Origin of the sequence: Streptomyces sp. NPDC026672 (assembly GCF_040638185.1) — a bacterium.
In the GTDB taxonomy this organism is placed as follows: Bacteria; Actinomycetota; Actinomycetes; order Streptomycetales; family Streptomycetaceae; genus Streptomyces.
This window is the reverse complement of the sequence record NZ_JBEZXS010000051.1, coordinates 1-55,281: the sequence shown is the minus strand read 5'-3', so window position 1 is coordinate 55,281 and position 55,281 is coordinate 1. Positions and strand designations below refer to the sequence as shown.

Here is a 55,281-nt window from a genome sequence, read left to right as displayed (position 1 = left end):
CCGCGGCGTCTGGTGCGTGCAGTCGCAAGGCGGAGGATCGCCCTCGTACTGGATGTACTTGGGCGTTCCGACAACGCGGCGAGTGTGCGTGCCAGACGTCGCGGGCCAGGCGGGACTTTCGAAACACGCCCTAGCGGCCCGGTCACCCCGGCGTTGTTCACCAGCCCGGTGACGGACCCGAGCCGTTCCTCCGCGACGTCGAACAGCCGCTCCACGTCGGCCTCGCGGGCCGTGTCGCCGCGTACGGTCGCACAGCGGGCGCCCGCCCGGCGCACCCCCTCGGCGACGGACTCGGCGGCGTCGGCGTCCCGGACGTATCCGACGACCACGTCGTGGCCGTCCGCCGCGAGCCGCAGGCAGGTGGCGGCGTCGATGCCGCGGCTGCCGCCGGTGACGACCGTGACCGGACGGGGCACCGGGGCCTCCCGGGGGTTCACGCGGTGGCCGGCGTCGTGACGTGCCGGCCGACGAGTTCGAAGGACCGCAGCCGGTCGGCGAGCGCGTACACGGGCGTCGTCAGCATGAGTTCGTCGGCGCCGGTCGCGGCCACCAGGTCCGCGAGCCGCCGCGCGACGGTACCGGGCGACCCGTGCGCCTGCCGGTCGCGGAACGCGGCGAGCGCCCCGGCCTGCTCCGGGGTGAACGCGTGGGCCGCCGCCTCGTCGGGCGTCGGGAAGGGAATGTCGCTGCGGCCTTCGAGCAGGCCCGCCTTGACGACGTCCATGGGTCCGGCGAGCCGGGCGGCGGCCTCGTCGGTCTCCGCGCACACCGTCTCCACGCAGAGCAGCACACGGGGGCCCGCGCACCAGCGGGACGGTGTGAAGCCCTCCCGGTAGGCGGCGAGGGCGGCCCGGGTGTGGTCGGGGCGGATGTGGTGGGCGAAGGCGAGCGGCAGCCCGAGCCCGGCGGCGAGCGTGGCACCGGCCGTGCTGGAGGACAGCAGCCAGGGCTCGGGCAGCGGGTCGAGCGCGACCTCCTCCGTCAGCAGGCGCAGGGTCTCCGACACGTCGGTGCGGTACTCGTCGTCCGTCGTCGGCCCGGCCCCGCGACGCAGGGCCCGCGCCGTCGCCTCGTCGAAGGTGCCGGGGCCGCGCCCGATGCCCAGGTCGACGCGCCCGCCGGTCAGGGCGGCCAGCGTGCCGAACTGCTCGGCCAGCGTGATCGGGGCGTGGTTCGGCGCGAGCACGCCCCCGGAGCCGAGCCGGATGGACGACGTCAGCGCGGCGGCGTGGGCGGCGAGGACGACGGGCGGGAACGCCCCGATGGCCGGGGAGTGGTGGTGCTCGGCGTACCAGAGCCGCCGGTAGCCGAGGCCGTCGAGCCGGCGGGCGACCTCCGCGGTGTCCCGGAGCGTGTCCTCGGGCCTGGAGCCCGTCTGGACCGCGGCCACTTCGAGGGCGCTGAGCGGAACGGTGATCATCCGGCCAGTATAAAAAGCGCCCTCTCTCCGGGCACGCCCAACTCGCCTGTTCCGCCGCCCCTGTTGGGCTCCGGCCGTCCGGCCGCCCGCCCCCCGCCGCGACCGGCGGCGAGTTGCCCTCCGTGTCGGCCCGCCGGGCCGGAGGCACCCTGTCGGGCAGGGCGTTCCACGCGCACACTGGAGGGAGCCGCGGGGTAGGGAGGCCACGTATGAGGACGTTCCAGCACTGGCTCGTCTCCCCGTGGCGGCGTTCCCTGACGGCCGCCGCGGCGGGCGCGCTGCCGGTACTGGCCTTCCCGGCGCCGTCCCTGTGGTGGTTCGCGTACGTCGCGCTCGTGCCCTGGATCCTGCTCGCCCGCTCCGCGCCGACCGGCAGGCGCGCGGCCCTGGACGGCTGGGCCGGTGGCTTCGGGTTCATGCTGGCGATGCACCACTGGCTGCTGCCGAACCTGCACGTGTTCATCTTCCTGCTCGCGGCCCTGCTGGGTGCGCTGTGGGCCCCGTGGGGCCGGCTGACCCGCCGCTTCCTGTCCGGGGTGCCCTCGCCCGGCCGGGGCACGGCCGCCCTGGTGGTGCTGCCGTCGGTGTGGCTGGTGGTGGAGCTGGTCCGCTCCTGGCAGGGGCTCGGCGGCCCGTGGGGCATGCTCGGCGCCAGTCAGTGGCAGGTGGAGTCGGCGCTGCGGCTGGCCTCGGTCGGCGGGGTGTGGCTGCTGAGCTTCCTGGTGGTGGCCGTGAACGTGGCGGTCTCCGTGCTGGTGTCGGTGCGCGAGTCGCGGATGCCCGCGGTGGCCTCGCTGGCGGCCACGGCCGCGGCGACCTCGGCGGCGTGGGTGTGGGCGCCGCGCCCGGACGTGGACGGGCAGGTGCGGATCGCCGTCGTCCAGCCGGGGGTGGTGGGCGGTCCTGACGGGCCCGACCGGCGTTTCGCCCTGGAGGAGCGCCTCACCCGGCAACTGGCGGACCAGGACGTCGACCTGGTCGTCTGGGGCGAGAGCAGCGTGGGCTTCGACCTCGGCGAGCGCCCGGACCTGGCCCGCCGGATCGCCGCGCTGTCCCGGGAGACCGGCGCGGACGTCCTGGTCAACGTGGACGCCCGCCGCTCCGACCGGCCGGGGATCTACAAGAGTTCGGTGCTGATCGGCCCGGACGGCCCGACCGGTGCCCGCTACGACAAGATGCGGCTCGTCCCCTTCGGCGAGTACGTCCCGGCGCGTTCCGTGCTGGGCTGGGCGACCTCGGTCGGCCGGGCGGCGGGCGAGGACCGCAGACGGGGCACCGAGCAGGTGGTGATGGACGTGGGGCACGGGCTGCGCGTCGGCCCGATGGTCTGCTTCGAGACCGCGTTCCCCGACATGAGCCGACACCTCGCGCAGGACGGCGCGGACGTGCTGCTGGGCCAGTCCTCGACGTCGACGTTCCAGCGCAGCTGGGCGCCGGAGCAGCACGCGACGCTGGCCGCGCTGCGGGCCGCCGAGACGGGCCGGCCGATGGTGCACGCGACCCTCACCGGTGTCTCCGCGGTCTTCGGCCCGGACGGGCGGCGGCTCGGCCCCTGGCTCGGCACGGACACGAGCGCCGCCCGGGTGTACGAGGTGCCGCTGGCGCACGGCGTGACCCCGTACGTCCGCTGGGGCGACTGGCCGGTGGACGCCGCGCTGCTGGTGCTGGCCGCGCTGTGCGCCCTGGAGGCGGGGCGCTCGCTCAGGCTGCGCCGTGGCGCTCCTGGACCGCGTGCACGACCCGCTCGCACAGTTCGTGGGTCGCCAGTGCGTCCCGGGCACTGAGCACCTTCCCGGCGCGGACCGAGTCGAGGAAGGCGAGGGTCACCTGCTCGATGCCGCGCTGCCGGGCGACCGGCACCCAGTCGCCGCGCCGGCGCACCGACGGCTGACCCTTGTGGTCGACGACCTCGGCGAGGTTGACCACCTGGCGCTTGGTGTCCTGCCCCGAGACCTCCAGGATCTCCTCGGTCGAGCCGCTGAGCCGGTTCATCACGCCGAGCGCGGTGAAGCCGTCCCCGGCGAGCTGGAGGACGACGTGGTGGAGCAGCCCGTCCTCGACGCGGGCGCGCACGGTGACGTCGTCGACGGGGCCGGGGACGAGGAAGCGGAGGGTGTCGACGACGTGGACGAAGTCGTCGAGGATCATCGAGCGCGGTTCCTCGGGCAGCCCGACGCGGTTCTTCTGCATGATGATCAGCTCGCGCGGATGGTCGGCGCACTGGACGTAGCCGGGGGCGTGGCGCCGGTTGAAGCCGACGGCGAGGGATGTGCCGCGGGCCTCGGCGAGGGCCACCATGCGTGCGGAGTCGGCGAGTTCGTACGCCATCGGCTTGTCGACGTAGGTGGGGACGCCCGCTTCGAGGAGCCGAGTGACGATCTCGGGGTGGACGGCGGTGGGCGCGTGCACGAACACGGCGTCCAGGTCCTGGGCGATCAGGTCGTCCAGGGTGGTGTGGCGCTGCCCGGGCGGCAGATGGAGGGAGTCGGCGACCTCGGTGAGGGTGGCGGGGGTGCGGGTGTGCAGATGGAGCTCGACGTCCGGCTGGACGCCCAGCACCGGCAGGTACGCCTTGCGCGCGATGTCCCCGAGTCCGACACAGCCGACCTTCACGTCTCTCTCCCCTGCCCCTCGACCACCGCTGACTGCCCGGAAGCATACGGGGGCCGCCGGCCGGGAAGCGGCGTCAGCCGGGTGGGTGGGGTTCGTCCCTCAGTGGGTGGGCGTTCACCCGTGCGGGGTGTCCCGTGCTCGTCCGAGTTCCCGTGGGCGGTGGTGAGGCAGCAGAGTGGCGCGGGTGCATCGAACCACGACCGCCGCGGCGCTGCTGGTCACCGTGGCCGCCTCGGTCCTCTCCGGCTGTGTGACCGTCCAGCGCCCCTCGGCTCCCGGCCCCGGCGACTCCGCCTCGGCGGCCCCGCGGCCGGACGGCAGTACCCGCCCGGCCGCCGCGCAGGCACCGGGCCGGGAGGCCCTGGAACGGGTCGGCCCCTCCGGCACCCCGAAGAAGGACCCGCGATCCGACTCCTCCCGCGCCGCCGTCCCACCGCTGCCACCGGCGCCGCCCGGGGCGTATCCGGGGGCGCGGCCCCGGCACGAGGTTCCGCGCGCTCCTGCGGTCGTGGTCCCCGCTCCCTCCGGCGCCGCTCCGGGGCAGCCGAACCTGTGTGACCTGGGCCGGAAGTACGGGGGCTGGCGGCCGGGCAGCCCGGAGTCGAGGATCTGCGACGGCGCCTACGGCCGCTGACGCACCGCTCCCCCGCCGCGGGCGCCGGTGTCGTACGCGGGCCCCGTCGTGGGCGTCCGGACGGGCGCCGGAGTCGTCGTGCTCCCGGTGCCGCTGCGGCGCCAGCCCGGCCGAACAGCCGACACCGCCCGTGTCCACCTCGACGAACCCGCCCCCGCCGGCCTGCGGCACCGTCCCGGCGGTCCTACCGGGGACGCTGTCGCGGCGGCCCCCAGGACTCGCCTCCGGAGGCGTCGTCCCCGAGGCTCAGGCCCAGCCGGTGGATCGCGGCCCGCACCCCGTCGCCGTACCCGTCGTCGGACAGCGCGGCGGACGTGCCCCGCGCGTGGCGGAGGTGGGTGCGGGCGGCCTCGCGGCGGCCCAGCTTCGTGTAGTCCGCGGCCAGGTTGAGGTGGAGCGAGGGGTAGAAGCCGCGCACCGCCGCCGGATCGGTCTCCGTCAGCTCGTCCGCCGCGGACAACGCCCGCAGGTCCCAGGCGAGTTCGTCGGCGGGGTCGTCCTGGGTGTCGGCCAGGTAGTGCGCCAGGGTGCAGCGGTGCAGCGGGTCGCCGTCCTCGCCGACCTCCGCCCACAGCCCGAGCAGCCGCGTCCGGGCCTCCTCGCGGTCCCCGCCGTGGTGCAGCATGACGACCTGCCCGATCCGTGTCAGCACGGCGTCCGGCGCCGCCTGCTCTCGTCGCTCCGCCACCGCGTCCCTCCGGGCACTCGTCGGCTGTCCCCCCGACGCTAACCGGCGCCGCCCGCGATCCCCGTCAGGCGGCCCCGGACGACACGGGGCCGCACACGGACCGGTCAGCCGAGGTTCGGGACGGTCCAGTCGATCGGCTCGTGGCCCTGCCGCGCGATCGCCTCGTTGATCTGCGTGAACGGGCGGGAGCCGAAGAACTTCTTCGCGGACAGCGGCGAGGGGTGCGCGCCCTTGACCACCACGTGCCGGCTCTCGTCGATCAGCGGCAGCTTCTTCTGCGCGTAGTTGCCCCACAGCACGAACACCGCCGGGTCGGGCCGCTCGGCCACCGCGCGGATCACGGCGTCCGTGAACTTCTCCCAGCCCTTGCCCTTGTGCGAGTTCGCCTCGCCGGAGCGGACCGTGAGCACCGCGTTGAGCAGCAGCACACCCTGCTGGGCCCAGGGCATCAGATACCCGTTGTCCGGGATCGGCGTGCCCAGCTCCTCCTTCATCTCCTTGTAGATGTTCCGCAGGGACGGCGGGGTCTTCACCCCGGGCCGCACCGAGAAGCACAGGCCGTGCCCCTGGCCCTCGCCGTGGTAGGGGTCCTGGCCCAGGACGAGCACCTTGACCTCGTCGTACGGCGTCGCGTCCAGCGCGGCGAAGACCTCTTCGCGCGGCGGGTAGACGGGACCCTTCGCCCGCTCCTCCTCGACGAACTCGGTCAGCTCCTTGAAGTAGGGCTGCTGCAGCTCGTCGCCCAGAACCCCGCGCCAGGACTCGGGCAGCATGGCGGTGTCGGTCACGTCAACGTCCTTACGGTGTGCGGTCACTTGCAGGTCTCAGAACCTACAGGCGCCCACTGACAATCGTCCCCGCCGTCCGCTGCCGCCGCCGTCACCAGCTGGTCTTGCGGTGCAGCTCCCACATCATCATGATCGTCGACGGGTCGAGGGCCCGCTCCCCGCCGGACACGTCGTCGCTGGCGGCGACGTACTGGCGGCCCTGCCACAGCGGGAGCAGCCGGGCGTCCGCCACCAGGATGCGCTGCGCCTCCTCGAACTGCTTGACGACCCGCGCGCGGTCGCTCTCCCGGCGCGAGTCGGGCAGCAGCCTGCCGGTGATCTCGGGCACGTCGTAGGGCGTGCCGAGCGCGTTGTCGCGGCCCACGAAGGGTGCGACGAAGTTGTCCGCGTCGGGGAAGTCGGGGAACCAGCCGCGCCCGAACACCGGGTACTCGCCCTTCTGGTAGCCGACCACGTAGGTCTTCCAGGGGCGGCTCCTGAGGGTGACGGTGAACAGGCCGGAGTCCTCCAGCTGGCGCTTCAGTTCCTTGAACTCCGCGGCCGTGCCGGAGCCGTAGCGGTCGGTCGTGTACCAGAGGGTGAGCGGGACACGGTCGGTGATGCCGGCGCCGGTGAGGATCGCGCGGGCCTTGGCGGGGCTGGGGTCGCCGTAGTCGTCGAAGAAGCCGGTGGTGTGCCCGGTCAGGCCCTTGGGGACCATCGAGTACAGCGGGTCGACGGTGTCCTTGTAGACCTTGTGCGTGATCGCGGAGCGGTCGACGACCTGGGCGACCGCCCGGCGCACGGCGGGAACGCGGGCCCAGCGGTCCCTGGGGTTGAACACCAGGTAGCTGATGTCGGTGCCGGCGCCGTCCACGAGCTGGAGGTCGGTGGCGTCGTGGCCCTGGAGGGCGACGACGTCCTCGGCGGCGAGTCCCCGGTAGGTGACGTCGATCCGTCGCTCGCGCAGGGCGGCGACCATGCCGGCGGAGTCCTGGAAGTACCGGACGGTCACGGCGCTGTTCTTGCGGTCGGCGAATCCGGTGTAGTGCTCGTTGCGGACGAGGACGGCCCGCTCGCCCTCCTCGTACGACGCCAGCCGGTAGGGCCCGGAGCCGTCGACGCCGTCGCCCTCGCGCAGCCTCCCGGCGGGGTAGCGGTCGGGGTCGACGAGGGACATGGCCGGGGTGGCGAGCACGAACGGGAAGGTCGCGTCGGTCCTCGTGAGGTGGAAGACGACCTCGTCGTCGCCGAGGACCTGGACGCGTTCGAGGCTGCCGAGGAGTCCGGCGGGACCGCTCGGGGCGTTGATGGTCCTGATGCGGTCGATGGAGTGCTTGACGGCGTCGGCGTCCAGCGGGTGGCCGTCGGTGAACCGGAGGCCGGGGCGGAGGGTGCAGGCGTAGGTGCGCTTGGCCCGGTCCGTGAAGCGGCAGCCGCGGGCGGCGTCGGGCTGGGGGGTGGTGGCACCGTTGGGGTAGGCGAGGAGGGTCTGGTAGACGTTGCGGAACAGCTCCCAGGAGCCGTCCCAGGCGGCGGCCGGGTCGAGGGTGCTGGGGGCGCTGGTGGTGCCGACGACGATCGGACCGTCGCTCTCCTGGTCCCCGTCCGTGAACAGTCCGCATCCGGCCACCAGGGCCAGGGCGGCGGCCGTCGCCGCTCCGCGCAGGAATCCGATCCGACTGAACACGCGCATGCTCCTCGTTCCGCCGTACCGGGCCGGGGTCGGCAGACCATATCGCAGCGTCGCGGCCCGTGAACCCCCTGTGGAACAGGGGTGTTGGCGGTACCGGCGATGACGACGTTGTCATCCCGTCGTTCGAAACGTCCGCGCCGGAATTTCGTGGTTTCCGACAAACGGGCGCCGCTCCCCGAAGGGGAACGGCGCCCGTCCGTCTGGCCGAAAAGGATCAGCCGGTGCCGGAGGTCAGCCCACGCCGGCGTTGAGGAAGATGCCGCCGTCGACGACCAGCGTCTGACCGGTGATCCAGTCGGACTGCTCGGATGTCAGGAAGGCGGCTGCGCCGCCGATGTCGGAGGGCACGCCGAGCCGGCCGAGCGGGTAGGCCGCGGCGGCCTCCGCCTCGCGGCCCTCGTAGAGCGCCTGGGCGAACTTGGTCTTGACGACGGCCGGGGCGATCGCGTTGACCCGCACCGAGGGCGCGAACTCGTGCGCCAGCTGCTGGGTCAGGTTGATCATCGCGGCCTTGCTGACGCCGTACGCGCCGATGAACGGCGAGGGGGCTATGCCCGCGACCGACGCGATGTTGACGATGGCGCCGCCGTTGTCCTTCTGCCAGGCGTGCCAGGTCTTCTGGGCGAAGCCGAGCGCCGAGACGACGTTGGTCTCGAAGACCTTGCGCGCCACGTTGAGGTCGAGGTCAGCCATCGGTCCGAACACGGGGTTCGTACCGGCGTTGTTGACCAGGAAGTCGACGCGTCCGAAGACCTCCATGGCGCGGGCGACGGCCTCGGTCTGGTGGTCGAGGTCGTGCGCCTTGCCGGCGACGCCGACGACGCGTTCGGCGCCGAGCCGTTCGACGGCCTCCTTCAGGGCCTCCTCGTTGCGGCCGGTGATGACGACCCGGTCGCCGCGTGCGACCAGCGCCTCGGCGACGCCGTAGCCGATGCCCCGGCTGGCGCCGGTGACGAGGCCGACCTTGCCCGAGAGTTCGGGGAGTTGAGTCATGTCCGTGATCCCTGGCTCTCGGCTAGTCGAGCGGTCCGCCGGCGACGTACAGCACCTGTCCCGAGACGAAGCCGGCGGCCTCGCCGGTGAAGAAGGCGATGGCGTTGGCGACGTCCTCGGGCTCGCCGACCCGCTGCACGGGGATCTGCGAGGCGGCCGCGGTCTTGAAGTCCTCGAAGCCCATCTTGACCCGCTCGGCGGTGGCCCGGGTCATGTCGGTGGCGATGAAGCCGGGGGCGACGGCGTTGGCGGTGATGCCGAACTTGCCCAGCTCGATGGCGAGGGTCTTGGTGAAGCCCTGGAGACCGGCCTTGGCGGCGGCGTAGTTGGCCTGGCCGCGGTTGCCCAGCGCGGAGGACGAGGACAGGTTGACGATACGGCCGAAGCCCGCCTCCACCATGTGCTGCTGGACGCCCTTCGTCATCAGGAAGGAGCCGCGCAGATGCACGTTGAGGACGGTGTCCCAGTCGGACTCGCTCATCTTGAACAGCAGGTTGTCGCGGAGCACGCCCGCGTTGTTGACGAGGATCGTCGGGGCGCCCAGCTCCGCCACGACACGGGCGACGGCGGCCTCGACCTGGCTCGCGTCGGAGACGTCGGCGCCGACGGCGACGGCGCGCCCGCCCGCCGCGGTGATCCGCTCCACGGTGTCCTTGCAGGCGGCCTCGTCCAGGTCGACCGCCGCGACGGCCCGGCCCTCGGCCGCCAGTCGTACGGCGGTGGCGGCGCCGATGCCGCGTGCCGCGCCGGTGACCACGGCGACCCGCTGGTCAGTGGTGGACATTGTTTCTCCTCGCCCTCGAGAGAACCTACTGCGGTGAGCGACCGCTTAGTACCTTCAGCGCATGTGACGCTAGAAGCCCCGGCACCCGGTGTCAACGGCCCACCCGGTGCATGTGATCCATTACCTCACCAGCAGGTCCAGAAGGCGCTCGGCCTCGGCGGCGGGATCGCTGGTCAGCCCCGTGTGGACGGGTCCGGGCTGCACCACCGTGGAGCGGGGTGCGATCAGCCAGCGGAACCGCCGTCCGGGGTCGTCCTCCCCGGCCCGCCCGGCCGCGTCGCCCCCGGCGCACACGCGCTCGACGGCGCCGAGCGCGGCCCGCACGCCCGCCACGTCGGCCGCCGGGTCGAGCGCGAGCAGCCGCGCCTCGTCGAGGTGGGTGCGGGCACCGACGTAGGTGCGGGCGCGGCAGTAGACGACGACCCCGGCGTTGACGCACTCGCCTCGTTCGACACGGGGGACGACGCGCAGCAGGGCGTACTCGAAGACGTCCCGGTCGCCGCCCTGACCGGCCCGGGTGATGTGTCGCTCGGTCACATGGCCGGCCATGTGGATGTGGGTCTCGCTCACTTGCCCTCCTCGATGCCGGTGATGCGGTCGTGGACGACGGCGGCGCGGGCGAGCAGCGGTCGCGCGTAGGCCCGGCGCAGGTCGTCGGGGGTGTCGAAGCCGGGTTCTCCGGTGAGCCAGGCGTCGGGGATCTCGGCGGTCACCTCGTCGAGCAGCGCGCCGGTGACGAGGGGGGCGAGTTCGGCGGCGGCCGCGGCGACGTCCGGGGAGAATCCGGCGAGGGCGTGGTCGGAGGCGTCGTAGGGGCGGGCCGCGGAGGCGTCGGCGCCGGGCCAGTTGTGGTGCCAGATCATGGTGGCGCCGTGGTCGATGAGCCACAGCTCGCCGTGGTGCATCAGGAGGTTGGGGTTGCGCCAGGAGCGGTCGACGTTGTTGATCAGGGCGTCGAACCAGACGATGCGGCCGGCCTCCTCGGGGCCGACGGCGAAGGCGAGCGGGTCGAAGCCGAGGGCGCCGGAGAGGAAGTCCATGCCGAGGTTGGTGCCGCCGCTGGAGCGCAGCAGTTCCTGCACCTGCTGGTCGGGTTCGCCGAGGCCCAGCACGGAGTCGAGTGCGACGGTCACCAGACGGGGCATCCGGAAGCCCAGCCGCCGGGCGAGCTCACCGCAGACGACCTCCGCGACCAGCGTCTTGCGGCCCTGTCCGGCGCCGGTGAACTTCACGACGTAGGCCGCCAGGTCGTCGGCCTCGACGAGCCCCGGGAGCGAGCCACCCTCACGCAGGGGGGTGATGTAGCGGGTCGCGGTCACTTCGCGCAGCATTTCCTCAGGCCATCCAACGTCTCAACCCTGCAACCGACGGCGGAGACCGCGCACCCCTCACTCCCGGCCTCCGGCATGAAGTGAGCATAGTAACCAGGCGTGATGAGGATCGGACGGCCGGACAGGCCGGGCATCGCCTCGGGCCACCGGCGACCGCGCCAGGTGTCGGCAGCGGGAGGACGGCCGCGGCTTACGGCGCCCCGACCCCGCGGACGGCATGATCTCGGCAGCGTGTGAACGGTCGGCGCCCCCCGGCCGTACCCCTGAACGGATCACCGAACTCTCCCCGGAAGGGAATCCCTCATGACCAGCGCATCGCTCAACCCCGCAGCAGGACCGGCCCGCCGTACCGTCATGGCGGCGGCCGGAGCGGCGGGGCTCGCCGTCGCGCTGACCGCCTGCGGCGCGGACGACAGCACGGACTCGTCCGGGGCCTCCGGCTCCGGCACCACGCAGGACAGCAACGGGTCGGGCGGCGCCGGAGCCGGTGGTGCCGCGCTCGCGAAGACCTCCGACATCCCGGAGGGCGGCGGCAAGATATTCAAGGACCAGGGCGTGGTCGTCACCCAGCCGACGGCCGGCACCTACAAGGCGTTCTCGTCGAAGTGCACCCACCAGGGGTGCGCGGTGAGCAGCATCGCCGACGGCGCGATCGTCTGCCCGTGCCACGGCAGCCAGTTCTCCGTGGAGGACGGCAGCGTCAAGAAGGGTCCCGCGACCCAGCCGCTGGCCTCGGCGAAGGTCACCGTGTCCGGCGACGAGATCACGCTCGCCTGACCGGGACCGCCGGCACGGCCGTACGACACGGCCGGACACCTCGTACGCGGTCGCGACCGTGGCGACCGGGACGAGGGGCGGATCTCGCGGGGGCGCCGTGCACCGGTGCCCCCGCGGCGGGTCCGCCGGAACGACATGGGGAAGAGGGGGGCGAGACGGATGGCCGTGCCGCAGCGCCGGGGCCGGAGAATCATGATGACGCCCGGCGAGCTGGACGCGTTCCTCACCGCGCAGCGCACCTGCCGGGTCGCCACCGTGTCCGCGGACGGCGCCCCGCACGTCAGCGCCCTGTGGTTCGTCTGGGACGGCACGTCCTTGTGGCTGTACTCGGTGGTGCGCAGCAGACGGTGGGCCCAGTTGAGCCGCGATCCGCGGGTGGCGGTCGTGGTGGACTCGGGCGAGGAGTACGACCAGCTCCAGGGCGTGGAGCTGTCGGGCACCGTGGAGTTCGTGGGCGAGATCCCGCGCACCGGGGAACTGCGCGCCGAACTCGACGTCCCGGAGACGCTGTTCGCGCGCAAGAACTTCGGCGTCGAGGAGATGCCCCACGACGGTCGCCACGCCTGGCTCCGTCTGACCCCGGAGAAGACGGTCTCGTGGGACTTCCGCAAGCTGGGCGGGGCGTAGTCGGGCGGAGGCGGCGACGCCCGCTCACGAACCGTGGCGCCGCCTACACGTAGACCCCCGGGGGCGCCGGTCCCGTCGCCGCGGCGATCGCGTCCGCCAGGAGCGCCGTCTCCCGTGGGGTCAGGGTCGAGACGGTGACGCGGACGGCCGGCGGGGTGGTGAGGCGGAAGCGGGCGCCGGGGGCCACCGCCCAGCCCGCGTGCAGGAGGCGGGAGACCGCCGCCGTCTCGTCGGGGACCGGGACCCAGACGTTCATGCCGCTGCGGCCGTGCGCCCGCACACCCCGTTCGGCCAGGGCCTCGACGAGCCCGTCGCGGCGGGCGCGGTAGGCGGCGGCGACCGACGCGCCCGCGACGGCGTCGTCCGCCCACAGCCGGACCACCGCCCGCTGGAGCAGCAGGCTCACCCAGCCGGGCCCCAGGCGCTGCCGGCCACGCACCCGGTCGACCGTGACGTCGTCGCCGGTCAGGACGGCGAGCCGCAGGTCGGGGCCGTACGCCTTGGCGACCGAGCGGACCAGCGCCCAGTGCCGGGTGACGCCGGCGAGGGGGTGCAGCGGCAGGTCGACGATGCCGTGGCCGTGGTCGTCCTCGATCAGCAGGGTCTGCGGGAACCCGCGCAGGACGGAACGCAGCGCCCGCGCGCGTGACGCGCCCACCGAGGCGCCGGTGGGATTCTGCGCGCGGTCGGTGACGATCAGGGCGCGGGCGCCCGACTCCAGGGCGCGCCGCAGGTCCTCGGGCAGTGGTCCCTCGTCGTCGACGCCCACGGGGACCGTGCGCAGCCCGAGCGCCGGGACGAGGTCGAGGGTGCGGGTCCAGCCGGGGTCCTCGACGGCGACCGCGTCGCCCGCTCTGAGGTGTGCGGCGAGGACCCGTTCGACGGCGTCGAGGGAGCCGGACGTCACGGCGAGGGGCCCCGCCGGGACCCCGTCGGTGTCGAGTCCGGCCCGTGCGATCCGCGCCAGTTCGGGTTCCACCGCCTCGGCGCCGTACAGCACCGCCCGCCGGTCGCCCTCCCGCGCGGCGGCGGCGAGCGCGGGCGCGAGCGGGGGGAGCAGCGCGGGGTCGGGGTTGCCGTCGGACAGGTCGCGCACCCCGGCGGGCACGTCGACGCGCAGGTGGTCGCGTCCCGTGGTGGCCGGCTTGGGCCGGACCCGGCTGCCCCGGCGGCCGTCGGTCTCGATGACCCCGCGCTCGCGCAGGGTGCGGTAGGCGGCCGCGACGGTGTTGGGGTTCACTCCGAGCCGGGTCGCCAACTCCCGCATGGGTGGCAGCGGTTGTCCGGGCTCCAGCGTTCCGGAACCCACCGCCCGCTCGACGCTGGCCGCGATCTCCGCTGCGCCGCGCCCACTGATCGGATATTCTCCTAGCACAAAACCAATTATGCACTAGTGCAATCGAGACCGATACGGGAGACCGCCATGCAGGGCACCGAACGGCCGTCGGCGCGGCCCGCCGCGTACACCCCGACCGACCGCACCGTCCCCACCCGGGCCGCCGAACGGGCGTCGTACGACAGGGACGTGGTGCACGCGATACTCGACGAGGGCTACGTCTGCCACCTCGGGTTCGTCCGCGACGGCGCCCCCGTCGTCCTGCCCACGCTGTACGCCCGGGTCGGCGAGCGGCTCTACCTGCACGGCTCGACGGGCTCGCGTCCGCTGCGGATGTCGGGCGCCGCCGACCCCGGCCTCCCGGTCTGTGTGACGGTCACCCACGTGGACGGCCTGGTGCTGGCGCGCTCGGCGTTCCACCACTCGATCAACTACCGCTCCGTGGTGGTGCACGGCACCGCGCACCGGGTCACCGATCCCGAGGAGCGTGCGGCGGCGCTGGACGCGCTGGTCGACCACGTCGTCCCGGGCCGCTCGGCCGACTCCCGGCCCGCGAACCCGAAGGAACTGGCCGCGACCGCCGTGCTCGGGCTCGACCTGGACGAGGTGTCGGCCAAGGTCCGCGCGGGCGGCGCCAACGACGAGCCCGAGGACCTGGACCTGCCGCACTGGGCCGGCGTCGTCCCATTGCGCAAGGGGTACGAGACCCCGGTCGCCAACGCCGACCTGGCCCCCGGCGTCCCGCTCCCCGCCTACCTCGGCTCCCTCGACCGTGCCCGTGGGTGATCCCCCGGGCGTCACACGGGGACCGGCTGTGCCGCTCGCGCGGCGCGGGCCTCGGCAAGTGCCAGTCCTGCGACCGAGCCCAGCATCAGCAGGGTGCCCGCGACCGTGGGCGCCGTCAGCCGCTCGCCGAGCAGCGTCACGGCGAGGACGGCGGCGCTCACCGGCTCCAGGAGCATGATCACGGAGACGGTGGCGGAACGGATCACGGCGGCGCCCGCGAAGTAGAGGGCGTAGGCGAGCGCCGTGGGCACGGCCGCGATGTAGACCAGCAGCCAGAGCAGCCGGGCGAGTTCGGCGGTGTGCGGCACCAGGCCCTCGGCCAGCGCGAACGGCAGCAGGCACAGGCTCGTCACCGCGAACGCCCCTGCCGTCGTACCGGAGTTGTGGCCGCCGTCGCGCCCCCACCAGCGGGTGAGCAGTGTCATCGCGGAGTAGCCGGCGGCGGAGGCGAGGGCGAGCAGCACACCCGTCGGGCGCACACTGGCCCCGGAGCCGCCGAGCGTGAGGACGGCCAGACCCGCGAGGGCCCCGGCGACGGCGACGGCCCCGCCGCGTCCGAGTCGTTCACCCAGCACGAGTCGGGCGCCGAGCGCGATGAGGATGGGCCCGGCGCCGAGGGTGACGACGGTCGCGACGGCGAGCCCGGTGGCCGAGACGGCGGCGAAGTAGGCGGTCTGGAACACGGCCAGACCGAGCCCGGTGGCGACGACCCGCACCGCCCGGCGCGAGCGGGACCGCCGCGGTCGCGGCCGGGCGGCGGTCGGCCGGCGTGTGCCGGGGCGCAGCAGACGGCCGGCGAGCAGCAGGACGAGTCCGGCGGCGCAGCGCCAGAAGGACAGGGTGACGGCGTCCATGTCGCTGGTCCGGTAGACCAGGGAGGCGGCGGCGCCCGCGGTGCCCCAGGCGGCACCGGCGACGATCAGGTAGAGGAGGCCACGCCCGACGGGCAGGCCGAAAGCGTTCGACACGAGTTCTCTCCGCAGAGGTGCAGAAGTTCGGGAGGCGACCCCGCTTCAGCGGGGCGCGCGGACTTCTTCCGCGGGCAGCACCGTCCCGCCCGGTGCGAGGGGCACCGAGCGTGTTTCCCGGAGGCCCGCCTCAGGCGGCCGGAGGCGGAAGGACAAGCGCGTGCGAAGGCATGCGGGCAGCCTATGCGGCGGTGGAGGGGGTGGACAACTCGGTCCCGGTGCCACCGGCGGCGACCGGCGCGGCCGAGCCCTTGGCGGGTGTCGAGGACTGGGCGATGAACGCCCCGGCGAGGACGACCGCCCCGCCCACGACCTGCGGCGCCGACAGGTGTTCGCCGAGCAGCACCCAGGCGAGCACGGTCGCGACGACGGCCTCCAGACAGGCCACCACACCGGCGACCTGCGGGGAGAGCCGTCGTACGGACACCACACCGGTGACGTACGCGACGACGGTCGCCACCAGCACGATCCAGGCCAGCAGCGCGACGGCCGGGACGGAGGCGCCGTTCATGGAGGCCGTGCCGGAGAGCACGGACCAGTCCATGGTCCAGGGGCGGGCGACGGCGGTGAGCACGAGGGCGCCGACGAGCAGTCCGTACGCGATGACGCCGAGCGGGTCGGGGGCCTCGGCGCCGGCCTCGCTGCCCTGGTCGGACAGGACGAAGTAGCCGACCTGGCAGCAGGCCGCGCACAGCGCCAGCAGCAGGCCGAGGGCGTCGAAGCCGAGCCCCGACCACACCTCCACCACACAGGCGAGGCCGCCGGCGGCGAGGACCACACCGAGGGCGGCGGCCCGGGTGACCGGCCGGCGCTGCACGAACCGCACCCAGCCGAGCACCAGCGCGGGGGCGAGGTACTCGACGAGCAGGGCGACGCCGACGGGTATGCGGGAGATCGCGGCGAAGTAGCACGCCTGGACGCCGGCCACGGCGAGCAGTCCGAACCCGGCGACCAGCGCCGGCCTGCGGCGCGGCAGGTCCCGGTGGCGCACGGCGAGCGGGAGCATCACGAGGGCGGCCCCGGCGACCCGCAGCCACACCACGTGCAGCGGGTCGAGGCCCGCCTCGATCAGCGGCTTGGCCGCGACACCGGATCCACCGAAGGCGAGGGCGGACCCGAGTGCGAGACCGAGTCCGACACCGTTCCCCGCATTGCTCTCAGAGTTGGGCACCGGCACATGATGACAGGCGACGACAGGACCGTCACCCCCGTTGACACCTGTCCCATCCGCCGGCCGTGACGGCCGCGGATCCCGGCGGGCGGGGTCCTCAGCAGGTGACCGCGCCGTCGGCGTACTCGCCCGAGGGGCGGTCGAGTCGCTCGCGCAGTTCGGTGGGGCACACTCCGGCGCGGGTGAGCACCTCGACGGCCCTGGACAGCGGGTCCGCGACGATCGCGGCGAGCAGGTCGGTGCCCGAGGCGGGGCCCGTGCCGAGCCGCAGGGCCCGGTCGCGGGCGCGCTCCATGGCGGTCGTGGCGAGCGGGGACCATCCGCCGGCGTCCTTCGCCTCGGGGTCGCCCGCCCTGGGTACGGGCAGGACGGTCAGCGTGCCCGAGCCCTCCACCGAGCTCTGCCAGCGCAGCCCGTAGCCGATGCTGCGCTGCACGAGGTAGCCGAGGAGGCGGGCGAGCTGGGGACCGTCGCCGGTCACGGCACGCACACCGGGGTCGGACTCCAGGAGCGAGTGCAGCAGATGGGCGGTGTCGACCTGCCGGTCCCCGTCCCTGACGGCCCTCCGGCGGGCACCGGCGACCACCGCTGCCAGCTCGGCACTGAGCCCGGCATCGTCGTCCACCCGGCGCGCGTCCTGTTCGTCGGCGGCCCGGCGGGGGTTACGGGGTTGCACGTCCTCTACCCCATCAGCCGCCCGGACGCCGGTCATCCCCGGAGGGAAGCATCTTGTCGTCCCACGCAGAGTGGACGCGACCGGCCGGAATCTCCTCCTTACGGAGGAGATCAGGCCGAATTCGCCCAAGGGGCGCGCGCCGCCTCGCCCCACGCCCCGGGCGCAACCACCACTCGTCCTTCGCACGTCGACACGGGTATGGAGAACGGGTGCTGGCTGGTGGCCCTGCCGGCGGTCGACGGCAGGCACTACGTGTACCGGGTGTACGCCCCGCAGGACGCACTGCTCGCCGACCTGTTCTGGGAGGCGTGGCACACGCACGACGAGAGCAGGTACCCGCGCGCGTGGGACCTGTTCGACGCTGCGCTCATACGGCACGTGAGCTGACCGGACCGACCGGAGGACGCACCGAGGCGCCCCGCGTGTGCACGCGGGGCGCCTCGGCCACTCCAGGACACCGGTCGGGTCGGGTCAGTCCCGGTCCTCGTCGGCGAGGATCAGATACAGCTTCTTGCGGGCCTCGTTGATGACGCCGAGGGCCTTGTCCCGCTGGTCCTTGCTGCCGGTCTTCCACACCTGGCCGAACGCCTCCATCAGCCCGAACCCGGCCTGGCGGATCTCACCCAGCGCTTCCCAGTCGACACCCCGCGAGGCCTCCTCCCAGGGGGCCTCCGGGCCCTCGTCGGCGGCGGTGCGGCCGCTCTCGGTGAGCGAGAACAGCTTCTTGCCGCCCTCACTGGCGCTGGTGATCAGACCCTCGTCCTCCAGCAGCTGGAGGGTGGGGTAGACCGAGCCGGGGCTCGGCTTCCACGCGCCCCCGCTGCGCTCGGCGATCTCCTGGATCATCTCGTAGCCGTGCATGGGCCGGTCCTTGAGGAGGGCCAGGATCGAGGCCCGTACGTCACCGCGCCGCGCCCTCCCCCTGGGTCCCCCGCGTCCGCGCGGCCCCCAGGGCCCGGGGCCGAATCCCGGCCCGCCGGGCCCGAAACCACCGCCGGGTCCGAAGGGCCCGAAAGCGGCCCGCAGCGCCTCGAAGCCGCCCCGCCCGCCGTGGTGGTGGGGGCCGCCGTGCCCATGTCCGTGCTCGAATCCGTGGTTGCGCATCATCCACTCCATTCCATCGTTGATCAGTCGCGATGCGTCAACGATATATCGGAACTGTTCGTGTGGCAATCCCCTGCGCCCTGGGCCTCCGCGGAGGGCCTAGCGTCTGGCGGTATGCGTATCCGAATCGTCGACGCCTTCGCCGACCGCCCCTTCTCCGGCAACCCCGCGGGAGTCCTGCTGCTCGACGCCTTCCCGGACGACGGGTGGCTCCAGAACGTCGCCATGGAGGTCAATCACGCCGAGACGGCGTTCGCGCACCGGCTGCCGGAGAGAGGGGAGGCGGACTGGGCGCTGCGGTGGTTCACACCCGTCACGGAGGTGGCGATGTGCGGGCACGCCACGCTCGCCACGGCCCACGTGCTGCACACCACCGGCGCCCACGAGGGGCCGGTGCGGTTCGCGACCCGCAGCGGTGTGCTGGTGGCGACGCCCGCCGGGGACGGCTCGATCACCCTGGACTTCCCGACCGCCCCGCTCACCCCCGTCGAGGTCCCGGCCGGTGTGGCCGAGGCCCTGGGCGCCGAGCCGGTGGCCGCGTGCGACACCGGAGCGCAGGTCGGCGACCTGGTGCTGGAGCTGGCCGACGAGGCGACCGTCCTCGGACTCGCCCCGGACCACCGGGCCCTGGGGGCCTACTCGGCGCGCGGGATCATCGCCACCGCCCGCGCCGCCGACCCGGCCCGGGGCCACGACTTCGTCTCCCGCTGCTTCTTCCCGAACGTCGGCATCGACGAGGACCCGGTCACCGGCAGCGCCCACACCGCGCTGGCGCCCTACTGGTCCGCGCGCCTCGGCCGCCCCGACCTCACCGGACTCCAGGCGTCCCGGCGCTCGGGGACCGTGCGCACCGGGCTGCGCGGCGGGCGCACGCTGCTCACCGGGCGGGCGGTCACCGTGATCGACGGCGAACTGCTCACGCCGTAGGCAGCCAGCCGACCTTGCCGGCGAGCACGGCGTATCCGACGAACGCGCCGATGTCGAGCAGGGAGTGCGCCACCACCAGGGGGCCCACCCGGCCCCAGCGCCGGTACAGGTAGACGAAGACCACGCCCATCACCATGTTGCCGATGAAGCCACCGACGCCCTGGTAGAGGTGGTACGAGCCGCGCAGCAGGGAGCTGGCGACCAGCGCGGTGCCCGGTGTCCAGCCCAGCTGTCCGAGCCTGCGCAGCAGGTAGCCGACCACGATGACCTCTTCGAGGACGGCGTTCTGCACGGCGGAGAGGATCAGCACCGGGTACTTCCACCACACGTCGGGCAGTGCCTCGGGGACGACCGTGAGGTTGAAGCCGAGGCCGCGCGCGGCCAGGTAGAAGGCGATGCCGGTACTGCCGATCACGGCCGCGACGCCCGCCCCTCGGCCCAGGTCGGGCCAGGGGCGGGTGCGGTCGAAGCCGAGGGTGCGCAGGCTCTCGCCCTCACGCATCAGGAAGTGGGCGACGAGGGCGACGGGGACGAGGGCGGTGGTGATGCCGAACAGCTGCCAGGCGAGGTCCAGCCAGGGGCGGCCGGGCGCGGCCGAGGCGTTCAGGGTGGCGGCCTGGTCCTTCAGACCGCCCGGCTTGGTGACCGACCCGATGAAGCTGATCAGCGCCGACACACCGCTCGCGCCGAGCGACAGCGCGAGCACCAGCACGGTCTCGTCCCGCAGGATCCGCCGTACGCCCCGTTCCCCCGCCACGTCGACACCCACCAGCCCACCCGCCTCCACTCGACCGGTCCCACAGCTTGCCCGATCAACATGAGAAACCCACGACCGCCCCCCGCCTCAGCGCGCCGACGACAAACGGAGGAGGCCGCCGCCGGGGAATTCCGGAACGGACAGGCCGCGAACAAGCACACACGCCGCCCCCGGGCCGACGTCACGACTGCCGGTCGGCCACGGCACCAGACGGCAACCGCAGGACCGAACACCACGAGGCCGGGCACCCCAGAGCCGGGCACCGCGGGACCGGGCACCCCAAGGCCGGATGCCGCAAGGCCGGACACCCCAAGGCCGGGGGCCGGGGCGTGTGTGTCCGGTGCCCGGCCTTCGGCGTCGGCCGTCTCTGCGTGTCCCGCGTGAAAGGCGGGCGGTCGGGGTCAGCCCAGGGGGACCGGTTCCGGGATGCCCACCGGCCAGGTGTGGACCGGTTCGCCCGCGTGCATCAGCGTGGCGTAGCGGCGGGTCGTGGCGGCCAGGGCCGCCTCGCGGGACATGCCGCGTTCCAGGGCCCGGTGGAAGGTGGCCGCCTGCCAGGACGCCCCGTTGACCCGGCGCCGGCAGCGCTCCTCGATGACGCCCAGGTAGAGGTCGCGGTCGGCGGCCTCCACCCCCCACGCGTCCAGCCCGGCCGCGGCGAGGGGCAGCAGCTCGTCGCGCACGAGCGTGACGGCGTCGACCTCTGCCGTACCGCCGTACCGCCCGCGCCGGGGCCAGACGAAGCGGGCGTCGATGCCGTACCGGCAGGCCGCGTCGAAGTTGGCCTCGGCGGCCGCGAACGGCAGCCGGGTCCACACGGGCCGCGACTCCTCGGCGAGGGCCCGCACCAGGCCGTAGTAGAACGCCGCGTTGGCGATGACGTCGGTGATGGTGGGCCCGGCGGGCAGCACCCGGTTCTCGACGCGCAGGTGCGGGACGCCGTCCGCGATGCCGTACACCGGCCGGTTCCAGCGGTACACCGTGCCGTTGTGCAGCACCAGCTCCGCGAGCCTGGGCACCCCGCCCGCGTCGAGCACCTCCAGCGGGTCCTCGTCGTCGCACATCGGCAGCAGCGCCGGGAAGAAGCGCAGGTTCTCCTCGAACAGGTCGTACGCCGAGTCGATCCACCGCTCGCCGAACCAGGTGCGGGGCCGCACGCCCTGGGCCTGGAGCTCGGGCGGCCGGGTGTCGGTGGACTGCGTGAACAGCGGGGGCCGCGACTCCCGCCACAGCTCGTGCCCGAACAGGAACGGCGAGTTCGCCCCCACGGCGATCTGCGGCGCGCACGCGACCTGCGCGGCGTTCCACACGTCCGCGAAGCGCCCCGGCGTGACCTGGAGGTGCAGCTGCACGGACGTGCACGCGGCCTCCGGCACGATCGACTTGGACGTGCACGTCAGGTGCTCGACGCCCTCGATGTCCAGCTGGAAGTCCTCGCCCCGCGCGGCGACGATCTGATCGTTGAGCAGCGTGTAGCGGTCGACCTCGGAGAGGTTCGCCGAGACCAGGTCGTCGCGTTCGAGCGTCGGCAGGATGCCGATTATCACGATCCCGGCGTCCAGCTCGCCCGCCTTGCGGTCGGCGTACGCGAGGGACGTCCGCAGCTCCTCCGCGAGCCGGTCGAATACGCGCCCGCCCAGCCGGTGTGGGGCAATGTTGACTTCCAGGTTGAACATGGCGAGTTCTGTTTGGAAATCACGGCTCGCGATGCGTTCGAGCACCTGCGCATTCATCATGCGGGGCATGCCGTCGGCACCTGCCAGATTCAGCTCGATCTCCACGCCCATGAGGTTCTTGGGCCGGTCGAACCGTTTCTCCGCGAGGAGCCGCTCGAGTCCCGTCAGACACTTCCGGAGCTTCTCCCGGTAGTGCTGGCGATCGGACAGGTCGATCGGCCCTGCCACGACCTTCTCCCCCATCGAAGTGTCCCTCCTCGGATGGGCGGGCCGCAGATCCGGCCGCCGGGTAACGGTCCGGAAGGGATGATGCCCAGCGGATGCGATCGATAACGTCCCGCGCGGCCCCCGTGCCCGCTACTCTGTGGGAGGGAGTCCGGGGGCACATTCACGGGGCATGAAGCAGTACGCACCTTCTCATTCCCCGAGAGCCTCGTGAAAAACGCCGACGACAATCGGCCGACCGATCCGGCGGGATCGTACGAGGTCAGCAGGGGTCACTCGACGGGGAATCGGGATTTTCTCCCGCGAATCCACGACCGAATTGTGCCTTGTTCTGTTTACCGGAAACGGCTAGCCGAAACATCGCGTGAACACGTGTCGTATAAACTCCGCGAAGAAGGCAGAAGGTTGGCGCCCCGGTCCTGGTTCCTGCCGTCGGGAGATGTGCGGCAGACCGCTTCCACGCCTCGCTCACCGACCCGGGTCCCGGCTTCTCCGACTCCACGAGCTGACAGCGACGTCCGCCCCCGCCCTCGCGCCACCGCGCCTGTCGACAGAGAGGCGACCCACCATGCCCCTGCAAGTCCCCCCTGCGCCCGCGCCCGCCCTGCGCTCCGTCCTCGCGGCCCTCGGTTCCCCCACCGCGGTCCGTGAGGCCAGGACCCCGGCCCTGCGGTCCGCCCAGCATCCGGCCACGGCCGAACTCCCCCTGCCCGTCCATGTGCTGGACCGGATCACCCCCGAGGGGATGTCCGCGACCCGGCTGACCGGATGGCGCTTCCTGATCCGCTGCGACGAGCGGGCGGTGGCGGCTGCGGAGACGATGCTGACGCCGGACGGCTGGGCGTTCTCGCACTTCTTCGAGGGTCCGTACATCCCCTCCACCGAACGGGCGCTGCGACAGGCCGAGACCCTGCAACAGACCTATCAGCCGCGGCTGTTGTCGCTGCCGGGCCTCTACATGCTGACGCTGTGGCTGCACGGCGACTGCACCGCGGACGGCGCCGAGGGCCACCCCGCCGCCACCGACCTGCTCGTGCCGCTGGCCCCCGCGCCGCCCGGCATCGCGGCCCACCGGCCGCACCGGGTCGCCGAGTTGCTGCCGGTCCTGACGAACCGCGCCACTCCCCCCGCACCGCTGCTCGGCTCACCCGCCTGACGGACGGACGAACGCCCCGTGCCCCGCCGCCGGCCGACCGGCGACGGGGCACGTCGTTTCCCGCCCCGGCCCGCGCGCCCGGTCCGGACTAGCCCCATCAGGCCATCGCGAACCACCCGAACCGACCGGTCGATTGGGCTGAACCATCCGCTTGGGCGATGCGTCATCAACCTGTGAAGAAGCGGTGCTGCGAAATACCTGCGGATTGACGTCCGGAGAGCAACACTGGGTTCCGACCGACCATTCATCACGGGGGACGGACATGACATCGACACAGCGAAAGATCCCACCCATGTGCCAGCACCAGCCACCGTGCCCGACCGCAGAATCCGCCGACCGGGAGTCCGCCCGCCTCACGGCGCACCACCCGGAGCAGGGCTGGAGCCTGCTGTGCAACGGCGTTCTGCTCTTCGAGGACACCGGTGAGCTCCTGCCCGACGGCCAGGTCATCGCGCCGCACCGCCCCCTCGGTGCCGGCCGGGTGATGACCGCCGCCTGACGTACCGCCCGGGCGTCCTTCCGCTCCGCCCGGTGACCATGAGGGGCCGGCTCGCCCACGTTTCGGGGCGCACCGGCCCCGACGCATGTCCGGAGACGGCCACCGCGGGTGACCGTCCGGACCGGCTGCGTCAGCCGCGCGGTGCGCGTCCCCGTCTCACAGCCCCACGTCCCGGCTGCGCAGGTCGTCCAGGGACTCCCGGCGGACCAGCAGCCGGGCGCGGCCGTCGCGCACGGCGACCACGGGCGGCCGGCCGACCATGTTGTAGGCGGAGGCCATGGACAGCTGGTAGGCGCCGGACACCGGCACCGCGAGGAGGTCCCCGGGCCGGATGTCGGCGGGGAGTTCGGCCTCGGCGAGGACGTCCCCGGCCTCGCAGTGCCGGCCGACGACGGTCACCGGGGCGGTGGGCCCGGTGCTGTGGCGGCCGATGAGCCGGGGGGCGTACCGGACGCCGTACAGGGCCGGGCGCGGGTTGTCGCTCATGCCGCCGTCGACGGCCGCGAAGGTCCGCCCGCCGGTGTGCTTGACCGCGAGCACGTGGTAGACGGCGACGCCCGCGGGGCCCACGACGGCACGGCCGGGTTCGACGATCAGCCGGGGCACCGGGAGGCCCGCCGAGGCGCAGGCGTCGGCCAGTTCCGCGCGGACCCTGCGGGCCAGGGCGGTGAGGTCGAGGGCCGGTTCGCCGGGGCGGTAGGCGATGCCGTGGCCGCCGCCCAGGTCGAGCTCGGGCAGGACCACGCCGTGCTGCCGGTGCAGCCTGGCCATCAGGCCGACCATGCGGCGCACGGCGGCGAGGTACGGCTTCACGCCGGTGATCTGCGAGCCCAGGTGGCAGTGGAGCCCGGTGAGTCGCAGGTGCGGCTGGTCGAGGATGCGGGCGATGGCGTGCTGGGCGTAGCCGTCGGCGAGGGAGAGACCGAACTTCTGGTCCTCCGTGCCGGTGCGGATCTTGTCGTGTCCGCCCGCGGCGATGCCGGGCACCACCCGGACCAGAACGTCCTGCCGGTGGCCGGGGCCCGCGGCGGCGGCGAGCCGGGGTATCTCCGAGGGGCTGTCGATCACGATGCGGCCCACGCCGAGCCGCAGCGCCAGTTCCAGGTCGCGCGGGGACTTGGCGTTGCCGTGCAGCACGATCCGCTCCGGCGGGAAGCCCGCGGTGACCGCGAGTCCCAGTTCGCCGGCCGAACAGACGTCCAGGCCCAGGCCCTCCTCGTACACCCAGTGCACCATGGCCCGGCACAGGAACGCCTTGGCGGCGTAGACGACCTCGGCGTCGGGGAAGGCGTCGCGGTAGGTGCGGCAGCGTTCCCGGACCTCGTTCTCGTCGAGGACGTAGACGGGGGTGCCGAAGCGGTCGGCCACCTCGGCGAGCGATACGCCGCCCACGGCCGGGTGGCCCGTGCGGGGCTCGGTGGTGGAGGCGGGCCACACCGGCAGTCCGGTGGGCACGGTGGTGACGGTGGTGTCGTGCAGGGTCGTCATCGGGAACTGCCTCTCATCCGATCCGCAGGGGCGCGGCGGGCTCGACGGGGCCGACCGGGGTGGGCGCGGGTGCCGAGAACCGGGGGTCCACGGTGACCGTGGTGACACCGAGCGGGGCGGTCAGCGCGCGCAGCGCGGGCTCGGCGAGCCGGATCCACGGCCGGCCGGGGCCGAGGGCGGCGGCGAGGCGCCGGGCCGAGGTGAAGCCGACGGCCGTACGGTCGCCGAGCGGGGTGCGGAACAGCCGGGTCGCGCATCCCGCGGGTCCCGGCCGGACGGGCACGTACAGGGGTCCGGCCGGGGAGCGATCGGAGGGCTCCGGGTCTTCGTCGCACAGAGGTTCGAGCATGGGGTGTCTCCTGGAGGATCCGGGACGGTGTGTCGACGGGTCGGCCGCGCCCGGTGCGCGGGGCCCGGGAGCCCCGGGCGCGGGGAGGCGGGCCGGGGCTCGCCGTCGACGCTATGCCCGTCGGACCTGCCCCTCCGAGAGCTCATGACGCGATGCTGACGGTGTCCGGCGGGACGCTGACGGGATGCTGACGCGCGGGGCTCCGGCGCCGGTGGAAGGCGTCAGGGGCACGCCAGGAAGGGGTGCGCGCGCTGGCCGTGGGGCGAGGACGGGGGTGTGATGGAAGGAGCCTCGCGCGCGGGGCCGCCCCCGGGGACTCCGGTGGGCCCGTACGGCGATCGGTGGAGCGATGTCCGGATACGACGCCTCCGCGGCCCCCCGGGTCGTGGTCGGCGTGAGCGGTTCCCTGGGCAGTGTCACCGCGCTGTCGCGGGCCGTTGCGGAGGCCAGGTGCCGGGGTGCCGAGCTGTGGCCCGTGCTGGCCTGGGAGCCGCCCGGCGAGGAAGTGGGCACACGGCGCTTCCCCGGGCCCTGTCCGCCGGCCGACGAGTGGCAGCGGCTGGCCGGGCGGCGGCTCGGCTCGGTGCTCGACGACGTCTTCGGCGGCAGCGGTCCCGGGGTGCCGATGCGGGCGCTCGTCATCCGCGGCACGCCCGGCCGGGCCCTGGTGGAGACGGCGGCCCGCGACACGGACGTGCTGGTGGTGGGGGCGGGCCGGCGCGGCTGGCACCGGGCGTTCTCCGGACATGTCTCCCGCTACTGCCTGGCGCACGCGACCTGCCCGGTCCTCGCGGTCCCGCCCTCCCCGCTGGAGTCGGACCTCAGCGCGGCCCACCGCCGCAACACCTGGCACCTCCCCCTGACCACCCGTGACCTGCGCCACCACCGCGACACCCGCTGACCGCCGGCGGGACGCCGGCGGTCAGCGGGTTGCGCGAGGAGGGCGATCACGAGCGCGCGGACCGGCTGGGGGCGTCCCCCGCGACCGGCGCCCGTGTCGTCAGCCGCCCTTGGTCAGTTCCCGGAGCGCGACGTTGAGTTCGAGGACGTTGACACGAGGTTCGCCGACGAAGCCGAGGGTCCGGCCGCTCGTGTGGTCCTCGACCAGCTTCCGCACCCGCTCGACCGGCAGGCCGTTCTCCGCGGCGACCCGGTGGACCTGGAGGCCGGCGTAGGCCGGTGAGATGTCCGGGTCGAGTCCGGAGCCGGAGGAGGTCACCGCGTCGGCGGGCACCCGGGACGGATCCACGGTGTAGCCGGGCACCGAGTTGTCCCTGACGACGGCGGCCTTGGCGTCCCGCACCTGCTGGACCAGGTCCTTGTTGTCGGCGGCCAGGTTGGTGGCGCCGGACAGGATCAGCTTGTACCGCGTGTTGACGCTGTTGGTGCCCAGGCCGTTCTGCGGGCGGCCCTGGAACCACTTCAGGTCGGGGTCCGGTGTCTCCTGCCCCTTCTTCAGCGGCAGGTTGTACGACTGCCCGATCAGCGAGGAGCCGACGACCCTGCCGTTCGCCTTGATCTCGGAGCCGTTCGCCCTGTCGTGGAACAGACCTTGGGCGAGGCCCGTGACGACCAGCGGATAGGCGACGCCCGTGACCAGGGTCAGCACGAGGAGGGCGCGCAGCCCCGCTCCGAGCAACCGGGCCGTGATGGATACGGAGTTGTTCATGCCGATCAACGCTCTTTCGGAAAGTCACAGCCCGGGAATGAGGGAGATGAGCAGGTCGATGACCTTGATGCCGACGAAGGGGGCGATCAGCCCGCCGAGCCCGTAGACGCCGAGGTTGCGCCGCAGCATCCGGTCCGCGCCGACCGGCCGGTAGCGCACGCCCCGCAGCGCGAGCGGCACCAGCACGACGATGATCAGCGCGTTGAAGATCACGGCCGACAGGATCGCGGAGTCCGGCGAGGACAGGGCCATGATGTTGAGCCTGTCCAGGCCCGGGTAGACCGCGGCGAACAGCGCCGGGATGATCGCGAAGTACTTGGCGACGTCGTTGGCGATGGAGAACGTCGTCAACGCGCCCCGGGTGATGAGGAGTTGCTTGCCGATCTCGACGATCTCGATGAGCTTGGTCGGGTTGGAGTCGAGGTCGACCATGTTGCCGGCCTCCTTGGCGGCCGACGTACCGGTGTTCATCGCCACGCCGACGTCGGCCTGGGCGAGCGCCGGGGCGTCGTTGGTGCCGTCCCCGGTCATCGCGACCAGCTTGCCGCCGGCCTGCTCGCGCTTGATGAGGGCCATCTTGTCCTCGGGGGTGGCCTCGGCGAGGAAGTCGTCGACACCCGCCTCCTCGGCGATCGCCCTGGCCGTCAGCGGGTTGTCGCCCGTGATCATGACCGTTTTGATGCCCATGCGGCGCAGTTCGCCGAAACGCTCGCGCATGCCGTCCTTGACGACGTCCTTGAGGTGGACGACGCCCAGCACCCGGGCGCCTTCGGTGTCCTCGACGGCGACGAGCAGCGGGGTGCCTCCCGCCGCGGCGATCCGGTCGGTCAGCTCCTGGGCGTCGGCGGCGACGTCGCCGCCGCGTTCGCGGACCCAGGCGGTGACCGAACCGGCGGCGCCCTTGCGGATGCTGCGCCCGTCGACGTCCACGCCCGACATACGGGTCTGGGCGGTGAAGGCGATCCACTCGGCGCCCGACAGCTCGCCCTGGTGGCGCTCCCGCAGCCCGTACCGCTCCTTGGCCAGGACGACGACGGAGCGGCCCTCGGGTGTCTCGTCGGCCAGCGAGGAGAGCTGTGCGGCGTCGGCGACCTCGGCCTCGGTGGTGCCGCGCACGGGGACGAACTCGGACGCCTGCCGGTTGCCGAGGGTGATCGTGCCGGTCTTGTCGAGCAGCAGCGTGGAGACGTCTCCCGCGGCCTCGACGGCGCGGCCGGACATCGCGAGGACGTTGCGCTGCACCAGCCGGTCCATGCCGGCGATGCCGATGGCGGACAGCAGCGCGCCGATCGTGGTCGGGATGAGGCAGACCAGCAGGGCCACCAGCACGACCGTCGTCAGATGCGTGCCGGCGTAGTCCGCGAAGGGCGGCAGGGTGGCGCAGGCCAGCAGGAAGACGATCGTGAGCGACGCGAGCAGGATGTTCAGCGCGATCTCGTTGGGCGTCTTCTGTCTGGCCGCGCCCTCGACGAGGCCGATCATCCGGTCGATGAACGTCTCACCCGGCTTCGTCGTGATCCTGATGACGATGCGGTCGGACAGCACCTTCGTGCCGCCCGTGACGGCCGAGCGGTCGCCGCCCGACTCGCGGATGACGGGCGCCGACTCTCCGGTGATGGCGGACTCGTCGACGGAGGCGACACCCTCGACGACGTCACCGTCGCCGGGTATGACGTCACCGGTCTCGCAGACGACCAGGTCACCGATCCTCAGGTCGGTGCCCGGGACCCGCTCCTCGGACGCGCCGCCCGTGCGCAGCCGCCGGGCCACGGTGTCGGTCCTGGCCCTGCGCAGGGTGTCGGCCTGGGCCTTGCCGCGCCCCTCGGCGACCGCCTCGGCGAGGTTGGCGAAGATGACGGTCAGCCACAGCCAGGCGCTGATGGTCCAGCCGAACCAGTCGCCCGGGTCGGTGAAGGAGAAGACGGTCGTCAGGATCGAGCCGACCCACACCACGAACATCACGGGCGACTTGACCATCACCCGCGGGTCGAGCTTGCGGAAGGCCTCCGGCAGGGACCTGATGAGCTGCTTGGGATCGAAGAGGCCCGCGCCGACACGGCTCTCGGCGGGCCGGTGACCGGTGGGGACGTCGCTGTGCGGCGCCCGGGTCTCGGTGGCTGTGGACATCGAGTCCTCTGACTTCTCTGGCTTCTCGGTACGGGTGGTCATCACGCCAGCCCCTCGGCGAGCGGGCCCAGCGCGAGGGCGGGGAAGTAGGTGAGACCGGTGATGATCAGGACGGCGCCGACGAGCAGCCCGGTGAACAGCGGCTTCTCGGTGCGCAGGGTGCCCACCGTGGCGGGCACCGGCCGCTGCTCGGCGAGCGAACCGGCGAGCGCGAGGACGAACACCATCGGCAGGAAGCGGCCGAGCAGCATCGCGAGGGCGGTCGTGGTGTTGTACCAGTCGGTGTTCGCGTTCAGTCCGGCGAAGGCCGAACCGTTGTTGTTCACGGCCGACGTGAAGGCGTACAGCACCTCGGAAAACCCGTGCGCACCGGGGTTCAGCATCGAGTGCGGCGGGGTGGGCAGCGCCATGGAGGCCGCCGTGAACACCAGCACCAGGGCCGGGGTGACCAGGATGTAGCAGGCGGCGAGCTTCATCTCGCGGCCGCCGATCTTCTTGCCCAGGTACTCGGGCGTGCGGCCGACCATCAGACCGGCGATGAACACGGCGATGACCGCGAGGATCAGCATGCCGTAGAGGCCGGAACCGGTGCCGCCGGGCGCGATCTCGCCCAGCATCATGCCGAGCATGGTGATCCCGCCGCCGAGCCCCGTGAAGGACGAGTGGAAGGAGTCCACGGCGCCGGTCGAGGTCAGCGTCGTCGACACGGCGAAGATCGAGGAGCCGCCGATACCGAACCGGACCTCCTTGCCTTCGAACGCTCCGCCCGCCGCCTGGAGCGCCGGGCCGTGGTGGGCGAACTCGGTCCACATCATCAGGGCGACGAAGCCGAGCCAGATGGTGCCCATCGTGGCGAGGATCGCGTACCCCTGCCGCACCGAGCCGACCAGGAGACCGAAGGTGCGGGTCAGCGCGAACGGGATCAGCAGGATCAGGAAGATCTCGAACAGGTTGGTGAACGGGGTGGGGTTCTCGAAGGGGTGGGCGGAGTTGGCGTTGAAGTAGCCGCCGCCGTTGGTGCCCAACTCCTTGATGGCCTCCTGGGAGGCGACCGCGCCGCCGTTCCACTGCTGCGAGCCGCCCATGAACTGGCCGACCGCGTGGATGCCGGAGAAGTTCTGGAGCGCGCCGCAGGCCACCAGGACCAGCGCGGCGACGAAGGCGAGCGGCACCAGGATCCGTACGGTCCCCCGCACCAGGTCGGACCAGAAGTTGCCCAGTTCACCGGTGCGGGAGCGGGCGAATCCCCGCACCAGCGCCACGGCGACGGCCATGCCGACGGCCGCCGAGACGAAGTTCTGCACGGCGAGACCCGCGGTCTGCACGACGTGCCCCATGGTCTGTTCGCCGTAGTACGACTGCCAGTTGGTGTTGGTCACGAAGGACACGGCCGTGTTGAACGACTGGGCCGGGTTCACCGAGGAGAAGCCGAGCGAGCCGGGCAGCACGCCCTGGATCCGCTGGAGCAGGTAGAGGAACAGGACACCCACGACGGAGAAGGCGAGGACACCGCGCAGATAGCCGGGCCAGCGCATCTCGGTGTCCGGGTCGGCACCGATGCCCCGGTAGATCCACCTCTCCACGCGCAGATGCTTCGGGGAGGAGTAGACCCGGGCCATGTAGGTGCCGAGGGGGGCGTAGCAGAGTGCCAGCGCGCCGATCAGGGCGAGCAGTTGGAGCACTCCGGCGAGGACGGGACCCATGCGCGTCTCAGAACCTCTCCGGGAAGATCAGGGCGAGGACGAGATAGCCCAGCAGGGCGACGGCCACGACCAGGCCGACGACGTTCTCGGCGGTCACAGCTTCGTCACCCCCTTGGCTATGAGGGCCACCAGCGCGAAGACCACGACCGTGGTGACGACGAAGGCCAGATCGGCCATCGTGAACTCCTGGAGTGAGGTTCGGAAAGGAACGGAACGGAAGGGAACGGACGGTTCGAGGAAAGCGCGCATCCGACCGTTTCCGGCCACCGTTGATGGGTCCCTTACGGGCGCCCGCGGGCCCTTGACGGGACTCTTACGGCCCGCCGTTTCATCAGGACCGTGTCAAAGAGCGTCAGGAGGGGGGACTGCCGGGCCGCGGGTCCCTACCGTCGGAGGTATGGAGCGGTACGACGAGGCACGGCCGGCGGGCGGGGACGTGGTGCACGACCGTCACTGGGCCGGTGACGTGCGGGTCGCGGTCCGCTGCGCGGCCGGGCTGTTCACCATGCTGCTGCTGATCGACGCGGCGGCGGGCGGCCTGACGTGGTGGCGCGGCGCCCTGTGGGCCGGGCTGGCCGTCCTGCTGTTCCTGGTCCTGGTGCCGGCCCGGGTCTCGGCGGGCGAGGGCTGGCTGGCCTCCCGTCGGCTGCTGCGCACCCGCCGGGTCCGCACCGACCTGCTGGTGTCGGTGTACCGTGTGGACGGCGTGTCCCGGCGTCTGGTCCTGCGCGACACGTTCGGCGGCCGTGTGGAGGTGGACCCCCGGACGCTGATCGACGACCCCCGGCTGTGGTACCGCGTGGCCGAGGACGCCCGGCGTTCCCTGACCGCGGGCGGCCTGTTGTACGGGGCGACGGCCCTGCGCCGGATCGAGGACGACATCAACGGCGAGACGGCCCACACGGTCTTCCGCGTCTCCGGCCTCGACTGACCGGGTCCATCACTCTCGGTGTTCTCCCCCGCCGGCCGGACACCCCTGCTCCCCCGTACCGCCCAGCAGACGTCCGGCGTGCGCGGTCCTCCGTTTCCTGACGTTCCGCCACCGCGCGGAAGGCGATTCTTAACGCAAGATTGACGCCCGCGTGGCCCTGATCCATGGGCCCGCGCGTCACTCTCCGCTTACGCTGGTGCGGCCGTCCGCGTGATGGCGGGAAACCACTGCGCCGCACGTCAGGAGCACCCCGATGGCCACGACGGAACACCCTCCTCCCAGTCGCCTGCGCGCCTGGATGCTGGAGGGCCTGTCCGACATGGGCAGGGGAGCGGCCGGGGCCGACGCGCAGGAGCCGGCGCACAAGGGCCAGCGGTGGTGGCGCGTCATGTGCCTCACCGGTGTGGACTACTTCTCCACCCTGGGCTACCAGCCGGGCATCGCCGCGCTGGCCGCCGGGCTGCTGTCGCCCGTCGCGACCATCGTCCTGGTGATAGTGACCCTGGCCGGCGCCCTGCCGGTGTACCGCCGGGTCGCCCGGGAGAGCCCGCACGGCGAGGGCTCGATCGCCATGCTGGAACGCCTGCTGTCGTTCTGGCAGGGCAAGTTGTTCGTGCTGACCCTGCTGGGCTTCGCGGCCACCGACTTCCTCATCACCATCACGCTGTCGGCCGCCGACGCCTCCACCCACCTGGTGGAGAACCCGCATCTGACCGACCTGCTGCACGGCAAGCAGATGCTGATCACGCTCGTCCTGGTCGCCCTGCTGGGCGCCGTGTTCCTCAAGGGATTCCTGGAGGCCGTCGGCGTCGCGGTCGTGCTCGTCGGCGTCTACCTCGCGCTGAACGTCGTCGTGGTGGTCACCGGCCTGTGGCACGTCCTCACCGCCGAGCACGTGGTCACCGACTGGGCGAACGCCCTGACCACGGAGCACGGCAACGTCTTCGTCATGATCGGCGTCGCCCTGATCGTCTTCCCCAAGCTCGCGCTGGGCCTGTCCGGCTTCGAGACCGGCGTCGCCGTGATGCCGCACGTCGAGGGCGACCCCGGCGACACCGAGGCCAATCCGAAGGGCCGTATCCGGGACACCAGGAAGCTGCTGACCACCGCGGCCGTCATCATGAGCTGCTTCCTGATCACCACCAGCTTCATCACCACGCTGCTCATCCCGGAGAGCGAGTTCAAGTCCGGCGGCCAGGCCAACGGCCGCGCGCTGGCCTATCTGGCGCACCAGTACCTCGGCAACGCCTTCGGCACGGTGTACGACGTGTCGACCATCGCGATCCTGTGGTTCGCCGGTGCCTCCGCGATGGCGGGCCTGCTCAACCTGATGCCGCGCTATCTGCCCCGCTACGGCATGGCACCGCACTGGGCCCGCGCGGTCCGTCCCATGGTCATCGTGTTCACGCTGGTCGCCTTCCTGGTGACCTGGATCTTCGACGCGAACGTGGACGCGCAGGGCGGCGCCTACGCGACCGGTGTGCTGGTGCTCATCAGCTCGGCGGCGATCGCGGTGACCATCGCCGCGCGCAAGGCCGGCCAGCGCAACTGGACCGTCGCGTTCGCGGTGATCTCGGCCGTGTTCCTCTACACGACCGTCGTGAACGTCATCGAGCGCCCGGACGGTGTGAAGATCGGTGCCTGCTTCATCGCGGGGATCATCCTGGTCTCGCTGCTGTCGCGGCTGGCCCGCGCCTTCGAGCTGCGCGTGACGAGCGTGGTGCTCGACCCCATGGCGGAACGTTTCATCCGGGATATGGCCAGCCGTAAGATCCGGTTCATCGCGAACGAGCCGGACCGGCGGGACAAGGCCGAGTACCGGGACAAGATCGAGCAGATCCGGCAGGACAACGACCTTCCGGAGCAGGAGGACTTCGTCTTCGCGGAGGTCACGGTCACCGACCCCTCCGAGTTCGAGGCTCAGCTGACCGTGCACGGCGAGGTGCTGCACGACCGCTACCGCATCCTCACCCTGGAGTCCGCGTCCGTCCCCAACGCCCTGGCGGCGCTGCTCCTGCACGTCCGCGACGAGACGCACTGCACCCCGCACATCTACTTCGAGTGGACCGAGGGCAGCCCCTTCGCCAACTTCCTCCGCTTCTTCCTCTTCGGCCAGGGCGAGGTCGCCCCGGTCACCCGGGAGGTCCTGCGCGAGGCGGAGCCGGACCCGAAGCGCAGGCCCCGCGTCCACACGGGCTGAGCGTGGCCGTCGGCCACCGGCCCCGCGCCCATCGCCCCTCCCCCGTCACCCCCACGGCCCACCCCGCGTCCGCTCTCGTCCGACCTGGCCTTATCGTGACCGGCATGCAGTCCTACACGATCGGCCAGGCGGCGCGGCTGCTCGGCGTGAGTCCCGACACCGCCCGCCGCTGGGCCGACGCCGGCCGGGTGGCGACCCACCGCGACGAGGCCGGGCGGCGCCTCATCGACGGCAAGGACCTCGCCGCGTTCTCCGTCGAGCTGGCCGGCTCGGGCACCGACGACGAGGACGCCCCGTACACCTCGGTGCGCAACGCGTTCCCCGGCATCGTCACCGCGATCAAGCTCGGCGACGTCGCCGCGCAGGTCGAGATCCAGGCGGGCCCGCACCGGCTGGTCTCCCTGCTGACCCGGGAGGCCGTGGAGGAACTGGGCCTGGAGGTCGGCATGGAGGCCACGGCCCGGGTCAAGTCCACCAACGTGCACATCGACCGCGTCTGATCCCCGGCCGTCACGGCGGCGGCCCCCCTTCGCGGCCGCCCCGCCGGACACCTCGGGTGGAGGCCGCCGCCCCGGGCCTGCGCCCCGCCCGGGGCGGCGGCCCCGGCTCACATGGTCACCGCGGTGACCGCACGCTCACGCCTTCACCGAGTACGAGTGCGCCCCCGTTCCGGCCAGCGCGCCCCCGTCGACGATCAGGTACTCGTCGCGGATCGGGCGGCCCGCGAACCACGACTCCAGGATCTCCCGGGTGCCGGCCGCGTACCGCGCCTGCGCCGACAGCGAGGAGCCGGAGATGTGCGGGGTCATCCCGTGGTGCGGCATGGTCCGCCAGGGGTGGTCGGCCGGCGCCGGCTGCGGGTACCACACGTCACCCGCGTACCCCGCCAACTGCCCGCTGCGCAGCGCCCGTTCCACGGCGTCACGGTCCACGATCCGGGCTCGCGCGGTGTTGATGAGGTACGCGCCGCGCTTCATCGTGCCGAGCAGTTCGTCCCCGAACAGCCCCTCCGTCTCCGGGTGCAGGGGCGCGTTGACGGTCACGACGTCGCACAGCGGCGCCATCTCCGCCGCGCTCTCGTGGAAGGTCAGCCCCAGTTCCTCCTCCACCTCGCGCGGCAGCCGGTACCGGTCCGTGTAGTGCAGCTTCACGTCGAAGGGCGCGAGCCGCCGCAGCACCGCGAGCCCGATCCGCCCGGCGGCCACCGTGCCGACGTGCATGCCCTCCAGGTCGTACGAACGGGCCACGCAGTCCGCGATGTTCCAGCCGCCGTCCAGCACGACCCGGTGGGAGGGCAGGTAGTTGCGCACCAGGGACAGCGTCATCATCACCACGTGCTCGGCGACGCTGATGCTGTTGCAGTACGTCACCTCGGCGACCGTCACGCCGTGCGCGATGGCGGCGTCCAGGTCGACGTGGTCGGAGCCGATGCCGGCGGTGACGGCGAGCTTGAGGTTCTTGGCGGCGGCGATCCGCTCGGGGGTCAGGTAGGCGGGCCAGAACGGCTGGGAGATGACGATGTCCGCGTCCGGCAGCTCACGGTCGAACACCGAGCCGTCGCCGTCCTTGTCGGAGGTGACGACGAGGGTGTGCCCGGCGCTCTCCAGGAAGGAGCGCAGGCCGAGTTCGCCGGAGACGCTGCCGAGGAGCCGGCCCGGCGTGAAGTCGACGGCCTCCGGGGTGGGCGCGGTCTGGCCGCCGGGGTAGTGGTCGATGACGGGAAGGTCGTCGCGGGCGTACGTGGTCGGGTATCCGTCGGTCGGGTCGTCGTACAGGACGCAGAGCACCTTGGCCATCTCGCGGCTCCTCAACTGGCGTTGTCGGAAGGTGCGTTTCACGATCCTCGGAGCTGAACACCCTGGTCAAAGCGATCCTGGCTATGTCCGAATAGCCCGCGGCTATCAGTCGCGTCCGCCCAGGTAGGTGTGCAGCAGGTCGTCCAGGGCGTCCCGCACCCCGGCCCCGCGCGCCACCGTCACCAGCGCCTCGGCGAGCACCGACCCGGGTTCGCCGCGCGCCACGACCAGACCGACGCGCGGCCCGTGCGCCGGCCCCGTCAGCGGCACCACCCGCATCCCCTCCGGCACACCGAACATGTGCAGCCACGCGTGCGAGATCACGCTCGACCAACGCCCGCCCGGCAGATGGGCGTAGAGCCCGGCGACGCTGTCCGACTCGATCGCCGGGACCGCCGTCGCGCCGTCGGCCGCGAAGCACTCGTCCATGATCCGCCGGTTGCGCATCCGCGTCCCCAGCAGGCACAACGGCAGCGCGGCGGCCTGCGCCCAACGCGCTCGCGCGACACCGCCGAGCGGGCCGTCGACGGGGGTGAGCAGGACGTACCGCTCCTCGTACAGCGGGAAGCGGCGCACCTGCCGCAGCGCGTCGTCGTCCAGGTACGTCATCGCCGCGTCCAGTTCGAACTCGCCCAGCCCGTGGGTGATCTCGGCCGAGGACAGCGACTCGACGGCCACCCGGGCGCCCGGGTGCCTCTCGCAGAAGGGGGTGGTGAGCAGCGAGGCGGCGGGCAGCGCCGTGGGCACCACACCGAGCCGCAGGGTGCCGGTCAGCCCGCCGCGCAGCAGCGACAACTGCTGCCGCAGCGCGTCCTGTTCGGCCAGGATGCGCTGCGCCCAGGCCAGCACCAGCTCGCCCTCCGGGGTCAGCCCCTCGTACCGCCGTCCGCGCCGCACGATCGGCACGTCCAGTTCGTGTTCCAGGCGGCGTATCGCGGCCGACAGCGAGGGTTGGGAGACGTAGCAGGCCGCCGCGGCGCGGGCGAAGTGCCGCTCCCGGGCGAGGGCGACGAGGTATTCGAGCTGGCGCAGCAGCATGTGCGGCCTCCGCGAGGGCTGGAAGAGATCAACAGGCTCCCGCAGAGGGCCGTTTCACACCGCGGCCGCCGCCTGGGGCAGCCAGCCGCGGTAGGCGCCGTCCACCCGGATCGCGGTGATGCCGCTGATGTGCCGGGCTCCACAGCGGTCCTGCGGGAGCACGAGCTGGGGTCCGGCCCGGTCGAGCGGGGTGTCGTCGATGCTCACGGCGAGCAGGACCGGGGCGTGGGCGAAGTCGGGGTCGATCTCGGCCCAGGACAGCAGGGCGTGGTGCCCGTCCGCTCCCGTCACGGCGATGAGGAAGCGCAGCCGGTCCTTGCGGCGGACGGGGTCGAAGCCGGGCCCCGCGTCGGTGAGCACGTCGTACAGGCGCGGTCCGGCGAACGCGTGGTACTGCATTCCGCTGGTGGCGCACTCGAAGGCGACCTTCACCCGGTGCTGCGGCCAGCGGAGCAGATCGGGCACGCCCAGCCGGGCCGGCCGGGCCAGATCGCCGCCCAGGGCGAGTTCCGCGAACGTCACGTGCCACCACCTCCCGCATGACGGTACCCGGAGCACGGCACCGTACAAACGCACATGCGCACCACACCCCGCCATTGTCCCTGCTCATGCAATGCGACAGAAGACTTCCGCCTGGCAGATGCGGCAGTATCATCATCACCACACGGCCCCGGAGCGGCCGTGCCAGGGTGCGCAGCCTTCCCGAGTGCTCCAAGGAGTAGATCCGTGATGACCCGTTCCGCGCGCCGGACCCGGCGATCGTTGCAGCTGGCCGGTGCGGGAGTCGCCGCACTGCTGGCCCTGAGCGCCTGTTCCTCCTCCGACGACTCGTCCTCGTCGTCGTCCTCGGCTTCGTCCTCGGACTCGTCCTCGGACTCGTCCGCCGCGTCGCCCAAGATGTCCGGCACGGTCACCGTGTTCGCCGCGGCCTCGCTCAAGGAGAGCTTCACGGCGCTGGGCAAGACGTTCGAGCAGGAGCACCCCGGCACCGAGGTCGCCTTCAACTTCGGCGGCAGCGACACCCTGGCCGCGAGCATCACCGGCGGCGCCCCGGCCGACGTGTTCGCCGCCGCGAGCCCCAAGACCATGGCGATCGTCACGGACAAGGGCGGCGCCTCCGGCACCCCCGCCACGTTCGTGCGCAACCAGCTGGAGATCGCCACCCTGCCGGGCAACCCCGACAAGGTCGCCTCTCTGAAGGACCTCACCAAGTCGGACCTGAAGGTCGTCCTGTGCGACAAGACCGTGCCGTGCGGCGCGGCCGCCCAGAAGGCCCTGGACGCGAGCAAGCTGAAGCTCACGCCGGTCTCCTACGAGCAGGACGTCAAGAGCGCCCTGACGAAGGTCGAGCTGAAGGAGGCCGACGCCGCGGTCGTGTACCAGACCGATGTGAAGGCCGCGGGTGACAAGGTGGAGGGCGTGGAGTTCCCCGAGTCGGCCGACGCCATCAACGACTACCCGATCGCCCTGCTGAAGAACGCGCCCAACGCCGTGGCGGCCAAGGCGTTCATCGCGCTGGTGCAGTCCCCCGACGGCCAGCAGGTGCTGAACGAGGCCGGGTTCCTCAAGCCGTGACCCAGCTCGACGAGTCCGGTGCCGCGGCCGACACCCTAGAGGGCGGTCCGCGGCGCCGGCGCGGGCGGGGGGTGCCGCTGCCGCTCCTGCTTCCCGGTGTCGTCGCCCTGGCCTTTCTGCTCCTGCCCCTGCTCGCACTGCTGGTACGGGCCCCGTGGAGCAGCCTCCCGGACCTGCTGACCAGCACCGGCGTCTGGCAGGCCCTCCAGCTGTCCCTGGTCACCGCGACGGCGGCGACCGCCGTGAGCATGGTCCTGGGTGTGCCGCTGGCCTGGCTGCTGGCCCGCACCGAGTTCCCGGGACGCGGTCTGGTCCGCGCGCTGGTGACCCTGCCGCTGGTCCTGCCGCCGGTCGTGGGCGGTGTGGCGCTGCTGCTCGCCCTCGGCCGCAACGGGGTGGTCGGCAAGTGGCTGGACTCCTGGTTCGGGATCACGCTGCCGTTCACCACGGCGGGTGTCGTGATCGCCGAGGCGTTCGTGGCGATGCCGTTCCTCGTGATCAGCGTCGAGGGCACCCTGCGCGCCGCCGACCCCCGCTTCGAGGAGGCCGCCGCCACCCTGGGCGCCTCCCGCTTCACCGCCTTCCGCCGCGTCACGCTCCCGCTGATCGCCCCCGGCATCGCCGCCGGGGCGGTCCTCGCCTGGGCCCGCGCGCTCGGCGAGTTCGGCGCGACGATCACCTTCGCGGGCAACTTCCCCGGCCGCACGCAGACGATGCCGCTCGCGGTCTACCTGGCCCTCCAGAACGACCCCGACGCGGCCATCGCCCTGAGCCTGGTCCTCCTGACGGTGTCCATCGCCGTCCTGGCGGGCCTGCGGGACCGCTGGATGACCGCCACATGAGCGGGCGGGGTACGGCGCGACGCGCGACGGGTACCCCCACCGTGCCGCTCCCCTCCCCCGCCCACCCCAGGATGTGCGCCCCATGACCGACATCGACGACACCACCGCCGGCCTCACCGCCGAGGGCGCGGGCGGCGGTCCGGGCGGCGGGCTCGACGCCCGTCTCGTCGTCGACCGCGGGACCTTCCGGCTGGACGTCGCGCTGCACGCCGCGCCCGGTGACGTCCTCGCCCTGCTGGGACCCAACGGCGCGGGCAAGACCACCGCGCTGCGCGCGCTCGCCGGTCTCGTCCCGCTCGGCGGTGGCCATCTGCGGCTGGACGGCGTCGAGTTGGACCGTACGCCGCCGGAGTCCCGGCCCGTGGGCGTGGTGTTCCAGGACTATCTGCTCTTCCCGCACCTGTCCGCGCTGGACAACGTCGCCTTCGGCCCCCGCTGCCGGGGCGCGGGCAGGGCGGAGGCCCGTGCGCAGGCCGCCGCGTGGCTGGAGCGCATGGGTCTCGCCGAGCACGCGGGCGCCAAGCCGCGCAGGCTCTCCGGCGGTCAGGCGCAGCGGGTCGCCCTGGCCCGCGCGCTGGCCACCCGGCCCCGGCTGCTGCTCCTGGACGAGCCCCTGGCCGCCCTGGACGCCCGCACCCGGCTCGACGTGCGCGCCCAACTCCGCCGTCACCTCGCCGAGTTCGAGGCCGTGGCGGTCCTGGTGACCCACGACCCGCTGGACGCCATGGTGCTGGCGGACCGGCTGGTGGTGGTCGAGGACGGCCGGATCGTCCAGGAGGGCGGTCCCGCCGAGATCGCCCGGCGCCCCCGCACCGACTACATCGCCCAGCTCGTCGGTCTGAACCTGTACCGGGGAGACGCCGCGGGCCACACCGTCGCGCTGGACGCCGGCCCGGAGATCACCACCACCGAGGAGCTCTCCGGCCCTGTCTTCGTGGCCTTCCCGCCGAGCGCCGTCACCCTCTTCCGCGACCGCCCCACCGGCGCCAGCGCCCGCAATCTGTGGCGCTGCGAGGTGAGCGGTCTGGAGACCCACGGCGACCAGATCCGGGCCGACCTGACGGGCGAACTCCCGCTCGCCGCCGATCTGACGACGGTGGCCGCCGCCGAACTCGACCTGCGTCCGGGCGCACCGGTCTGGGCGACGGTCAAGGCGACGCAGACCCACGCATACCCGGCATAGCCCTCTTCGGGCCCTACGTTGATGCCCATGACCTTGAGCATCCGCAACCAGCTCCCCGGCACCGTCACCACCGTCACCCCGGGCGAGGTGATGGCCACCGTCGGCATCCGGCTCACCGGCGGCCAGACCCTCACCGCCGCGATCACCCGGGAAGCCGCCACCGACCTCGGTCTCGCCCCGGGCACCGCCGTGCGCGCCCTGGTGAAGTCGACGGAGGTCGCCCTCGCCACCGGCCCGGTCGAGGGCCTGTCGATCCGCAACCAGCTCCCGGGCACCGTCACCGACGTGGCGACCGGCGGCGCGATGGCCCAGGTCCGTCTCACCGTCGACGGCGGCGCGCTGACCGCCGCCGTCACCAGGGACGCGGTGGACGACCTCGCCCTGACGGCCGGCTCACCGGCCGTCGCCCTGATCAAGTCGACCGAGATCTCCCTCGCGACGGCCTGACACGGGCGACCGGACACGGCACGGCACGGACGGCACAGCCGCCGGCACGGCAGGGCACGGGCGAGGGCTCCCACCCCGGTGTCCGGGTGGGAGCCCTCGCTCGACCACTCCTCGCTCGACTCCTCGCTCAGTCCTCGTACGCGTCCAGCGGCGGGCAGGAGCAGACCAGGTTGCGGTCGCCGTAGGCCTGGTCGATCCGGCGCACCGGCGGCCAGTACTTGTCGGCGGCCGACACACCGGCCGGGAAGACGGCCTCATCGCGGCTGTAGGCGTGCGTCCACTCACCGCCGAGCGCCGCCGCGGTGTGCGGGGCGCCCCGCAGCGGGTTGTCCTCCGCGGGCCACTCGCCCGCGCCGACCTTCTCGATCTCCGCGCGAATGGCGATCATCGCCTCGCAGAACCGGTCCAGTTCGGCCAGATCCTCGGACTCGGTGGGCTCGATCATCAGCGTGCCGGCCACCGGGAACGACATCGTCGGCGCATGGAAGCCGTAGTCGATCAGCCGCTTGGCGACATCGTCCACGCTCACGCCGGTCGCCTTGGTCAGCGGGCGCAGGTCGATGATGCACTCGTGCGCGACCAGCCCGCCCGGACCGGTGTAGAGCACGGGGTAGTGCGGCTCCAGGCGCTTGGCGATGTAGTTGGCGGACAGCACGGCCACCTGCGTGGCACGCTTCAGCCCCTCGCCGCCCATGAGGCGGACGTACGCCCAGGAGATCGGCAGGATGCCCGCCGAGCCCCACGGCGCCGCCGAGATCGGCCCGACGCCCGTCTCGGGGCCGGCCGCCGGCTGGAGCGGGTGGTTGGGCAGGTACGGCGCCAGGTGCGCGCGCACGCCGACCGGGCCGACACCGGGACCGCCGCCGCCGTGCGGGATGCAGAACGTCTTGTGCAGGTTCAGGTGCGAGACGTCGCCGCCGAAGTGGCCCGGCTTGGCGAGGCCGACCAGGGCGTTGAGGTTGGCGCCGTCGACGTACACCTGGCCGCCCGCCTCGTGGACCTGGGCGCAGATGTCGGCGACGTGCTCCTCGAACACCCCGTGCGTCGACGGGTAGGTGATCATCAGCACGGCCAGCTCGTCACGGTGCTGCTCGATCTTGGCCCGCAGGTCCTCGACGTCGACCTCGCCGTCCTCGGCGGTCTTCACGACGACGACCCGCATGCCGGCCATCACGGCGCTGGCCGCGTTGGTGCCGTGCGCGGAGGACGGGATGAGGCAGACGGTGCGCTGCTCGTCGCCGTTGGCGCGGTGGTATCCGCGGACCGCGAGCAGACCGGCCAGCTCGCCCTGCGAACCGGCGTTCGGCTGGAGGGAGACCTTGTCGTAGCCGGTGACCTCGGCGAGGCGCTCCTCCAGCTCGCGGATGAGCGTGAGGTAGCCCTCGGCCTGCTCGGCGGGCGCGAAGGGGTGCAGCTGTCCGAACTCGGGCCAGGTGACCGGCTCCATCTCGGTGGTCGCGTTGAGCTTCATGGTGCAGGAGCCCAGCGGGATCATGCCGCGGTCGAGCGCGTAGTCGCGGTCGGCCAGTCTGCGCAGGTAGCGCAGCATCGCGGTCTCGGAGCGGTGCTGGTGGAAGACCGGGTGGGTGAGGAACCCGGAGGTGCGCAGCAGACCGGCGGGCAGGGTCTCCTCGGCGGTGGCGTCCAGCGCCTCGATGTCGCCCTCGACGCCGAACGCGGCCCACACGGCGCCCAGGTGGGCCCGGTCCGTGGTCTCGTCGCAGGCGATCGAGACGTGATCGGCGTCGACGAGGCGCAGGTTGACCCCGTTGTCGCGGGCGGCGGCCACGACCTCGGCGGCCCGGCCCGCGACCTTGGCGGTCAGGGTGTCGAAGTAGGCGCCGTGGACGAGCTCGACGCCGCCCGCGGTGAGCCCGGCGGCGAGGACCGTGGCGTAGCGGTGGGTGCGGCGCGCGATGCCGGTCAGCCCGTCGGGCCCGTGGTACACGGCGTACATGCCGGCCATCACCGCGAGCAGCACCTGCGCGGTGCAGATGTTGCTGGTCGCCTTCTCACGGCGGATGTGCTGCTCACGCGTCTGGAGGGCGAGCCGGTACGCCTTGTTGCCGTCGGCGTCGACGGAGACGCCCACGAGCCGGCCGGGCAGGCTGCGCGCGAACTTCTCGTGCACGGCCATGTAGCCGGCGTGCGGTCCGCCGAAGCCCATCGGCACACCGAAGCGCTGCGTGGTGCCCACGGCGATGTCGGCGCCCAGCTCCCCGGGCGGGGTCAGCAGGGTGAGGGCGAGCAGGTCGGCGGCGACGGTGACGAGGGCGCCGAGTTCGTGCGCCTGCTCGATGACCGGCTTGAGGTCGCGTACGGCACCGGAGGCGCCCGGGTACTGGAGCAGCACGCCGTTGATCTCGCGCGCGGCGATCTCGGCCGGGATGCCGTCGCTGAGGTCGGCGACGACGACCTCGACGCCGGTCGGCTCCGCGCGGGTCTCGATGACGGCGACGGTCTGCGGCAGCGCGTCCGCGTCGATCAGGAAGAGGCCCTTCTTGTTCCTGCCCATGCGCCGGGACAGCGCCATCGCCTCGGCCGCGGCGGTGCCCTCGTCCAGCAGGGAGGCGCCGGAGGTGGGCAGGCCGGTGAGGTCGGCGACCATGGTCTGGAAGTTCAGCAGCGCTTCCAGGCGGCCCTGGGAGATCTCCGGCTGGTACGGCGTGTAGGCCGTGTACCAGGCCGGGTTCTCCATGACGTTGCGCAGGACGACGGGCGGGGTGAAGGTGCCGTAGTAGCCCAGGCCGATCATCGAGCCGAGCACCTGGTTGCGGTCCGCGAGGGAGCGCAGCTCGGCCAGCACCTCGGCCTCGGTCCGGGCGCCGGGCAGGTCCAGCGTGTCGGCGTTCTTGATGACGTCCGGGACGGCGGCCGCGGTGAGCTCGTCCAGCGAGCCGTAGCCCACCTGGGCGAGCATCTTGGCCCGCGCCTCCGGGTCGGGCCCGATGTGGCGGTCCTCGAACGGTGTGCCCCGCTCGAGTGCTGCGAGCGGAATGCGATCGGCGGTCATGGCGGAGGCCTCCTGGTCTGACGCGACCTTCGAGGGGCACCCCGGCGCGGGCACCCCGACGGCCTCCCCCTCTGTCATCTCGACCTGAGAGCTTCACCGGAGGCCCGTGGGCCCCGGCTTTCACCGTCGGTGAGAGCGGACGCCGTCGACGTCCGCCCTGCTTTCCAGAGTGACCTCGTCCGTGCGGTACGTGGGCCTGAGAGATTCCGGGGAGGATTTGCTCCTTCGGCGCCTCCGACGATCTCCGGAGGACTCTCCCGCACGGGGTCGGCAGCCGCTCATCAGCCTACCAGCGGGGTCAATGACCGGCTTTCGAGTGGCCGCATGGCCGATTGTGCACTTTTGTAGTGCCTACAGAGGCTTTGTGAGCATGAGGAGGGCCCGTGCAGACCGACATCGATCCGCGCCACCTGATCGGCCGCAAGGCGTTCGACCGCAACGGCACCAAGATCGGCACGATCGACGAGGTGTACCTCGACGACGCGACGGGTGTGCCGGAGTGGGCGGCCATACGGACCGGTCTCTTCTCGCGCGACGCCTTCGTCCCGCTCGAACCGAGCGAACTGGTCGAGGGCACCCTCCGGGTCCCCTTCGAACGCGCCCTGATCAAGGACGCCCCCGACTTCGGCGTGGGCCGTCACCTCTCCCCGGAGCAGGAGCTCCAGCTCTACCACCACTACGGCCTCGACGTGGCCCTGCCGTCGTCCACGGTCCCCGACCGGGACTTCGGCAAGGTCGCGGGCAAGGAAGACGCCTGACCCCCGGGGCCCGCGGCACGTCCACCACGGACGCTCTCCGGCTTCCCCCACCGCCGCGGTCCCCGTACGGAGCAACGTCCCCGCCCGGACTCCCGCCCTCCGCCGAGCGCACCCGCCTCACCCGCCCCCGCCGCCGATGTCACCTCCGCCCCGCACGGCTGCTCCCTCCAGCCCCGCGTCCTCGTCCCCCGCGTCTCCTGAGCCTCCCGGACCTCCCGGCACCAGCGGCAGCGGATCGGCCGGTTCCAACGCGGGATCATCCGTCCGGAACGTCCGCACCCGGCCCGGACCGGAGTCCGGGGTCTCGAAGCGGACCGTGACCCGGCCCAGACCGCTGCCCTGCACCCAGCCGTGGCCGTGCTCGGTGTGCCGAACGTCACGGCCCGGCGGCCAGCGGCGTTCGGCCGGCGCCGCCTCCCGGACGACGGGCGCGGCCTCGGCCTCCTCCTCGGCGGCCGTGTCCGCCGTGTCCGCCCGCTCGCCCGCCGCCTGTGCGAACAGGTCCTCCTGCGTGTAGTCGGCCAGCCCCGAGACGCCCACCCCGAGCAGCCGCACCCCACCGGTCGTGTCCACGGAGTCCAGGAGCCGCGCCGCCGCCTCCCGGACCACCGCCGGATCGTCCGTGGGACCCCGGAGCGTCTCCGACCGGGTCAGCGTCGAGAAGTCGTACCTGCGCACCTTGAGCACGATCGTCCGTCCCGAAAGGCCGGCCCCGCGCAGCCGCCGCACACACCGGTCCGCGAGGCGCTGCACCTCCAGCCCGACCCGCAGCCGGTCGTGGATGTCCACGTCGTAGGTGTCCTCGACCGACACCGACTTGGTCTCCCGCTCCGCCACCACGGGCCGCTCGTCGTGCGCCAGCGCCATCGCGTACAGCCCATGCCCGTGCGCCTTGCCCACCAGCCGCACCAGCTCGTCCTCCCCCGCCTCCGCCAGCTCCTCGACCGTGGTGATCCCGGCCCGCCGCAGGTGGTCGCCCGTCGCCGGCCCCACCCCCGGCAGGGTCCGCACCGACAGCGGACCGAGCAGCGCCCGCTCCGTGCCCGGTTCGATCAGCACCAGCCCGTCCGGCTTGGCCCGCTCTGAGGCGATCTTGGCGAGCATCTTGGAGGCCGCGAGCCCCACCGACCCGGTGAGCCCCGTGACCGTCCGTATGTCCTCGCGCAGCTTCTGCCCGGCCACCAGCGCCGACGCCTCGTCCCGGGCCGCGCCCCCGGCCTCCAGGTCCACGAACGCCTCATCCAGGCTCAGCGGCTCCACCAGGGGCGACAGCTCCCGCAGCAGCGCCATCACCCGCTCGCTGATCAGCCGGTAGAACCCGAACCGGGCCGTGAGGTAGGCGGCGTTCGGCGCCAGCCTGCGCGCCTGCGCCATGGGCATCGCCGAGTGGACCCCGAACACCCGCGCCTCGTACGAGGCGGTGGCGACCACCCCGCGCGGCCCGAGCCCGCCCACGACGACGGCCTTCCCGCGCAGGCTCGGCTTGGACGCCTGCTCCACCGAGGCGTAGAAGGCGTCCATGTCGAGATGCAGGATCGTGGGCGTGTTCCTCACATCTCCGATGCTGCACCACGCCACTGACAATGCCCCGGCGCAGGGCCGGGGCACGCCGCACCGGACTTCGCGGGGCCCAGCCCCTCGGGGCCCGGCCCGCGCGGCCGGAGCTCAGACGGCCCGGTTGCGCCGCCGGGCCAGTTCGTCCGCCGGGTTGTGACCGACGAGCGTCTCACCGGTGTCGATCCGCTCGCCGTGCAACTGCGACAGGGCGCCCTCCACGTCCCGCCACACCACGCCCACGGCGATCCCGAAGATGCCCTGGCCACCCTGGAGCAGCGCGTGGACCTCGTCCGGAGAGGTGCACTCGTACACCGTGGCGCCGTCGCTCATCAGCGTCATGCGCTCCAGGTCGCTGAAGCCGCGCTCACGCAGGTGCCGCACCGCCGAGCGGATGTTCTGGAGCGACACGCCCGTGTCCAGGAACCGCTTCACGATCTTCAGGACGACGACGTCCCGGAAGCTGTAGAGCCGCTGGGTGCCCGAGCCGTACGCGGGCCGCACGCTCGGCTCCACGAGCCCCGTGCGGGCCCAGTAGTCGAGCTGCCGATAGGTGATGCCGGCGGCCGCGCATGCCGTCGGACCGCGGTAACCGATCTCCTCGGACACCATGGACGCCGCCCCTCCGCTGCTCGGCACGGCCGTGGGCCGTTGCGGGGCGTGGTCCGCGCCGTGAAGCGGGTACGGACCGCTCTCCCCGAAACCGCGTCCGGGGGCACCCCCAGCCGTACCGTCGCCGCTGCTTCTCACGCCGACCTCCGTCCTTGACCTGCCCTCTCGACGGTAGGCAGTCACCAGGGGTGCGTCAACGATCGCCACACTCGGCACGCCGAGTGATAATCACCCTAGGAGTGGTTTTCCGTCCCCACCGCGGGGAAAGGCTAGCCGAATGCGCTCGTGGGCAGTCCCACGACGCCCTCACTGGCCCCTGGCACATGCCCCGGCCCCGGAACCGACAACGGCCCGGCACGGACCGTGGTCCGCCGGGCCGACCAGCCGTTCTACTGGCTGCTGGTGCCGAAGTCCTCGGGCGAGATCTGATCGAGGAACTCGCGGAACTTCTCCACCTCGTCCTCCTGCTCGTCCGGGATCGCGATCCCCGCGTCGTCCAGCACCGTGTCACTGCCGTAGATCGGCGTCCCGGTGCGCAGGGCCAGCGCTATGGCGTCGGACGGACGCGCGCTCACCTCCACCCCGCTCGCGAAGACCAGCTCCGCGTAGAAGACGCCCTCACGCAGGTCCGTGATGCGCACTTCGCTGAGCTCCTGCCCGACGGCCTCCAGCACGTCCTTGAACAGGTCGTGGGTCAGCGGTCGTGCGGGAGCCATGCCCTGCTGCGCGAAGGCGATCGCCGTCGCCTCCCCCGGGCCGATCCAGATGGGGAGGTACCGATCGCCGCCCACTTCACGCAGGAGCACGATCGGTTGGTTCGAGGGCATTTCGACCCGGACACCTACGACATCGAGCTCGTTCACACAGCAACCCTAGGCCGTGCCCGGGACGTTTGGGTAGTCGGGCCGGGATCGGGCGACCCGTCCGGGGGCCCGGACACAGTCACCGCTCAAGGCAGGCGCAAGCCGAGCGCGGTCCTCACCAGCGCCGCGTGCAGCCGCACGGTCAGCTCCGCCAGCTCCTCCGTACGGGCCTGGGCATGGGCCCTGGTCTGCGGATTGCGGTGCCGTTTGAGCGGGGCGACCACCTGGTCGACCAGCCCGGCCTCCCGGTCGGCGGCGGCCTTCATCACCCGCAGGTGGCGCGGCTCGATGCCGAAGCGGCCCAGCTCCGAGACGAGCCCGGCCACCGTGACCACCTCCGCGTCGTACGAGCCGTCCTCCAACGGGGCGAGCAGGCCGTACGACTCCCACTCCCGCAGCACGCCCTCGTCGATCTCCGCGGCCGCCAGCAGCTCGCCGCGCCTGATCCTGGCCGCCGTGGGCCCCTCGACCGGCTCAGGGAGGGCCCGAGGACTGCCGTCGCGCTGACGCCCCACGAGCGGCGGCGGTACGGCCTCGCCGCGCTCCACGGCGTCCAGGTGTTCCCTGATCACCTTGAGCGGCAGATAGTGGTCCCGCTGCATCCGCAGCACGTGTCCGAGGCGCTCGACGTCCGCCGCGCTGAACTTGCGGTACCCCGAAGGCGTCCGCTGCGGCTCGACCAGGCCCTCCGACTCCAGGAAACGGATCTTGGAGATCGTGACCTCGGGGAACTCGTCGCGCAGCACGTTGAGTACCGAGCCGATGCTCATCAGCCCGCCGTCCGGGGCGGCGGTGCCGTGTCCGGCACCGCCGCTCGGTGTCTGCGCCATGGACCTTCCCCGATTCCTCCCGCGGACCGGGTCCGCGGGAGGGTCAGATGCCCTGCCGGCTCGCGTAGAACACCAGCCGGTACTTGCCGATCTGCACCTCGTCGCCGTTCGCGAGACCGACCTGGTCGATCCGCTCGCGGTTGACGTACGTGCCGTTCAGACTGCCCACGTCGGCCACCGTGAAGGAGCCGTCGGGCAGCCGGCGGAACTCCACGTGGCGGCGCGAGACCGTCACGTCGTCCAGGAAGATGTCGCTCTGCGGATGACGGCCGGCCGTGGTCAGCTCGCCGTCCAGCAGGAAGCGGCTGCCCGAGTTGGGACCGCGCCGCACCACCAGCAGCGCCGAACCCACCGGCAGCGCGTCCACCGCGGCCTGCGCCTCCGGCGACAGCGTCGGCAGCTGCGTCTGACCGGTCACCTCGGCGTCGTACGCCTCCAGGCCGGAGATGGAGATGGTGGACGTCGTCTCGGACGGACGCTCCGGGGTCGCCCCCGGGCGCAGCGGCGCGCCGCAGTTGGAACAGAACCGCGCGTTCTCCGCGTTGCGGTTGCCGCACCTCGTACACACCAGGATCGACATGGACGGATCCTCCTGCCGCGGCTGCCCCGCCGGGGCGTTGGACGCGTACGGGTCGGAGGCAAACCCTCCACCCGTACTTGAGGTTGACGGTTGCCCGAAACCTATGCCGCCGGACTGGGCAGGGTCAACCGACGCCGCGCCCTGACCTCCGGAAAAGTCACCACCCGGACCAGCCACCTGGTCACGGAACAGCGGACGCTGGCCCTCTGCGTCAGGCTGTGCGCGATGGCGAGCGGTGGCGTTGTCGCCGCCGTCTCGCGCGCTCTTGCCGAACAACTTCGCAAACAACTTCACGGGCGATTCCCCTTGACCGAAACAGACCCGCCCGTGGGGCAGGACGAACCCTGATTCCATACACCGGCCGACCCGGACATCCTCACAACGTCCGTATCCACCAGACAGTTTCCACCACGCACCACCCCGTCGGTGCGTCGACCCCCCGCAACCTCATGCCCCTGACGGACGTCCCCCATGCACCGCCGGTTCACTGCGACGACGACCGAGCGTAGTCAGGCTGCTTCGCCGCTCGCAAGGCGTCCACGACGATCTTGGTCGAACGCTCGATCGTCACAGTGGCCTGCTCCTTCTCGAGGGTCTGCACCACGCCTCCGGGAATGTTGAGCGCCGGCTCCAGATCCTGCGGCTTGCCGATGACCTTGAAACGAAACGGAGCGTTGATCTTGTTCCCGTCGACGCCGACCGTCTTGCCCGAGTCCGTGAGGTAGGTGCCGGCGACGACCCTGACACCGTTGACCTGGATCGCCTCCGCGCCCGCGGCGCGCAGTTCCTGGACCGCGTCGAGCAGCATGTCCGCCTGGACCGTCCCCTTCGTGTCGTCGATCGTCATGGTGATGCCAGGACCCTCCGCGGCCACGGTGCCCGCCAGGATGCCGAGTTGCCTCTCCTTCTCGGCGGTCTGTCTGCGTGCCTCCGCGGCCTGGTCGGAGCTGGTCTGCAACTCCTGCCGCTGCTTCTCCAGTCCCGTCTTCTCGTCTTCAAGACGCTGAGTACGGTCGTCGAGTTCATCGAGAATGCGAACAAGATCTTCCTGCCGCGCGCCGCGCAGCGCGTTGTCGCTGTCACTGTTCGACGCCACCTGCACCGCGAGCCCGAATCCGAGCCCGAACAGCAGCAGGGCGACGATGAGTTGGGCCCGGCTGATGCGCGGCGGCCACAGCCCGTCGACCAGCCGCTGCCGACCGGTCGGTCCGGGCGGTGCCGCCTCGTCGCCACCCGCGCGCCCCGGCGCGGCGGAGGCGTCCCTGGACGCCTCCGCGGGCACTTCCGCGGGCACTTCCTGGGGCAGTTCCCTGCGCAGCCCGTTCTCCGGCTGCTCGTCCTGGTTGCTCATCCGCCTCACGCCCGGAACACGTGCCGCCGGATCGCCGCGGCGTTGGAGAAGATCCGGATGCCGAGGACCACCACGACACCGGTGGACAATTGCGCGCCCACACCCAGCTTGTCGCCCAGGAACACGATGAGCGCGGCCACGACGACGTTCGACAGGAACGAGACCACGAAGACCTTGTCGTCGAAGATGCCGTCGAGCATGGCCCGCAGGCCGCCGAAGACGGCGTCGAGCGCCGCGACGACGGCGATCGGCAGGTAAGGCTCGACGACCGCCGGAACCTCGGGACGGACCAGCAGGCCCGCCACGACTCCCACGACGAGGCCCAGTACGGCGATCACGATGTGCCCTTCTCAGTTCTCGGCTGTGCGGTACGGACGATCACACTCGGTGCGGCGGGCAGCCGGAGGTCGGTCTGTGTGGAGATACCGGTCCGGATGCCGAAGTTCTCTTGCAGCGCGTGCAGATAGAGGCCGTCGGCGCTGTCCTGGAACGTCGTGCTCAGCCTGTTCCCGTCCCCCACCGCCAGGACCGTGTAGGGCGGCACCAGCGGCTTGTTGTCGACCAGTATCGCGTCACCCGCGGCCCTGATCGCGGACAGGGCGGTCAGCCGCTGCCCGTTGATCGAGACGGCCTCGGCGCCGGAGGCCCACAGTCCGTTCACGACGCGCTGCATGTCACGGTCGCGGACCCGGCCGGTGTCGGAGAAGCCCGAGGTCTCCCGCGGGTCGCCGTCGCCACCGGACGTGGCTTCCTTGGCGTCGTCGACGACCAGCTTCACCCCGGGGCCGTGCACCGCCGTGGCGCCCGACAGGATGCCCACGAGGTCCGCGCCTTCACTGCCGCCGCTCGACCTCAGGGCGGCCCGCTGGCGGGCGCTCACGTCGTCGCGGAGCTTGTCGACGCCGCCCTCCAGCCTGTCCGCCGACGTGGTCTCCTCGTCGATGCGGTCGAGCAGCTCCTGGCGCTCCCTGGCGACGACGGGGGCCGCCACGCGCGCCTGGGCCGCCCCGACGGTCACGACGAGCGCCGCGAGCACCAGACCGCCCGCGAGGCCCAGCTTCGCCCGGAGCGTCTTCGGCATGCCGCCCTCGCCCCAGGCGTTCCTCCGTGCGGCGGCCTCCGCATAGCCGTCGTCCAGGCTGTGGTCCATGACGTTGGTGATCAACGACATGGAGGCATCCGGACGCGAAGGCCGCGCGGCCTTGCTCCGAACGGGGGGTTGCTGCGGCATGCCGCACATCGTCGCACGTCGCGAGCAGTACCTCCGAATGGCCCCACCGGCGTGCCGGACAGGCCCCCTTGGGGACACTTGTCCGGCACGCGCGCGTGCGGCTGTTTCTACCGGCCGGCGCTGTCCACGATCGCCGCCCATTCGTCCAGGAGTGCCTGCGCGGAGGCGTCGTCCGGCCCCTCCGCCCACAGGTGCGTGACCGCCTCGGCCGGGTCCGGGAGGACCATCACCCAGCGCCCGTCGGTCTCCACGACGCGTACCCCGTCCGTGGTGTCGACGGAGCGGTCCCCGGCGGCCTCGACGACACGCCGCATCACGAGACCCTTGACGGCCCACGGCGTCGCGAGGTCCCGCTTGATGACGTGCGCGCGCGGGATCCGCGCGTCGATCTGGCTCAGGGTGAGCTGCGTGCGCGCCACCAGCCCGATCAGCCGTACGAACGCCGCCGTGCCGTCGTAGACACCGCTGAACTCCGGGACGATGAAGCCGCCCTTGCCGTCGCCACCGAAGATGGTCCCCTCCTCGCGGCCCACGCGCGTGAGGTCGTCGGGCGAGGTGGTCGTCCACTCGACCTGGGTGCCGTGGTAGGCGGCCACCTGCTCGGCGATCCGGGTCGTGGTCACCGGCAGCGCCACCCGCCCGCTGCGCCGCTCCGCGGCGATCAGGTCGAGCATCACGAGCAGCGCCCGGTCGTCCTCGATGATGCGGCCCTTCTCGTCGACGAGCGACAGCCGCTCGCCCACGGGGTCGAACCGCACGCCGAAGGCGGCTCCCGAGGACGCCACGATCTCACCGAGCCGCACCAGCCCCGAGCGCCGGATGTCGGCCGTCTCCGTGGGCCGCGACTCGTCGAGGCCGGGGTTGATGGTCAGGGAGTCCACGCCGAGCTTTCCGAGCAGGCTGGGCAGGACCAGGCCGGCGCTGCCGTTGGAGGCGTCCACGACCACCTTGAGCCCGGATTCGGCTATGCCGGTGGTGTCGACGTTGCGCAGCAGCGAGCCGGTGTACGAGTCGAAGACGCTCGACGGGAAGTGCAGGTCGCCGATCTCACCGGGGAACGCGCGCCGGTACTCCTGCCGGGCGAACACCCGGTCCAGCTTGCGCTGGCTCCCCTGGGAGAGGTCGGCGCCCTGCCCGTCGAAGAACATGATGTCGACGGAGTCGGGCACACCCGGCGAGGTCCGGATCATGATGCCGCCGGAGCTGCCCCGCGCGGTCTGCTGACGGGCCACGGGCAGCGGTACGTTCTCCAGGTCCCGTACGTCGATGGCGCTGGCCTGGAGGGCGGAGATCACGGCCCGCTTCAGGGCACGGGCGCCTCGGGAGTGGTCACGCGCGGTGGTGACCGTGGAGCCCTTCTTGAGCGTGGTCGCGTACGCCCCGGCCAGCCGCACGGCCAGTTCCGGCGTGATCTCCACGTTCAGGATGCCGCTGACCCCGCGGGCGCCGAACAGGTGCGCCTGGCCTCTGGACTCCCAGATGACCGAGGTGTTGACGAACGCGCCGGCCTCGATCGTCTTGAACGGGTAGACGCGCACATTGCCCTGAACGATCGATTCTTCACCGATCAGGCACTCGTCGCCGATGACGGCGCCGTCCTCGATCCGTGCCGCGCGCATGATGTCGGTGTTCTTGCCGACGACGCAGCCGCGGAGGTTGCTGTGCTGCCCGATGTACACGTTGTCGTGCACGACGGCCTTGTGCAGGAACGCGCCGCTCTTGACGACCACGTTGGAGCCGACGACCGTGTGCTCGCGGATCTCGGCGCCGGCCTCGACCTTCGCGTAGTCGCCGATGTAGAGCGGTCCGCGCAGCACCGCGTCGGGGTGTACCTCGGCGCCCTCGGCCACCCAGACGCCGGGGGAGATCTCGAAGCCGTCGATGTCGACGTCGACCTTGCCCTCCAGGACGTCGGCCTGCGCCTTGACGTACGACTCGTGGGTGCCGACGTCCTCCCAGTAGCCCTCGGCGACATAGCCGTAGACCGGCTTGCCCTCCTTCATGAGCTGCGGGAAGACATCACCGGACCAGTCGACCGGGACGTCGGCCTCGACATAGTCGAATACCTCGGGCTCCATCACGTAGATGCCCGTGTTGACCGTGTCGGAGAAGACCTGTCCCCAGGTCGGCTTCTCGAGGAAACGCTCGACCTTTCCCTCTTCGTCGACGATGGTGATGCCGAACTCCAGCGGATTGGGCACACGCGTCAGACAGACGGTGACAAGTGCACCCTTTTCCTTGTGGAAATTGATCAGCTCGGTGAGGTCGAAGTCGGTCAGGGCATCACCGGAGATGACCAGGAAAGCATCGTCCTTCAACGCCTCTTCGGCGTTCTTGACGCTTCCGGCGGTACCGAGTGGCTTCTCCTCGTTGGCATATGTGAGCTCCATTCCGAGCTCCTCGCCGTCACCGAAGTAGTTCTTGACCAACGAGGCCAGGAACTGCACGGTCACGACGGTCTCGTTGAGCCCATGCCTTTTGAGCAGCCGCAGCACGTGCTCCATGATCGGGCGGTTCGCCACGGGCAGGAGCGGCTTGGGCATGCTCGAGGTCATCGGGCGAAGGCGAGTGCCTTCGCCACCGGCCATCACGACGGCCTTCATGTCGGAAGCGTCCTCCTCCAAGAGATGACGGTCTAGCCGACTTCACCCGTCAAGATTGTCCCGCACTTTTCCGTCGAGGGCCATCGAGCCACCGCGTTCGGGCAATCGCCGAGCTCAGTCGGCCATGGCGTCCGCACGGACCAGGCGGCGGACTTGTACCACGTAGAGCACTCCTGCCCACCAGTAGAGCGTTGTACCCCATCCGGCGAACGCCCATCCGAAAATCGCAGCGAGTGACGAGATCCAACCGCTTCCGTCACTGAGCAGAAGCAACGGGAAGGCGTACATCAGATTGAACGTGGCCGCCTTCCCCAGGAAGTTCACCTGCGGCGGCGGATAGCCGTGCCGCCTGAGGACGCCGACCATCACCAGCAGGACCAGTTCGCGTGCGAGAAGCACGGCGGTCAGCCAGAGCGGCAGGATCTCACGCCAGGTGAGGCCCACCAGGGTCGAGAGGATGTAGAGCCGGTCGGCGGCCGGGTCGAGGAGCCGGCCGAGGCTGCTGATCTGGTTCCAGCGCCGCGCGAGTTTGCCGTCCAGGTAGTCGCTGATCCCGCTCAGCGCGAGGATCAGCAGTGCCCAGCCGTCACTCTTGGGGCCACCGAACTCCGGCCTGAGGATGAGCCACAGGAAGACGGGGACGCCGACGAGCCGCGCCATGCTGAGGATGTTCGGGATGGTGAGGACCCGGTCCGTCTGGACACGGGTCTCCTGGACCTCCACCCGGGGGCCTCCTGTGGGAAAAGAACCAACGATGCCCCCTGACCCTACCTCAACGCAAAAAAGCTCTGGCCCTCGGGCTGTACGCCCAAGAGCCAGAGCTCTAAAAGGAGTTCGGCGGTGTCCTACTCTCCCACAGGGTCCCCCCTGCAGTACCATCGGCGCTGTAAGGCTTAGCTTCCGGGTTCGGAATGTAACCGGGCGTTT

General features: G+C 72.2%; 56 protein-coding genes, 1 rRNA gene and 1 riboswitch. Of the genes, 18 read left to right on the top strand and 39 right to left on the bottom strand.

Features of this window, described 5'->3' with window-relative positions:
• Together AB0F77_RS37225 and AB0F77_RS37220 are read right to left on the bottom strand one after the other, a co-directional pair.
• Positions 1-416 (bottom strand): SDR family NAD(P)-dependent oxidoreductase (locus tag AB0F77_RS37225; protein WP_361957308.1); only part of this gene is annotated, 416 nt, incomplete at its 3' end.
• A 17-nt stretch (positions 417-433) separates the two neighbouring features.
• Positions 434-1,420: an LLM class flavin-dependent oxidoreductase gene (locus tag AB0F77_RS37220; protein ID WP_361957305.1), complete on the bottom strand. Its 987-nt coding sequence runs from the start codon at positions 1,418-1,420 to the stop codon at positions 434-436.
• A gap of 209 nt (positions 1,421-1,629) precedes the next feature.
• On the opposite strand from AB0F77_RS37220, the gene lnt reads away from it, so the two are divergent.
• Positions 1,630-3,204 carry an apolipoprotein N-acyltransferase gene (lnt, locus tag AB0F77_RS37215; RefSeq protein ID WP_361957302.1) on the top strand — a complete coding sequence of 525 codons (1,575 nt, stop codon included), beginning with the start codon at positions 1,630-1,632 and terminating at the stop codon, positions 3,202-3,204.
• Here lnt and AB0F77_RS37210 read toward each other — a convergent pair.
• A complete protein-coding gene (locus AB0F77_RS37210) occupies positions 3,122-4,033 on the bottom strand; it encodes a Gfo/Idh/MocA family oxidoreductase (protein ID WP_361957299.1) in 912 nt (303 codons plus the stop codon). The genes lnt and AB0F77_RS37210 overlap by 83 nt on opposite strands.
• A 184-nt stretch (positions 4,034-4,217) precedes the next feature.
• Here AB0F77_RS37210 and AB0F77_RS37205 point away from each other — a divergent pair, with 184 nt between their 5' ends.
• On the top strand, positions 4,218-4,667 hold the full coding sequence (locus AB0F77_RS37205) for a hypothetical protein (protein WP_361957296.1): 450 nt from the start codon (positions 4,218-4,220) through the stop codon (positions 4,665-4,667).
• A gap of 184 nt (positions 4,668-4,851) precedes the next feature.
• Here the strand turns inward: AB0F77_RS37205 and AB0F77_RS37200 are convergent, their stop codons facing one another.
• The 7 genes from AB0F77_RS37200 to AB0F77_RS37170 form a co-directional block, all read right to left on the bottom strand.
• Positions 4,852-5,355 (bottom strand): hypothetical protein, encoded by a 504-nt coding sequence (locus tag AB0F77_RS37200; RefSeq protein ID WP_361957293.1) that lies wholly within the window; start codon positions 5,353-5,355, stop codon positions 4,852-4,854.
• Positions 5,356-5,459: 104 nt separating this feature from the next.
• A complete protein-coding gene (locus tag AB0F77_RS37195) occupies positions 5,460-6,143 on the bottom strand; it encodes a uracil-DNA glycosylase (RefSeq protein WP_361957290.1) in 684 nt (227 codons plus the stop codon).
• Positions 6,144-6,234: 91 nt separating this feature from the next.
• On the bottom strand, positions 6,235-7,818 hold the full coding sequence (locus AB0F77_RS37190; RefSeq protein WP_361957287.1) for an ABC transporter substrate-binding protein: 1,584 nt from the start codon (positions 7,816-7,818) through the stop codon (positions 6,235-6,237).
• 231 nt (positions 7,819-8,049) lie between these two features.
• Positions 8,050-8,811: an SDR family oxidoreductase gene (locus AB0F77_RS37185; protein ID WP_361957285.1), complete on the bottom strand. Its 762-nt coding sequence runs from the start codon at positions 8,809-8,811 to the stop codon at positions 8,050-8,052.
• Positions 8,812-8,833: 22 nt separating this feature from the next.
• On the bottom strand, positions 8,834-9,595 hold the full coding sequence (gene fabG, locus AB0F77_RS37180) for a 3-oxoacyl-ACP reductase FabG (protein WP_361957283.1): 762 nt from the start codon (positions 9,593-9,595) through the stop codon (positions 8,834-8,836).
• Positions 9,596-9,715: 120 nt separating this feature from the next.
• On the bottom strand, positions 9,716-10,165 hold the full coding sequence (locus tag AB0F77_RS37175) for a DUF3037 domain-containing protein (RefSeq protein ID WP_361957281.1): 450 nt from the start codon (positions 10,163-10,165) through the stop codon (positions 9,716-9,718).
• Positions 10,162-10,926 (bottom strand): HipA family kinase, encoded by a 765-nt coding sequence (locus AB0F77_RS37170; RefSeq protein ID WP_361957279.1) that lies wholly within the window; start codon positions 10,924-10,926, stop codon positions 10,162-10,164. The genes AB0F77_RS37175 and AB0F77_RS37170 overlap by 4 nt, the downstream gene beginning before the upstream one ends.
• A 303-nt stretch (positions 10,927-11,229) precedes the next feature.
• On the opposite strand from AB0F77_RS37170, the gene AB0F77_RS37165 reads away from it, so the two are divergent.
• Positions 11,230-11,703: a Rieske (2Fe-2S) protein gene (locus AB0F77_RS37165; RefSeq protein ID WP_361957277.1), complete on the top strand. Its 474-nt coding sequence runs from the start codon at positions 11,230-11,232 to the stop codon at positions 11,701-11,703.
• Positions 11,704-11,862: 159 nt separating this feature from the next.
• The gene (locus AB0F77_RS37160; protein WP_361957275.1) at positions 11,863-12,330 is read left to right on the top strand and encodes a pyridoxamine 5'-phosphate oxidase family protein; all 468 of its coding nucleotides are present in this window, start codon (positions 11,863-11,865) and stop codon (positions 12,328-12,330) included.
• Between the two features lie 43 nt (positions 12,331-12,373).
• Here AB0F77_RS37160 and AB0F77_RS37155 read toward each other — a convergent pair whose 3' ends face one another.
• Entirely contained in the window at positions 12,374-13,705 is a 1,332-nt protein-coding gene (locus AB0F77_RS37155; RefSeq protein WP_361957272.1) for an aminotransferase class I/II-fold pyridoxal phosphate-dependent enzyme, read from the bottom strand.
• 48 nt (positions 13,706-13,753) lie between these two features.
• Between AB0F77_RS37155 and AB0F77_RS37150 the strand changes: the two genes are divergently transcribed.
• Positions 13,754-14,452, top strand: a complete 699-nt coding sequence (locus tag AB0F77_RS37150) for a pyridoxamine 5'-phosphate oxidase family protein (RefSeq protein ID WP_361957269.1) — start codon at positions 13,754-13,756, stop codon at positions 14,450-14,452.
• 11 nt (positions 14,453-14,463) lie between these two features.
• Here AB0F77_RS37150 and AB0F77_RS37145 read toward each other — a convergent pair whose 3' ends face one another.
• From AB0F77_RS37145 to AB0F77_RS37135, 3 genes are all read right to left on the bottom strand, one after another.
• Positions 14,464-15,420 carry an EamA family transporter gene (locus AB0F77_RS37145; protein ID WP_361957266.1) on the bottom strand — a complete coding sequence of 319 codons (957 nt, stop codon included), beginning with the start codon at positions 15,418-15,420 and terminating at the stop codon, positions 14,464-14,466.
• A 181-nt stretch (positions 15,421-15,601) separates the two neighbouring features.
• The gene (locus AB0F77_RS37140; protein WP_361957263.1) at positions 15,602-16,597 is read right to left on the bottom strand and encodes an EamA family transporter; all 996 of its coding nucleotides are present in this window, start codon (positions 16,595-16,597) and stop codon (positions 15,602-15,604) included.
• Positions 16,598-16,688: 91 nt separating this feature from the next.
• The gene (locus AB0F77_RS37135) at positions 16,689-17,267 is read right to left on the bottom strand and encodes a Clp protease N-terminal domain-containing protein (RefSeq protein ID WP_361957260.1); all 579 of its coding nucleotides are present in this window, start codon (positions 17,265-17,267) and stop codon (positions 16,689-16,691) included.
• Positions 17,268-17,465: 198 nt separating this feature from the next.
• On the opposite strand from AB0F77_RS37135, the gene AB0F77_RS37130 reads away from it, so the two are divergent.
• Complete coding sequence (locus tag AB0F77_RS37130) at positions 17,466-17,654, top strand: hypothetical protein (RefSeq protein ID WP_361957257.1); 189 nt, start codon at positions 17,466-17,468, stop codon at positions 17,652-17,654.
• A gap of 84 nt (positions 17,655-17,738) precedes the next feature.
• Here the strand turns inward: AB0F77_RS37130 and AB0F77_RS37125 are convergent, their stop codons facing one another.
• Positions 17,739-18,371 carry a PadR family transcriptional regulator gene (locus tag AB0F77_RS37125; protein ID WP_361957311.1) on the bottom strand — a complete coding sequence of 211 codons (633 nt, stop codon included), beginning with the start codon at positions 18,369-18,371 and terminating at the stop codon, positions 17,739-17,741.
• A 114-nt stretch (positions 18,372-18,485) separates the two neighbouring features.
• Between AB0F77_RS37125 and AB0F77_RS37120 the strand changes: the two genes are divergently transcribed.
• Positions 18,486-19,298, top strand: coding sequence for a PhzF family phenazine biosynthesis protein (locus AB0F77_RS37120; protein WP_361957254.1), 813 nt, complete (start codon positions 18,486-18,488; stop codon positions 19,296-19,298).
• Here AB0F77_RS37120 and AB0F77_RS37115 read toward each other — a convergent pair.
• Positions 19,288-20,067: a type II CAAX endopeptidase family protein gene (locus tag AB0F77_RS37115; protein ID WP_361957251.1), complete on the bottom strand. Its 780-nt coding sequence runs from the start codon at positions 20,065-20,067 to the stop codon at positions 19,288-19,290. The two genes, AB0F77_RS37120 and AB0F77_RS37115, sit on opposite strands and share 11 nt — an antisense overlap.
• Positions 20,068-20,456: 389 nt before the next feature.
• On the bottom strand, positions 20,457-21,974 hold the full coding sequence (locus AB0F77_RS37110) for a glutamate--cysteine ligase (RefSeq protein WP_361957248.1): 1,518 nt from the start codon (positions 21,972-21,974) through the stop codon (positions 20,457-20,459).
• 550 nt (positions 21,975-22,524) lie between these two features.
• Here AB0F77_RS37110 and AB0F77_RS37105 point away from each other — a divergent pair.
• Both AB0F77_RS37105 and AB0F77_RS37100 read left to right on the top strand, forming a co-directional pair.
• Positions 22,525-23,112: a hypothetical protein gene (locus tag AB0F77_RS37105; RefSeq protein ID WP_361957245.1), complete on the top strand. Its 588-nt coding sequence runs from the start codon at positions 22,525-22,527 to the stop codon at positions 23,110-23,112.
• A gap of 292 nt (positions 23,113-23,404) precedes the next feature.
• Complete coding sequence (locus tag AB0F77_RS37100) at positions 23,405-23,611, top strand: DUF5999 family protein (protein WP_361957242.1); 207 nt, start codon at positions 23,405-23,407, stop codon at positions 23,609-23,611.
• Between the two features lie 156 nt (positions 23,612-23,767).
• Here the strand turns inward: AB0F77_RS37100 and lysA are convergent, their stop codons facing one another.
• Together lysA and AB0F77_RS37090 are read right to left on the bottom strand one after the other, a co-directional pair.
• Complete coding sequence (lysA, locus tag AB0F77_RS37095; RefSeq protein ID WP_361957239.1) at positions 23,768-25,099, bottom strand: diaminopimelate decarboxylase; 1,332 nt, start codon at positions 25,097-25,099, stop codon at positions 23,768-23,770.
• Between the two features lie 13 nt (positions 25,100-25,112).
• On the bottom strand, positions 25,113-25,448 hold the full coding sequence (locus AB0F77_RS37090; RefSeq protein WP_361957236.1) for an SAV_915 family protein: 336 nt from the start codon (positions 25,446-25,448) through the stop codon (positions 25,113-25,115).
• Between the two features lie 349 nt (positions 25,449-25,797).
• On the opposite strand from AB0F77_RS37090, the gene AB0F77_RS37085 reads away from it, so the two are divergent.
• Entirely contained in the window at positions 25,798-26,349 is a 552-nt protein-coding gene (locus AB0F77_RS37085) for a universal stress protein (RefSeq protein WP_361957232.1), read from the top strand.
• Between the two features lie 99 nt (positions 26,350-26,448).
• Here AB0F77_RS37085 and AB0F77_RS37080 read toward each other — a convergent pair whose 3' ends face one another.
• The 5 genes from AB0F77_RS37080 to AB0F77_RS37060 are packed head-to-tail and all read right to left on the bottom strand — an operon-like array spanning position 26,449 to position 31,196.
• Complete coding sequence (locus AB0F77_RS37080; RefSeq protein WP_361957229.1) at positions 26,449-27,117, bottom strand: potassium-transporting ATPase subunit C; 669 nt, start codon at positions 27,115-27,117, stop codon at positions 26,449-26,451.
• Between the two features lie 24 nt (positions 27,118-27,141).
• A complete protein-coding gene (gene kdpB, locus AB0F77_RS37075; RefSeq protein WP_361957226.1) occupies positions 27,142-29,244 on the bottom strand; it encodes a potassium-transporting ATPase subunit KdpB in 2,103 nt (700 codons plus the stop codon).
• A 41-nt stretch (positions 29,245-29,285) separates the two neighbouring features.
• Positions 29,286-30,947: a potassium-transporting ATPase subunit KdpA gene (gene kdpA / locus AB0F77_RS37070; protein WP_361957223.1), complete on the bottom strand. Its 1,662-nt coding sequence runs from the start codon at positions 30,945-30,947 to the stop codon at positions 29,286-29,288.
• Between the two features lie 7 nt (positions 30,948-30,954).
• Positions 30,955-31,044, bottom strand: coding sequence for a K(+)-transporting ATPase subunit F (gene kdpF / locus AB0F77_RS37065; protein ID WP_009326374.1), 90 nt, complete (start codon positions 31,042-31,044; stop codon positions 30,955-30,957).
• Positions 31,041-31,196, bottom strand: a complete 156-nt coding sequence (locus tag AB0F77_RS37060) for a hypothetical protein (protein WP_361957220.1) — start codon at positions 31,194-31,196, stop codon at positions 31,041-31,043. The genes kdpF and AB0F77_RS37060 overlap by 4 nt, the downstream gene beginning before the upstream one ends.
• A gap of 148 nt (positions 31,197-31,344) precedes the next feature.
• Between AB0F77_RS37060 and AB0F77_RS37055 the strand changes: the two genes are divergently transcribed.
• From AB0F77_RS37055 to AB0F77_RS37045, 3 genes are all read left to right on the top strand, one after another.
• Positions 31,345-31,878, top strand: coding sequence for a hypothetical protein (locus AB0F77_RS37055; RefSeq protein WP_361957217.1), 534 nt, complete (start codon positions 31,345-31,347; stop codon positions 31,876-31,878).
• Between the two features lie 253 nt (positions 31,879-32,131).
• Entirely contained in the window at positions 32,132-34,078 is a 1,947-nt protein-coding gene (locus AB0F77_RS37050; protein ID WP_361957214.1) for an amino acid transporter, read from the top strand.
• Positions 34,079-34,182: 104 nt separating this feature from the next.
• Complete coding sequence (locus AB0F77_RS37045) at positions 34,183-34,578, top strand: helix-turn-helix transcriptional regulator (RefSeq protein ID WP_361957211.1); 396 nt, start codon at positions 34,183-34,185, stop codon at positions 34,576-34,578.
• Positions 34,579-34,713: 135 nt separating this feature from the next.
• Here the strand turns inward: AB0F77_RS37045 and AB0F77_RS37040 are convergent, their stop codons facing one another.
• The 3 genes from AB0F77_RS37040 to AB0F77_RS37030 form a co-directional block, all read right to left on the bottom strand.
• Positions 34,714-35,874, bottom strand: coding sequence for an NAD-dependent formate dehydrogenase (locus AB0F77_RS37040; protein WP_361957208.1), 1,161 nt, complete (start codon positions 35,872-35,874; stop codon positions 34,714-34,716).
• A 105-nt stretch (positions 35,875-35,979) separates the two neighbouring features.
• On the bottom strand, positions 35,980-36,912 hold the full coding sequence (locus AB0F77_RS37035; protein ID WP_361957205.1) for a LysR family transcriptional regulator: 933 nt from the start codon (positions 36,910-36,912) through the stop codon (positions 35,980-35,982).
• A 54-nt stretch (positions 36,913-36,966) separates the two neighbouring features.
• Entirely contained in the window at positions 36,967-37,434 is a 468-nt protein-coding gene (locus AB0F77_RS37030; RefSeq protein ID WP_361957202.1) for a molybdopterin-dependent oxidoreductase, read from the bottom strand.
• Positions 37,435-37,641: 207 nt separating this feature from the next.
• Between AB0F77_RS37030 and modA the strand changes: the two genes are divergently transcribed.
• The 4 genes from modA to AB0F77_RS37010 all read left to right on the top strand — a co-directional run bounded on the left by modA (position 37,642) and on the right by AB0F77_RS37010 (position 40,959).
• On the top strand, positions 37,642-38,487 hold the full coding sequence (gene modA / locus AB0F77_RS37025) for a molybdate ABC transporter substrate-binding protein (protein ID WP_361957199.1): 846 nt from the start codon (positions 37,642-37,644) through the stop codon (positions 38,485-38,487).
• The gene (gene modB / locus AB0F77_RS37020) at positions 38,484-39,329 is read left to right on the top strand and encodes a molybdate ABC transporter permease subunit (RefSeq protein WP_361957196.1); all 846 of its coding nucleotides are present in this window, start codon (positions 38,484-38,486) and stop codon (positions 39,327-39,329) included. Before modA ends, modB begins: the two co-directional genes overlap by 4 nt.
• Positions 39,330-39,411: 82 nt before the next feature.
• A complete protein-coding gene (locus tag AB0F77_RS37015; RefSeq protein ID WP_361957193.1) occupies positions 39,412-40,512 on the top strand; it encodes an ABC transporter ATP-binding protein in 1,101 nt (366 codons plus the stop codon).
• 27 nt (positions 40,513-40,539) lie between these two features.
• On the top strand, positions 40,540-40,959 hold the full coding sequence (locus AB0F77_RS37010) for a TOBE domain-containing protein (protein ID WP_361957190.1): 420 nt from the start codon (positions 40,540-40,542) through the stop codon (positions 40,957-40,959).
• Between the two features lie 127 nt (positions 40,960-41,086).
• Here AB0F77_RS37010 and gcvP read toward each other — a convergent pair whose 3' ends face one another.
• On the bottom strand, positions 41,087-43,972 hold the full coding sequence (gcvP, locus tag AB0F77_RS37005; protein WP_361957187.1) for an aminomethyl-transferring glycine dehydrogenase: 2,886 nt from the start codon (positions 43,970-43,972) through the stop codon (positions 41,087-41,089).
• Between the two features lie 174 nt (positions 43,973-44,146).
• Positions 44,147-44,242, bottom strand: a riboswitch (glycine riboswitch).
• A 113-nt stretch (positions 44,243-44,355) separates the two neighbouring features.
• Here gcvP and AB0F77_RS37000 point away from each other — a divergent pair.
• Positions 44,356-44,730, top strand: coding sequence for a PRC-barrel domain-containing protein (locus AB0F77_RS37000; RefSeq protein ID WP_361957184.1), 375 nt, complete (start codon positions 44,356-44,358; stop codon positions 44,728-44,730).
• Between the two features lie 117 nt (positions 44,731-44,847).
• On the opposite strand, the gene AB0F77_RS36995 is transcribed toward AB0F77_RS37000, so the two are convergent.
• The 11 genes from AB0F77_RS36995 to rrf form a co-directional block, all read right to left on the bottom strand.
• Positions 44,848-46,284, bottom strand: a complete 1,437-nt coding sequence (locus AB0F77_RS36995; protein WP_361957181.1) for a DNA polymerase IV — start codon at positions 46,282-46,284, stop codon at positions 44,848-44,850.
• A gap of 111 nt (positions 46,285-46,395) precedes the next feature.
• Complete coding sequence (locus AB0F77_RS36990) at positions 46,396-47,034, bottom strand: MerR family transcriptional regulator (protein WP_361957178.1); 639 nt, start codon at positions 47,032-47,034, stop codon at positions 46,396-46,398.
• Between the two features lie 251 nt (positions 47,035-47,285).
• Positions 47,286-47,759: a bifunctional nuclease family protein gene (locus AB0F77_RS36985; RefSeq protein ID WP_189316188.1), complete on the bottom strand. Its 474-nt coding sequence runs from the start codon at positions 47,757-47,759 to the stop codon at positions 47,286-47,288.
• 86 nt (positions 47,760-47,845) lie between these two features.
• Positions 47,846-48,589, bottom strand: a complete 744-nt coding sequence (locus AB0F77_RS36980) for a MerR family transcriptional regulator (RefSeq protein WP_361957174.1) — start codon at positions 48,587-48,589, stop codon at positions 47,846-47,848.
• A 43-nt stretch (positions 48,590-48,632) separates the two neighbouring features.
• Positions 48,633-49,523: an FHA domain-containing protein gene (locus AB0F77_RS36975; protein ID WP_361957171.1), complete on the bottom strand. Its 891-nt coding sequence runs from the start codon at positions 49,521-49,523 to the stop codon at positions 48,633-48,635.
• Positions 49,524-49,653: 130 nt separating this feature from the next.
• Positions 49,654-50,520: a DUF881 domain-containing protein gene (locus AB0F77_RS36970; RefSeq protein ID WP_361957168.1), complete on the bottom strand. Its 867-nt coding sequence runs from the start codon at positions 50,518-50,520 to the stop codon at positions 49,654-49,656.
• A gap of 5 nt (positions 50,521-50,525) precedes the next feature.
• The gene (locus AB0F77_RS36965; protein WP_003988855.1) at positions 50,526-50,858 is read right to left on the bottom strand and encodes a small basic family protein; all 333 of its coding nucleotides are present in this window, start codon (positions 50,856-50,858) and stop codon (positions 50,526-50,528) included.
• The gene (locus tag AB0F77_RS36960) at positions 50,855-51,691 is read right to left on the bottom strand and encodes a DUF881 domain-containing protein (RefSeq protein WP_361957165.1); all 837 of its coding nucleotides are present in this window, start codon (positions 51,689-51,691) and stop codon (positions 50,855-50,857) included. Before AB0F77_RS36960 ends, AB0F77_RS36965 begins: the two co-directional genes overlap by 4 nt.
• 167 nt (positions 51,692-51,858) lie before the next feature.
• The gene (locus AB0F77_RS36955; RefSeq protein ID WP_361957162.1) at positions 51,859-54,354 is read right to left on the bottom strand and encodes a mannose-1-phosphate guanyltransferase; all 2,496 of its coding nucleotides are present in this window, start codon (positions 54,352-54,354) and stop codon (positions 51,859-51,861) included.
• Between the two features lie 114 nt (positions 54,355-54,468).
• On the bottom strand, positions 54,469-55,077 hold the full coding sequence (locus AB0F77_RS36950; RefSeq protein ID WP_361957159.1) for a CDP-alcohol phosphatidyltransferase family protein: 609 nt from the start codon (positions 55,075-55,077) through the stop codon (positions 54,469-54,471).
• A 109-nt stretch (positions 55,078-55,186) separates the two neighbouring features.
• Positions 55,187-55,281: ribosomal RNA gene (rrf, locus tag AB0F77_RS36945) — 5S ribosomal RNA — on the bottom strand; the annotation flags it as partial.

Coding starts and splice junctions, on each gene's coding strand:
- AB0F77_RS37050 (WP_361957214.1), top strand. CDS start 32,132: ATGGCCACGACGGAACACCCTCCTCCCAGTCGCCTGCGCGCCTGGATG.
- AB0F77_RS36975 (WP_361957171.1), bottom strand. CDS start 49,523: ATGGAATCAGGGTTCGTCCTGCCCCACGGGCGGGTCTGTTTCGGTCAA.
- AB0F77_RS37120 (WP_361957254.1), top strand. CDS start 18,486: ATGCGTATCCGAATCGTCGACGCCTTCGCCGACCGCCCCTTCTCCGGC.
- AB0F77_RS37220 (WP_361957305.1), bottom strand. CDS start 1,420: ATGATCACCGTTCCGCTCAGCGCCCTCGAAGTGGCCGCGGTCCAGACG.
- AB0F77_RS37165 (WP_361957277.1), top strand. CDS start 11,230: ATGACCAGCGCATCGCTCAACCCCGCAGCAGGACCGGCCCGCCGTACC.
- fabG (WP_361957283.1), bottom strand. CDS start 9,595: ATGTCCACCACTGACCAGCGGGTCGCCGTGGTCACCGGCGCGGCACGC.
- AB0F77_RS37040 (WP_361957208.1), bottom strand. CDS start 35,874: ATGGCCAAGGTGCTCTGCGTCCTGTACGACGACCCGACCGACGGATAC.
- AB0F77_RS37085 (WP_361957232.1), top strand. CDS start 25,798: ATGTCCGGATACGACGCCTCCGCGGCCCCCCGGGTCGTGGTCGGCGTG.
- AB0F77_RS37090 (WP_361957236.1), bottom strand. CDS start 25,448: ATGCTCGAACCTCTGTGCGACGAAGACCCGGAGCCCTCCGATCGCTCC.
- kdpA (WP_361957223.1), bottom strand. CDS start 30,947: ATGGGTCCCGTCCTCGCCGGAGTGCTCCAACTGCTCGCCCTGATCGGC.
- AB0F77_RS36960 (WP_361957165.1), bottom strand. CDS start 51,691: ATGTCGTTGATCACCAACGTCATGGACCACAGCCTGGACGACGGCTAT.
- AB0F77_RS37190 (WP_361957287.1), bottom strand. CDS start 7,818: ATGCGCGTGTTCAGTCGGATCGGATTCCTGCGCGGAGCGGCGACGGCC.
- AB0F77_RS36980 (WP_361957174.1), bottom strand. CDS start 48,589: ATGGCGCAGACACCGAGCGGCGGTGCCGGACACGGCACCGCCGCCCCG.
- AB0F77_RS37045 (WP_361957211.1), top strand. CDS start 34,183: ATGCAGTCCTACACGATCGGCCAGGCGGCGCGGCTGCTCGGCGTGAGT.
- AB0F77_RS36955 (WP_361957162.1), bottom strand. CDS start 54,354: ATGAAGGCCGTCGTGATGGCCGGTGGCGAAGGCACTCGCCTTCGCCCG.
- AB0F77_RS37125 (WP_361957311.1), bottom strand. CDS start 18,371: ATGCGCAACCACGGATTCGAGCACGGACATGGGCACGGCGGCCCCCAC.
- AB0F77_RS36970 (WP_361957168.1), bottom strand. CDS start 50,520: ATGAGCAACCAGGACGAGCAGCCGGAGAACGGGCTGCGCAGGGAACTG.
- AB0F77_RS37035 (WP_361957205.1), bottom strand. CDS start 36,912: ATGCTGCTGCGCCAGCTCGAATACCTCGTCGCCCTCGCCCGGGAGCGG.
- AB0F77_RS37060 (WP_361957220.1), bottom strand. CDS start 31,196: ATGCGCGCTTTCCTCGAACCGTCCGTTCCCTTCCGTTCCGTTCCTTTC.
- AB0F77_RS37150 (WP_361957269.1), top strand. CDS start 13,754: ATGCAGGGCACCGAACGGCCGTCGGCGCGGCCCGCCGCGTACACCCCG.
- AB0F77_RS37055 (WP_361957217.1), top strand. CDS start 31,345: ATGGAGCGGTACGACGAGGCACGGCCGGCGGGCGGGGACGTGGTGCAC.
- AB0F77_RS37010 (WP_361957190.1), top strand. CDS start 40,540: ATGACCTTGAGCATCCGCAACCAGCTCCCCGGCACCGTCACCACCGTC.
- modA (WP_361957199.1), top strand. CDS start 37,642: ATGACCCGTTCCGCGCGCCGGACCCGGCGATCGTTGCAGCTGGCCGGT.
- AB0F77_RS37160 (WP_361957275.1), top strand. CDS start 11,863: ATGGCCGTGCCGCAGCGCCGGGGCCGGAGAATCATGATGACGCCCGGC.
- AB0F77_RS37015 (WP_361957193.1), top strand. CDS start 39,412: ATGACCGACATCGACGACACCACCGCCGGCCTCACCGCCGAGGGCGCG.
- AB0F77_RS37185 (WP_361957285.1), bottom strand. CDS start 8,811: ATGACTCAACTCCCCGAACTCTCGGGCAAGGTCGGCCTCGTCACCGGC.
- AB0F77_RS37170 (WP_361957279.1), bottom strand. CDS start 10,926: ATGCTGCGCGAAGTGACCGCGACCCGCTACATCACCCCCCTGCGTGAG.
- gcvP (WP_361957187.1), bottom strand. CDS start 43,972: ATGACCGCCGATCGCATTCCGCTCGCAGCACTCGAGCGGGGCACACCG.
- lysA (WP_361957239.1), bottom strand. CDS start 25,099: ATGACGACCCTGCACGACACCACCGTCACCACCGTGCCCACCGGACTG.
- AB0F77_RS37080 (WP_361957229.1), bottom strand. CDS start 27,117: ATGAACAACTCCGTATCCATCACGGCCCGGTTGCTCGGAGCGGGGCTG.
- kdpB (WP_361957226.1), bottom strand. CDS start 29,244: ATGTCCACAGCCACCGAGACCCGGGCGCCGCACAGCGACGTCCCCACC.
- lnt (WP_361957302.1), top strand. CDS start 1,630: ATGAGGACGTTCCAGCACTGGCTCGTCTCCCCGTGGCGGCGTTCCCTG.
- AB0F77_RS37105 (WP_361957245.1), top strand. CDS start 22,525: ATGCCCCTGCAAGTCCCCCCTGCGCCCGCGCCCGCCCTGCGCTCCGTC.
- AB0F77_RS37100 (WP_361957242.1), top strand. CDS start 23,405: ATGTGCCAGCACCAGCCACCGTGCCCGACCGCAGAATCCGCCGACCGG.
- AB0F77_RS37110 (WP_361957248.1), bottom strand. CDS start 21,974: ATGGGGGAGAAGGTCGTGGCAGGGCCGATCGACCTGTCCGATCGCCAG.
- AB0F77_RS37130 (WP_361957257.1), top strand. CDS start 17,466: ATGGAGAACGGGTGCTGGCTGGTGGCCCTGCCGGCGGTCGACGGCAGG.